Raw genomic sequence first — 40,995 nt, 5'->3', positions numbered from 1 at the left:
TTTTTTATTGATTTAGTGGGAAGTTACAAAAAAATATGAGCGGGGCGACAACATATAAGTATTGAGCCGAATATAATAAGTGGCAATCGAATAGAATTCTAAAGTGAAATTTATTGCATATGTTAGAATAAGAAACTTTTAAACATATCATAAACCAGACTTACAATTAATGGTGATTAATGTACATACTAAATTGGGAGGGAACGAGTTTGGTACAAGCATATAAGCATGAGCCATTTACAGATTTTTCTCGCAGTAATAATGAAATAGCCTATCTTGAAGGATTAGAAGAAGTTAAGAGCTACTTAGGACAAGAGTATGATTTATTGATTAATGGGGAAAGAGTAAAAGCAGAAGAGAAAATAGTTTCGTATAATCCTGCTGATAAACAAGAAGTGATTGGAACGGTGTCAAAGGCGAATCGTGAATTGGCAGAGCAAGCAATTGTGGCAGCCAGTGAGGCATTTGAATCATGGCGTAAGGTGAAACCAGAATCTAGAGCAGATATTTTATTTCGAGCAGCGGCGATTATTCGGCGACGTAAGCATGAGTTCTCAGCATTGTTGACGAAAGAAGCGGGAAAACCATGGAATGAAGCAGATGGTGATACGGCAGAAGCAATCGATTTCATGGAGTTTTACGCAAGGCAAATACTAAAAATGAAGAACGGCATTTCTGTTGAAAGCCGCCCTGGAGAACACAATCAATATCAATATGTTCCGCTAGGAGTAGGTATTATTATTTCTCCATGGAATTTTCCGTTAGCTATCATGGCTGGTACAACGGTTGCTGCAATTGTCTCTGGTAATACAGTGGTATTAAAGCCAGCATCTACAACACCAATTGTGGCTGCTAAGTTTGTAGAAGTAATGGTGGAAGCAGGTCTCCCAGCAGGTGTATTGAACTTTGTGCCCGGAAGCGGAGCGGAAGTGGGAGATTATTTAGTGGATCATCCGAAAACGCGTTTCATTTCCTTTACGGGCTCTCGGGATGTTGGAATGAGAATATATGAACGTGCTTCTAAAGTACAAAAGGGGCAAATTTGGTTAAAGCGTGTAATTGCTGAAATGGGCGGTAAAGACACAATTGTGGTGGATCGTGAAGCGAATCTGGATTTAGCCGCTGAAAGTATCGTGAAGTCAGCATTTGGTTTTTCGGGTCAAAAATGTTCTGCTTGTTCTCGAGCTGTTGTTGTAGAAGAGGTTTATGAAGAAGTACTAGCACGGGTTGTACAATTAACAAAGCAGCTAAGAGTAGGAAATCCAGAAGCAAAGGAACATTTTATGGGCCCAGTCATTGATGCTTCTGCGTATAAGAAAGTTATGCACTATATCGAAATTGGTAAGAAGGAAGGTCGTTTGATGGCTGGTGGAGAAGGAGATGACTCACAAGGTTATTTTATTCAGCCAACCATCTTTGCTGATGTAGAACCGAATGCGCGTTTAATGCAGGAAGAGATTTTTGGACCAGTCGTTGCAATTGCTAAAGCGAAAGATTTTGCGCATGCAATTGAAATAGCAAATAATACGGAATATGGTTTAACAGGTGCTGTTATTTCAACGAATCGTGCGCATATCGAACAAGCGCAAGAGGATTTCCATGTTGGTAATTTATATGTGAATCGAGGCTGTACAGGAGCGATTGTTGGTTATCAACCATTTGGTGGTTTTAATATGTCGGGGACGGATTCGAAAGCTGGAGGTCCTGATTATTTAGTATTGCATATGCAAGCGAAAACCATTTCAGAAATGTATTAAAAAAGCATAGCCAAAAGTAATGAATCATTTACTTTTGGCTTGCTCTTTTTCATTTAGTAGAAAGGTAGAAATGATGAAATTTCTTTATCCTTTAAACTTTTCTGCAGGTATGATTAAGTTTAGGACGACAGCAGCTATCGCTCCGACAGCTGTTCCTGATGAAAGAATATAGTTTAAGAAATCTGGCATTGTATTCAGAATCTCTTTCGGTAATACTGTCGTTCCGATTGTAAGTAGAATTGGCATTCCCATCACAATCATATTGCGATCATCAATTGTAATATGCTGAATAACTTTTAAACCATTCATCACGATGGCGATACAGATTACTCCGAAAATACCATTAATAACAGGTCCGGGAATACATGTAATTAGTGTCGATAGCTTCGGTATTAGACCAAGTCCTACTAGGATAAAACCAGCTGCAATAATGGCACGACGACTAGCAACGCCTGTTATTGCGATTAAGCCCGCATTTGAGGAATAGCCAGTCATAGGAGTTCCGCCAAATAATGTACCAACAAAGCAACCAATACCTTCTCCGAACGATGCTCTGTTTAGTCTTTTATTCGTTAACTCTTCATCAGTAACGGTTGAAACAACAAACCATGTTCCTGTCGTTTCAATTAAAATCACAATGTATATAAATATCATAGTAAGTATGGCGTGTAAATTAAAAACAGGTGCGCCGAAAGGAAAAAATGATGGAAGTGAGAACCAAGCTGCTTCTTTTACAGGTGAGAAGTCAACTGTTCCATAAAGAGATGCTGTTATTGTACCAGCGATAATTGCTAAGATTACCGATACTAAACGAAAGAAGGTACCTAAGCCTTTCGTTTTTCGACCTAGTAAAATACAAATAACTAAGACTGCTGTAGATACAAATGCAATCATGGCATTGTGACCAATAAATCCTGGTGCAGAATAGATGCCGTTAAATGGAATGGGCATTAAAGAAATTCCGACAATGACAATAACTGTTCCTGCGACTGTTGGAGGGATGATTTTTCGTACAACATGCGCAAAAGCTTTTAATGGATAACCAAGAATTGCGATTAAGAGTGCACCTGGCAACAAACTACCGAATACAGCACCCAATCCTAATTTCCCCCCAATTGCTGCTAATGCTCCAATTGGTACATAGGAAGGCCCTTGAACGACAGGTAGTTTTAATCCGATTGTTGTTTGAATAATTGTAGCAAGACCCGCTGCTAAAAAGCACATTTGAATAAAAAATGTGGTATTGGCCGTACTTAATGATAATAAACCAGCAATAATAATCGGTGCTAAATATAAATCCATTGCAAGAACATGCTGCATACCTAACAGTACAGACCGCTTCATACTGATTTTCTCGTCAACACCGACAATAATGTTTGTCGACCTCGTTTGTTCTTCCATTTTTATTTCCTCCCCTTAAAAGACAAAAAAATGTATTTGCTTTAATATTCCCTTTGTTCAGATATAATTACAAACTCACTTGCATTATAAGAAGAAAATTGTCGAATGTAAACAATAAAGCGAATGTTTTTATTAAATATTATAAATATTGTTCGTTTTTTGAATTGACATACTAATACCCCCCATCTTAAAATGGAGGTGCACATTAACTAGGGGGGAACGAACATGATAGTACAAGATCAAGTGTTGCGAAGTGATTGGATTGTAGCTTGTAAGGCGGAAGATGTTGGGGAAAAACCTTTACAAGTCATCGTTATGGGAGAAAGAGTGGTGCTCTTTCGAAATGAAGAAGGGATTCATGCTTTTAAAGACCTATGTATTCATCGTGGAGCTGCTCTATCACTGGGGTGCGTGAAGAATGGAAATCTCGTATGTCCGTATCATGGTTGGGAGTTTGATAGTGAAGGAACATGTACAAAAATTCCTCAATTACCTGAAGGGCGTACTATTCCAGGGAAAGCGAAAGCTGCTAAATATGGTTGCTTAGAGAAATATGGATTTGTTTGGGTGAATTTAGAAAATAGTGATACCGAGCTATTTACATATAAAGAGTTCGACGATAAGTCTTTTCATAGTGTGCTTTGGGGTCCACAGGAAGTGGAAGCAAACCCACCTCGAATTGTTGAGAATTTCTTAGATGTAGGTCATTTAGCTTTTGTACATGGTGGATACTTGGGAGAAGAATTGCACCCTGTTATTGGTGATTATAAAGTACATCAAGGAGAAGATTCTCTGTATTCGGATGAAATTGCCTTGTATCAACCTGATCCAGATGGTTCTGGGCAGGCAAAGCATGTGTATTACACATATGAAATTTTACGTCCACTTACAGTTCGTTTTACAAAGCTAGATAAAGAGAACGGTAACCAAATGGCGATTCTTTTAACCATCTTACCGATTGAGAAGGAAAAATCTATTGCTTATGGTATTCTTTCTTTTAATTATGATACAGGTACGACGGATGAAGAAATTGTAGAATTTCAGAATATGATTTTCGCACAAGATAAGCCGATTGTAGAAAATCAGAAGCCTGAGGATTTGCCACTTGATTTACAAGTAGAGCTTTCGCTCATTTGTGATCGCATGAGTATTGCGTATCGTCAATATTTGACGAAACTAGGCGTAGTATTAGGAACAGCATAATAGATTAAATAGGTAGACTGTAGATGAAAATTTGCAGTCTATTTTTTGTAAGAAATGACTTTTGCACGAATATTGCCTTAACGTGGCAAAATTTGATAATATTATGAGTATGGCTTTTGGTCGAAAAAATGCTGGAGGTGGAATGTAGAATGTCTCGTATTTCAACTGAACAAGTAAAGCACGTAGCGAATCTAGCACGATTAGCAGTGACAGAAGAAGAAGTAGAGAAAATGACAAAAGAACTAGATGCAATTATTTCATTTGCTGAACAATTGAATGAACTAGATACAACTGGTGTGAAACCAACATCACGCGTTGTTGAAACAGTTAACGTTCTTCGTGAAGACGTAGCAAAACCAGGTTTACCGGTTGAAGAAGTAGTGAAGAATGCACCAGAACATAGAGATGGACTAATTGTAGTACCATCAATCATCGATTAAAGGGGGGAACTTTATGTCACTTTTTTCACAAAGTTTAAAGGAATTACAAGGTCTTTTACTAAAGAAAGAGGTTAGTGTATCTGATTTAGTAGATACATCTTTTAAACGTATTGAACAAGTAGACGAGACAGTTGCTGCTTTTCTTACATTAAACGAAGAGAGCGCACGTCAGCAAGCAAAAATTTTAGATAAAAAGCTAGCTAAAGGAGAAGCTCAAGGTTCTCTATTTGGTATGCCTATCGGAATTAAAGACAACATCGTAACGAAAAACCTACGCACTACATGTGCTAGTAAAATATTAGAAAATTTCGACCCGATTTATGATGCGACTGTTATTCAAAAGCTTCAACAAGCTGGAACAGTAACAATCGGTAAATTAAATATGGACGAGTTTGCAATGGGTTCTTCAAATGAAAACTCAGCATATAAAACAGTTCGTAACCCATGGAATACAGACTGTGTACCAGGTGGATCATCAGGTGGTTCGGCAGCATCAGTAGCGGCAGGAGAAGTATTATTCTCACTTGGTTCAGATACAGGTGGTTCAATCCGTCAGCCAGCAGCATATTGTGGAGTAGTCGGAATGAAGCCTACTTATGGTCGTGTATCTCGTTTCGGATTAGTAGCATTTGCTTCTTCACTAGATCAAATCGGGCCGATTACAAATCGTGTAGAAGATAATGCGTTTCTATTAGAAGCTATCTCAGGAATTGACCCAATGGACGGCACATCAGCAAATGTAGAAGTTCCTAAATTCTCAGAAGCTTTAACAGGTGATGTAAAAGGCTTACGTATCGCTGTGCCAAAAGAATATCTTGGTGAAGGTGTAGCGGAAGATGTGAAGCAATCTGTATTAGAATCGTTGAAAGTTCTAGAATCACTTGGCGCAACATGGGAAGAGGTTTCTCTACCACATTCTAAATACGCGTTAGCAACATATTACTTACTATCTTCATCTGAAGCATCAGCAAACTTAGCTCGCTTCGATGGCGTTCGTTATGGCTACAGAACACCAAATGCTGAGAACTTAATTGATATGTACAAGAAAACACGTGCAGAAGGCTTTGGTAGCGAAGTTAAACGTCGTATTATGCTTGGAACATTTGCTTTAAGCTCTGGTTACTATGATGCGTATTACAAGAAAGCTCAACAAGTTCGTACATTAATTAAGAAAGATTTCGAAGATGTGTTTGAGAACTACGATGTTATCGTCGGACCAACAACTCCAACACCAGCATTCAAAATCGGTCAAAATACGAAAGATCCATTAACAATGTACGCAAATGATATTTTAACAATTCCTGTTAACTTAGCAGGTGTACCAGGTATTTCGGTTCCTTGTGGCTTATCACAAGAAGGATTACCTTATGGCTTACAAATCATCGGTAAACATTTCGATGAAAGTACAGTTTACCGCGTTGCTCATGCGTTCGAGCAAGCAACAGATCATCATACAAAAAAACCACAACTGTAAGGGGTGAGGAACATGCAACAATTTGAAACAGTAATTGGTCTTGAAGTACACGTTGAATTAAAAACTAATTCAAAGATTTTCTCATCAAGTCCAAACCAATTCGGAGCTGATCCGAACACGAACACGTCGGTAATCGATCTTGGGTATCCAGGGGTACTACCAGTACTAAACAAACAAGCAGTTGATTTCGGGATGAAGGCAGCAATGGCAATCAATTGTGAAGTAGCAACTCATACGAAATTTGACCGCAAAAACTATTTCTATCCAGACAATCCAAAAGCTTATCAAATTTCGCAGTTCGACCAACCAATCGGTGAACATGGTTATATTGATATCGAAGTGGATGGCTATAAGAAGCGTATCGGTATCACACGTATTCATTTGGAAGAAGATGCAGGTAAATTAACGCATGGTGTAGGTGGTAATTCACTTTGTGACTACAACCGTCAAGGTACACCCCTTGTAGAAATCGTTTCTGAGCCAGATATCCGTACAGCTAATGAAGCGTATGCATACTTAGAAAAATTAAAATCAATCATCCAATATACTGGTGTTTCTGACTGTAAGATGGAAGAAGGATCACTTCGTTGTGATGCGAACATCTCAATCCGTCCAGTAGGTCAAAAAGAGTTCGGAACAAAAACAGAGTTAAAGAACTTAAACTCTTTCAACTTCGTTCGTAAAGGTATCGAATTCGAAGAACGTCGCCAAATTGCGGTTGTTTCAGCAGGTGGTACGATTGATCAAGAAACACGTCGTTTTGATGAAACGACAGGTAAAACATTGCTTATGCGTGTAAAAGAAGGTTCTGATGACTACCGTTATTTCCCAGAGCCAGACTTAGTAGAGCTATACATTGATGATGAGTGGAAAGCGCGCGTTCGTGCGGAAATTCCTGAGCTTCCAGATACTCGTCAAAAGCGCTATGTTGAAGAATTAGGCTTACCAGCATATGATGCAGCTGTATTAACAGTAACAAAAGAAACTTCTGATTTCTTTGAAGCGACTGTTGCAGCAGGTGCAGATGCGAAGCTTGCTTCTAACTGGATTATGGGTGAGCTTTCAGGCTATATGAATGCAGAAGGAAAAGAACTTCACGACCTACCATTAACGCCACAAGCGTTAGCTGGTATGATTGTGTTAATTGAAAAAGGAACGATTTCTTCTAAAATTGCAAAAACCGTTTTCAAAGAGCTAGTTGAAAACGGTGGCGATGCAGAAACAATCGTCAAAGAAAAAGGTCTTGTTCAAATTTCAGATGAAGGTGCACTTCTAAAAATCATTACAGAAGCACTTGATAACAATCCGAAATCAATTGAAGACTACAAAGCTGGTCAGAAGAAAGCAACTGGCTTCTTAGTAGGTCAAATCATGAAAGCAACGAAGGGACAAGCTAATCCACAAGTTGTGAACAAGCTACTTACACAAGAGATTGAAAAACGATAAAATAAAAGGGCTGTCTCAAAAGTGCTTGAAAAGCACTTTTGAGACGCCCTTTTACACTTTTTTTATCATTCGAAATTGTTTTCAATTAAATCCCTATTTTGTTTAATAGACAATTATGGTTGATTTTTGCGCTTTTGGTCAAGATGAAACTCCACAGACTTCTTTTATAAATTAACGCATCCTCTTTTTAATTTTAGTGGTTTTAAATACAGATAACGTGCGGAATTCATCTAGTGGTCACACCATGGACACATCGATGAAGTATGCTAATTTATGTAAATATAAAGGAGGAACTTAGATGGCAAAGAGTTTACTTGATAGAGGAAGGATGATTGCTTTGCTACTTGTAGCAATCATGATTATTCCAATTGTTTCAATTCAAAAAACAGAAGCGGCGACGTTGAAAGAAGCAACCGTTGATGTTCCAACTGCTACAGTAAAAAGCGCTCCAAACAATAATGCTAAAACAGTAGGAACAATTAAGAAAAGTCAAAAGGTAAAGGTGTATGCTCAGACACAATCGGGATGGGCAGAAATTCGTTTTAATAAAAAGAAAGCGTATCTATCAAACAAATCAATACGCTTTTATAAAACAACATCTATAGCAAGCGTAAAGAAAATAACAGATCGCGTTATTGCTATCCAAGAAGAGGTAAAGGATCAATCGTATACGTTAAAACAGTTACATGCTATTATGGATCCAGCTTTTACGAAAACGTACTTCAATCAGTATGTTAAATCGAATCTTCGTGTTGTTGGAAAAGATAAAAAAGGAACTCCCATTTACGGACCGAATGAATCAGACTCAACAGATTTCTATGTAGAACCATTTGATTGGTATTTAAAGTATGCGAAAGAAATGCCGATTTTTTCATATTATGAAAAGGCTGGTGTAGAGTATTTGACTGTTTCTCAATGCAATCCTGTTAATGAACTATATCTTCCACATTGGCATCATGTGTATTTAATGAAAGAGCCGAAGGGTGAATGGAAAGTTTATAATGTCGGTACTAACCTTAAGAAGTAGTATTTTTCTTCTTCTCACGCTTTTATAATGGATATACATGAGCGAGAGAGAGAAGGAAGATACCCACATGGCACAAAGTGTATTGATTGTAGAAGATGAGGAGCTTGTACGAGAATTTATTTCTGATTATTTCGAAAAAGAGGTTTGGTCCATTTATGAGGCAGAAGATGGGCAAGAAGCATTATCCATTTTTGAAAAACAACAGATTGATATTGTCATTTTAGATGTAATGCTTCCAAAATTGGATGGATGGACGGTTTGTAGAAGGTTAAGAAAAACTTCCTCCGTACCTATTATTATGTTAACGGCACGTAATGATGAAGATGATAAATTGTTAGGGTTTGAAATGGGTGTAGATGATTATGTGACGAAACCTTTTAGCCCACGAGTTCTTGTTGCGAAAGCAAAAGCATTGCTTAAACGTAGCATGGGTGATGTGTACATGAATGATGCGACACGGAAATTTGGATTGTTAGAGCTTAATGAGCGGTCTCGAACTGTAAGTGTAGCAGGAAAACAAGCAGAGTTATCACCTAAGGAATTTGATGTGTTGCTTTATTTAATTAAACAAAAGGATACAGTGTTAACGCGTGAACAGTTGTTAAATGCCGTTTGGGGATATGATTTTTTTGGAGATGCAAGAACTGTAGATACACATATTAAGAAATTACGTGCAAAGTTAGGTGAAGAAAGCAAGCGAATTGTTACCGTGATACGTGTTGGTTATAAATTTGAGGGAATGTAATGAAGAACATTAGTATTGTATGGAAATTATCGATTTTTACGTTTGCTGTCTTCTTCTTTTTCTATGGTTTGTTATTAATAGGGCAAGCAACTTTTTTTGAACGATTTTATTTGTATCAAAAGGCTAGTAAGCTAGAAAAGAAGTTGGAAGATACGAAACAACAAATTATCAAGAATCCTCAAGACGAAGAAAAGATGTCGCGAATGGCTGGGGAGTTTATGGAAGAAAATGATGCTACGTTCACTATAGCATCAGATGTTTTTGGACGCTACGCTTTGAATCCATATCGCATCACTATGAAAACGAAAAATGGCATAAAAAATATCATACTTTCCAAAGAAGGAATGCGACTAAATCAAATTCCTTCAACCCTAAAAGTAGGAGATCAAGTAGTAGTTGATGGGTTTTATATAGATACAAAGAATCGCTCGATGGAGCCTGTGCAGGTACAATTAACAGAAAGAATAGTGAAAGAGTTACCTGTTGGTCTTACACGTATAGAAGGAACGGTTATAAGCTTAACTCTTCCAAAACAAAGAGCCTACAATGCGTTCTATCAAGATAGTTTAAACTCTACCATTCTTCATGAAATAGCTATGAATAAGAAATATACGAAATCATTGAATCAAGGTAAAAAAGTTCAATTGGAGTGGCAGGATGTAGTAAGTGGTATTAAGTATGCTGTCATTATGTTACCTCTTTCTTTACCGAAAGATATGCCGCAATATGTAATGGCTTATACTTCCTTGCAACCAGTTGATGAAGCCATGGAAACAATGAAGCAATATTATGGTTACATTGCAGGTGCAGGTGTATTGCTTTTACTAGTTCTTAGTTATGTGTATTCGAAGATGGTAGCTAGCCCGTTAGTATCTTTAAACCAAGGCGCGAAAAGGTTAGCGAAACTAGACTTTACTGTAAAACTTTCAAAGCGAAATCGAGATGAAATTGGTGAATTAGCAGATAGTCTTGAACAAATGTCATCTCATCTACAAGAAACGATTCAACAGTTAACGCTAGCAAATATACAGCTTCAGGATGAGCTGAGTAAGAAGCAACAACGAGAACAAATACGAAAAGAATTTACAGCAAATGTATCTCATGAATTGAAAACACCTTTAGGTATCATTCGTGGATTTACGGAAGGCTTGCAAGATGATATCGCTCAAAATAAAAGAGAAAGATATTTAGACCTTATTTTGAATGAAGTCGAACGAATGGATGGTATGGTATTAGATTTACTACAACTTTCCAAATATGAAGCAAATGTCATGTCTCTTCGACAAAGCGTGTTTTCTTTACATGATATTATTGAAAGTGTGATTGAACAATTTAATCAGCAATTAGAGGAAAAGCAATTGGCTATACAATATGAGCCAATCGCAAATGATTTGGTTCATGCTGATGAAAAGAAAATATCACAAGTTTTTATTAATATGATTAGTAATGCTATTCGACATGCGGAAATGGGAACAGCAGTTACTATTTATTTAATTGAGCATAAGAAAAAGATAGAAGTGCAAGTTGAAAATAAAGGAGAGCTAATACCAGAAAATCAACTAGATCGTGTTTGGGCTCAGTTTTATAGATTAGATGCTTCGCGAGATCGTAAGCTAGGTGGAACGGGGTTGGGCCTTGCAATTGTTAAACAAATCTTGCAGCTTCATAATAGTGAGTATGCTGTAAGAAATGGCGAAAATAGTGTTATTTTTTCGTTTGATTTGGAGAAAAGTAATTAAAATTTGGCAGTTCAAAAAGTGATATTTAATCACTTTTTGAACTGCCTTTTATGCTTTTTTTTACCATTTTATATCACTTTATACTAAGAGAATAGTACAATATTAATTATACATTATGTAACTTGTAGTAGAGATAATACGTATTAATAGTATAAAACTGAATTTAGGGGGCATGTAAATGGAAATTCTTTTTACTTTATTTATTTTATTCATGATAGGTTTAGTTCTTTCAAAATTAGTCCTAGCTGGGAAATCAGGAGCTTCTAAAAACAACTCATTTAATCATACATCAACAAATCATCAATTCTATGGGACAGAAAGCATTGATAATGGCAGGCATGACCGTCATCATGATCATCACCACCATCACGATCATGGAGGGAATTGTGACTATGGTGGAGGAAGCGATTTTGGCGGTGGTGGAGATTCTGGTGGCGGCGGAGGTTGTGACTGAATCTACTTTTGTCATTGAAAGGTACGGAAGATTTTTTGCTTTTCTCACTTCTTATAGGTAAAGTTTGAACAAGGGGGAATGAGAAATGGAAATTACGATATATGTAGGGGTTATTGTGGTTATTGGGATAATAGTTGCTATAGCGGTTAAGTTTAGTGACGCTGAAAAGTATAAGAAACGCAGACGAAAATGAAGGTAGATGAGGGATCGAACCGCCGTTATGATTATACGGAAATACCTACCTTATATTTGAAAAGCAACAAAAGACTAGGAAATGATATCAAGAAATAACAAATGCTTTGAGTAGCCAAAAACAGTTTGAATAGTATACAATGAATAGTGACTTGGAATTAAATTCAAGTCCCTTTGTTTTTGTATGAGAAGTTTAGGTATTACTAAGAGTGGGATACTTTATTTATATGTGTAGCTATTTTGAATACAGTACTATATAATCAATTTCATTATTAAAAAGTTAACAAGTTGTTTTAGTAAAATAGGTTAAAATGAATTTTACGTATAGGATGATGACAATGAAACGGGCTAGATTAATATATAATCCAACTTCAGGGCGAGAGGCCATTCGAAAGCACTTACCAGATGTATTAGCAAAGCTTGAAGCGGCAGGTTATGAAGCTTCCTGTCACGCAACTACCTGTGAAGGAGATGCAACAAGAGCGGCTCGTATAGCAATTGAAAGAAAATACGATGTTGTTATTGCTGCAGGTGGAGACGGAACGATTTATGAAGTAGTAAACGGATTGGCGGATGCTGAGCATCGTCCAAAACTAGGTATTATTCCAGTTGGGACAACAAATGATTTTGCACGAGCAATTCACGTTCCACGTTCGGTAGATGCTGCGGTTGATATTATTACGGCAGGTAATACAATTCCTATCGATGTTGGAAAGATGAATGAAAAATACTTTATCAATATAGCGGGTGGCGGTCGTTTAACCGAGCTTACATATGAAGTACCTAGCAAGTTAAAAACAATGCTAGGTCAGCTTGCCTATTATTTAAAAGGTATTGAGATGCTACCGTCTCTAAAAGCAACAGATGTAAAAATCGAGTATGATGGTAAATTGTTCGAAGGTGAAATCATGCTATTCCTTGTTGCGAATACGAACTCTGTTGGTGGTTTTGAGCGTTTAGCACCAGATGCATCGTTGAATGATGGTATGTTTACATTGCTTATCTTAAAGAAAACAAATCTTGCGGAATTTATTCGTATCGCATCGCTTGCAATTCGTGGAGAACATACGAAAGATCCAGCGGTAATTTATGTGAAAGCCAATCGTATTAAAGTAACATCTAAACAAAAAATGCAATTGAATTTAGATGGAGAATACGGTGGAGTTGCTCCTGCAGAATTTGTGAATATGTATCGCCATTTTGATGTGTTTGTACCTGAAAATTTTATGCCAGATGCGATTCCACAGCGCTTAGAATCAGAAGAAAATGAATAAAGAGGAATAGCCTAGTAGGCTTATGGACTTTTTGTATATGACAGACCAATTTGTGATAAGTTGGTCTGTTTTTTTATATAGTTATTTTGGAATATGGTGGAAAGGGGATGTTTTATTTATGAGAAGAAAAGTCACTAACTTAGTTGCATTTATTATCCTATTAATCGCATTAATAGGATGCTCCAATGAAGTTCCTAAAGAATTTGATTTGAAAGATTTAACTAGAGTGGATGTGCAAATTCAAGCAAATGGAAACTCTGAAGATGACTTAATCATTGCAGAAAAAGATAAAATCAACGATTTAAGAAAAGCATTTGGTGAAATAAATTGGGAACCAAACGTGAAAGCAGAAATGTCTCGAAAAGAAGATGTAATCGCCACTCTATTCTTTACATTTGATAAAAATATGCCAGAGAGATTATGTGAGTATTTTATTTGGTTTAATCAAGGTGGTGGAACAGCTACTTTTATTGATAAGGAAAAGAATACGTTTGGCACTTTAGATAAAGAGAATACAAAAACAGTAAAAGATATTTTGTTAAACACTTAAGGAACTCATTATGTGAAATGAAGAAAGTAAACGATGATTAAATTGTGTCGGAAATATGTCGATGGAAAACATTATATTTCTTTGTGATGATATTGTGTAAATGCTTTCATAGCAATGTTTTACCCTGTTATTTTTTTTGGTTAGAAAGAATGTTAGATCTTTGTGAAAAAAGGATGGAAATAATATGATGGTTTGTCTCGTGAATTATGCTTTTTCTTTCACAAACATTCGATTATACTCAATATAATTGTATAACAATAACTATATTGAAAGGATGATAATGTTGTTGCATTATCGTACTCATTATATTGACGATTATAAACCTTGGGTAACGTTTGTTCATGGAGCAGGGGGTAACTCGGCTGTATGGTTTAAACAATTACGAGATTATAAGAAGCACTTTAATATTCTATTAATAGATTTACGTGGTCACGGGAAATCACAATTGGTTTCATGGAAAGATGATGATAGTTTTACAACCATTGCTAAAGAAGTAATGGCTGTACTTGATCGAGAAAATATAAAGAGCTCTCACTTTGTAGGTATTTCATTGGGGACAATTGTTATCCAAACCATTGCTAAGAATTATCCAGACCGTGTTTCTTCTATGGTTTTAGGTGGAGCAATCACGAGTTTAAATCTACGTACGAAATTCTATTTGACGCTCGGTCATTTCGGTAAGCACATTCTTCCGTATATGTGGCTTTATCGTTTATTTGCATGGATTATTATGCCGAGAAGCAATCATAAGGAAGCGCGTGTGACGTTTGTTGAACAAGCTAAACGTATGTGTCAAAAGGAATTCATTCGTTGGTTCTCATTAACGAAAGACGTAAATCCATATTTAGAAGAATTACAAAAGGATTTTCAAGACATTCCTACGCTGTTTGTGATGGGAGAAGAAGATTATTTATTTTTAGATGCTGTTGAAGACGTAGTGCTTACAACAAAGAGCTATGTAAAGCTAGAATGCATTGAAAAAGCCGGACATGTTTGTAATATCGATCAATCTCAGGCCTTTAATGATGTATCAATCAATTTTATATATGAAAATAGCGGTGTCATTTTACCTGTAAAAACAAGTTGATAGAAAAAAGATGAATGGGCTCTCCCTTCATCTTTTTTCTATGAGTAGAACAATGACAAGTAAAGCTATATAGTGGCTTTCTTTATTGTGCTAACTCTTTATGGTAGAATCAATCTAGTCTAATTTAGAAAGTAAGCCAAATTGGCATCACATAGAAAAGGAAGTTGAATAAATGAAGAAGAATGCACCAGTCAAGAAAAATGACATCGTGACAGTTGAGTTTGAAGATTTAACACATGATGGTTCAGGTGTAGCAAAAGTAGACGGCTACCCATTATTCGTACCATTTGCATTGCCAGGAGAGAAAGCAAAGGTTAGAGTCATTAAAGTAAATAAAGGCTATGGCTTTGGACGCTTAGAGGAAATTCTTGAGCAAAGTCCAGATCGAGTGGATTATCCTTGTTCATTGCATAAAGAATGTGGAGGTGCTCAACTTCTACACTTAAGCTATGAAGGACAATTACGTGCGAAAGAAAAACAAGTTCGTGATGCTCTAGAGCGTATTGGTGGTTTAAAAGGCGTGAAAGTACATCCTGTAATGGGTATGGAAAACCCTTGGCAATATCGTAATAAAGTACAAGTACCTGTAGGTTTCCAAAATGGTCGTACGGTAGCTGGTTATTACAAGAAGCGTAGTCATGAAATCGTTGATATGACAAACTGTGGTGTTGAACTATCAATGGATGACAGCATCGTATTGAAAATCCGTGACATCTTGGTAGATAACGGAATCACTCCTTATGACGAGAAGGAACATAAAGGAACTATTCGTCATATTGTTGTTCGCTGGGCAAAAGCTACTGGTGAAATCATGGTCGTTCTTGTAACTCGCACGAGAACACTGCCGAATCAAGAAGAACTTGTGAAAGATATTGTGAAAGCTATTCCAAATGTAAAGAGTATTGTTCATAACATCAATGTAAAACGTACAAATGTTATTCTTGGCGACCGTTCTTTAACTCTTTGGGGTAAAAGTACAATCACAGATATGATTGGAGAAATTAAGTTCGCTATTTCTCCACGTTCTTTCTATCAAGTAAACCCAGTACAAACGAAAGTATTGTATGACCAAGCTCTACAATATGCGCAGTTAACAGGAGAAGAAACGGTTATTGATGCATATTGTGGAATCGGAACAATCTCTTTATTCCTTGCTCAACAAGCGAAAAAAGTATACGGTGTAGAAATCGTTGAAGATGCAGTTCGTGATGCAAGAGAAAATGCAAAGCTAAATAACATTACAAATGCTGAATTCGTTGCTGGACCAGCTGAAACAGTGATGCTTGATTGGCAAAATGAAGGCATTAAAGCAGATGTCATCGTAGTAGACCCACCACGTAAGGGCTGTGAGGAATCATTATTAAATACGATTCTTGCAATGAAGCCAAAACGAGTAGTGTATGTTTCTTGCAATCCAGGAACATTAGCACGTGATTTACGCATTTTAGAAGATGGTGGCTATAAGACGGTCGAAGTACAGCCGGTTGATATGTTCCCTCAGACGACACATATTGAATCAGTCGCTTGTCTAGAGCTAGAATAGAATTAATCAAAAACGAATTCCTAATGGGAATTCGTTTTTGTATTATATTGTGAAAGCTTCTAACGACTTTTTATTTATTGAATAATTCACACTACTTGAAATAAGGCGCTTTTTTTAAGATAACACAAACTGGTACAGCAACTATAATGCCTAATACATTTTGAACGAGATCTCCAGGGATTGAAGCTAGAGGTGCAATCCAATTAGCGTATAGAATTCCTTCACCAACGTAGTAAACGGCTACCATAAATGGAATAGAAACGATTGTTGCAGTTAAGTTTAACGCAATGCTGTCACCTTTGCGACCATTTGACCAAGCAATTTTACCAACTATATATCCTTGCAAACCACGCGCTACAATGGTGATAGGTGCCCATAAAGCCCAACCTCCAAGTATATCGAATAACCCCATTCCTATTGCACCAGCAATAGCCCCTTTTTTAGGACCAAATAAAATAGATGCAATAAAAAGCATGGCTGTTCCTAGATGAACTAAGCCTCCATTTGCAGTAATGGGTAGTTTAATATTCAAAAATACAGTAGAAACGAATACAAGTGCAACTAACATTGAAGTCATAATTAAATCAAAAGTTTTTTGACGCGTCTTGGAATAACTTTGTGTATTTTCCATATTTGTAAATCTCCTAACTACAGAATTTACCGATTACTTTAACAAAAAACTGACATATACAAAAGGGTCAATTTTTAAGAAAACGTAGGGGTCAGTTTTTGAATTGCCTTAATTAAAAAGCAAATAAAACACAAAGTTATAAAAGTAGTGCTATATTCAAATGGATTGTTTAGAGCACACAAATTAAATAAATTCCTTTAATTATCTGAACTATCAGGTATTTTCCCTATTTTTTATTTGTGTTAATATGAATAAAGTTTAAGTTGGAAAGATCTTATGGAGGTTATTATGAAAAAAGTCGCTGTAATACAAGATTTATCATCGTTTGGAAAATGTTCGTTAACAGCTGCGATTCCGGTTCTGTCGGTAATGGGGGTACAGGCATGTCCTTTACCAACTGCTATATTGTCTGCGCAGACAGGTTTTTCGAGTTTTTTTTGTGAAGATTTTACATCTAAAATGCAATACTTCGAAGAGGAATGGAGCAAGCTTCAAATATCCTTCGATGGAATCTATACTGGCTTTGTAACAGGGCGGGAGCAAATTGATAATATTTTTCGTTTTTTAGATACATTTCAAACAAAGGAAACTACTTTACTTGTTGATCCGGTAATGGGGGATGTAGGTGAAGCCTATAAACTTTTTACTGAAGAATTGCTAATGCGCATGAGAGAGCTTGTGAAATGTGCAGATGTGATTACACCAAATGTAACGGAGTGCTGCCTATTAACTGGATTGTCTTATGAAAAATTACATAGCTATTCAAGTGAAGACGATTTTATCAAGGCATTAGAAGAAGCCGGAAATACATTGCAACAAGAAACGGAAGCTAAGGTAATTATCACTGGCGTTAATCCACCGTCGACACATACAGATAAGCAGTTCATCGGTAATATGTATTTGGACGGGACTAAAACATTATATGGATCAATGCCGTATAACGGTAAAAGTTATTCTGGTACGGGTGATTTATTTGCCTCTGTCTTAATGGGAAGCATGATGCGAGGAGAAGACCTAGAAAAATCTGTACAGCTTGCAGAAGCATTTCTAACTGCAGCCATTACTGATACCTCCCTAGATCAAATACCTAAAGAAGAAGGAGTTAACTTCGAGAAATTTTTGAGAATGTTATTATAAAAGGGATAATACTAACGGGTTATTCAATTTAATAAATTGTTAAAAGGCTTGAACATAAGGAGGAATCCACATGCTTCAAGCTTTTTTGGTTTTAAAGAATGATTAATATCATATAAATAATGGAGAATGATAGATTGCTAAGTATAGGATTAGGTATTAATTAAAAAAGTCGGGCATTTATAGTTTTTTTGATATAATAAAATGCTTGTAAAATGTTGAAATGTGTTTAGCTTAATTGGTAAAACTGTTTTAAGGAGATGAATAATATGAAAGCACGTCAGCACAAATTAGCTGCAAAGGATGCACTAAAAGGAAATTGGGGCATAGCTATTGGGGTATTTTTTATTTATTTTATACTTAGTGGTATTGTGGGAGCTATTCCAGATGATTATTACTGGCTTTATGTTCTTGGTTTTGTTTTCTTTTCTGCACCACTATCAGTAGGGTATAGTTGGTTTTATTTAGAGCTGAAAAGAGGAACTAACCCGAACTTGGAAAAGTTGTTCTCAGGCTTTAAGGACAACTATGTTCGAAACCTATTAAGCTCTGTATTAGTAACCATTTTTACTTTTTTATGGTCATTATTATTAATTATTCCAGGGATTATTAAAGGTTTGTCGTATTCTATGACTTTTTATATTTTACGTGATAATCCACAAATGAGTGCTCTGGAAGCAATTACAGAAAGTCGCCGTTTAATGGACGGTAAGAAGAAGAACTTATTTTTCTTATGTTTATCTTTCATTGGATGGTATTTGATTCCGGTTGCTTTCTTTATTGTAGCAACGATTTCATTAATTATAGGATTTATAGATGGAGTTGCTAATCCTTTCGGGATGGTCATGCTTGGCATTGGTAGTTTGATTGTAGGTGGACTTGTTATGTTTGGAGTAAGTATATATGTAACGCCATATTATATGACTTCGATAGCAGCCTTCTATGATAATTTCGTGAAGCCAACGATACAAGAATCAAAGCAAGAAGTGGAAGAATTGAATCCACCAGTAGAATAAAATAATTTGATAAAGGCGCCTTAGGGTTATGGAAACTAGGCGCCTTTTATATATGAGAAAAATAGAATGGTTTTTTACTTCATCTTTCTAAAATGAAGTTTTTTTGATGGTAAAGATGTGTATGTATAGAATATTCTGATAATTAATGATAGAATTACTATCATATTTTAATGGCGCTATTTACATGTTAAGCACAGTGCCATTTGATATAAACGAATATTTTTCTAGGAGGTAATCATGTTAAGTAAAGGTTATTGTAATGATGTCGTCTTAAATCCAGCGGAAATTATTCGAAATGACCATAATATGAAGCCTAATCAATGGGTTAATAAAATCGATCATTATCTCGTTCTTTGTATTTATGAGCAAGAGAAATTATCTAAAATTGAAACAAAGAATGGCATGGCCTTTCATACGCTTCCTTTAAATCAAAAAGTCGATTCGAATACTTTTGTTATTTGGGAACGAACTTATAGAGAGAGTGAAGAGTTATTTGTAAACTTGCGAATTAAATCACGTAACCAGATGATTAAATGGATAGCTAGTACTATAGTGGCGTATCTTCTAAATAAATATGATGCTCAACTGAATCAGACTTCCAAACGGAATGTAATCACTCACGATAGTCAACAAATAGAGCAGTACGTTGAACGAATGGAAAATGTAATTAAGGCAAATACATTTCTTAGTGAGGATGCTGCTTGGGAAGAATTTTGTTCATCGTTTCGTATTCATTTAACAGAATGGATACTTGAAGAGATGGAGAGGACAATTGGTTTGGAAAAAATGGAAGCGATGCATAATCAAGAATTAAATGATTTATTCTACCAAATGATTACGAAAAATTTTTCATCAAACACCATATTCCTTTCTGAATATATAACAATAGTAAATGATTATACATCTGAATGGATAAATAATATTAAGGCTTCTATGAATCTTAATAATTATTCATCTGAAGATATTGAAGCATTACTTCAAATATCTAATTCCTCTGGTCAACAGCCAATTCCTCAAAGAAAAGATCTTCTCTATACATTAGCAGTCGACCAACATTTACACGTTATGAACAATGCACCATATCAATACGTGCGAGAAGCGCTTTATAAGAAAAACTTTGTCATTACCTCAACCTCACCTTGGCCAACTACTCCACTCTATAAAGGTAATATAGAAGGAAGCGTTCAATTTCGACCGTTTCAAAACGAAAAAGAGGCAATTCAACATCAGAATGCTTATGACGAAGCGTATCTTCAATCAAAAAGTTTAACAGACTTAGAAGTTGATATATTTGATGCATTATGTAGTATTTTTCTTTTAAAATCACGATATTCTGAGGATATTATTGAAATTCAGTTTGATGATTTATTAGTCATTCGTGGGCTTAAACCTAAACTTGGAGGTGAAGGGAGAAGAGGAGGCTATGAACAGAAACAACGAGAGCAAATTATGAAATCGCTTACAATGATTCAAAGTTTATGGATAGAACTAGAAAAAGCAACTGTATATGAAAAAGGAAAGCCTGTTCAGACACAGCTTCAAGGTCGGACATTTTTATTTGTAACGAATGATCGTACAGAATATGATATCTCTATGCAATCAACTCAAAAAAAGTTTACTTTTACAGTTGACAAAGTGTTTGCGAAATATCTATATGGTTCAGGTAGACAAATTGCATTGCTACCTATACAAACATTGCAATATAATCCATATCGACAAACATGGGAAAAAAGATTAGCTAGGTATTTTAGTTGGAGATGGAGAACACAGGCACGGAAAGGTGATTTCCTACAACCTAATAAAATACGAACTTTAATCGAAGCAATTGGGGAAAAAGTCAATGAGCGTGCACCATCTAGGACGCGAGATCGTTTAGAAAAAGCCCTTGATTTATTATTGGATGATGGTGTTATAAGCGCATGGCATTATAATAGTTGGGATGAAGCGATAGCAAATAATAAGGGATGGGTTCGGATTTGGCTAAATACAACGATTAGTGTTTACCCACCTGAAATCATTAAAGAGCAGTATCGCTCAATCGAAAAAACGAAGAAAAATACGAATTCTGTAGTAGATTATTCAGCAGTAAAAAACAAAAAGATGAAAGGAGAATTCATAGGAGAGCAATTACGAAGCGTCCGTAAACGGCTGCGCTTATCATTATTGCAAGTAGCTGAAGAGCTTGAAATTTCCTCATCTTATGTGAGTAACATCGAAAGAGGGATGAAAGAGCCTTCTGTAAAGGTTCAAAATAAAATAATAAAATGGATGGAGAGATTTACGTAAGTTGTGATCAATCCTCGTTGATTGTGTTAAAGAGGGGCTGTCCGAAAAGTGATTTTCAATCACTTTTCGGACGCCCTTTTACGCTTTTTGTACCATTCGAACTCGTGTTCATTTTAATCTCATTTTTACTTAGTAGACTAAAAAAGCTGATTTTTAGCGCTTTTGGTCAAGATGAAGCTCAAATGACTCTTAAAAAAATCAACAAATTTCAATCTCATATATACAAATAAATATAGCAAATAGAACTTATTGAACAGCCCCTTTTTTTTCGCTCTTATCTCTATCATAAGTCGAGGTTATTATGTGTAGATGTCGTGGTTATTGAGATTATAAAATTATTTGTGAAATTTTCAAGCATTGTCATAGCAAGGATTTGGGACGATATTTTTTATCTGTACTACATAATAATTAAATCATTTTAGTTTCACTTTTTTTCTAGAGTACTTGCCTTGATTCGATAGAATATCAACATAATCTGTTGTTCTTCTATAATTTGAAACCGAGGTGAAAATATTGAGTAATGAAATGAAATCCTATGAAACATTAGAACCTTTATTTAATCCCAAGTCTATCGCAGTACTTGGAGCCTCTACGAATAAATACAAAATCGGCTATATTCAATTGAAAGCGCTTTTAGACGGTGGCTTTGCTGGTACGATTTATCCGATTAATCCAAAAGCGACTGAAATTGAAGGACTTACATGCTATCCTTCTGTCACAGCAGTTCCTGGTGAAGTGGACTTGGCCATTTTTGCAGTAAGTGCTGAGCAGGTGAAAGATAGTCTTGAACAATGTGCGAAGAAAAATGTGAAAGCTGGTATTGTGTTTGCTTCTGGATTCTCAGAAGTAGGAGAAGATGGTGAAAAATTACAACAAGAAATTGCAGATGTAGCTAAGAAGAATGGAATTCGCTTAATTGGTCCGAACTGTGTAGGACTAGTAAATACAACAAATGGCATGATCGGTACATTCTCACCAGCGATTTTGGCTGTACCATTACATGAAGAAAAATCAGTTGGTTATGCATCTCAAAGTGGTGCATTTGGTATTTTGACATACATGGCAGCTGCGCAAAAGGGATTAAGTTTCAATTATTTCGTGAGTGTCGGAAATGAAATGGAAACAGAGTTTTCTGATGTAGTGGAATATATGATTCACGATCCGAAAACAAAGGTTATTACAGGGTATTTAGAAGGTGCGAAAGACGCTAAAAAACTACGTCGATTAGCGAAGGAAGCTCTAGATAAGAAAAAACCGATCGTTTTAATGAAGACTGGTCGCAGTTCTGCTGGAAGTAGAGCAGCAGCTTCACATACAGGTTCTCTTGCAGGTTCTGATACGATATATGATGCGTTCTTTAAACAATCAGGTATTGTAAGAGTCGATGATTATGATGATATTATTACATTCTCTAAATTATTCTTATCTAATAAACTACCAAAGGGTAAAAATACCGTACTGATTACAAGCTCTGGTGGTCGTGGTATTAATGAATCAGATCGTTGTGAAGCACTTGGATTAAATATTATTCCGCTAAGTGATGAAACAAAGACAGAAATTAAGAAGCATATCCCATCTTTTGGTAGCGCTTCCAATCCGATTGATTTAACTGCAGCAGCTTCAGTAACGAATCCGGAATTATATATTGCTCCTATGCGAGCGCTAATGGCAGATCCGGATGTTCACAATATTATTTTGACTGAGTTTCCACTACAGTGGGATGCGAACAATCCGTATTTACAAGAGTTTATCGACATTTGTAAGAGCTCTGATAAATTCGTGTTTATTACAACTTTCCCATTAGAAGGTATGTCTGTTCCGCTAGGTCAAGCAGAGTTAGAGAAAAACGGTATTCCTGTTATTCCAGGTGATTTAAATCCAATTAAAGGTTTATCAAAACTTGTTCAATATAGTGAAAGTTATCGAAAACACCAACAAAGAACTCCTCAAGAACATACAGAACAAACTCCTAAGAAAGACATACGAATTTCCCTTCAACCAGGTACTACACTAAGTGAATCTCAAGCAACAGATATTTTAGAGCGTTATGAAATTCCTACAACGAAACGAACAATTGCTACAACTGTAGAAGAAGCTGTTGAATTCGCTAATACAATTGGCTACCCAGTTGTTTTAAAAATTGATTCACCTGATATTCCACATAAAACAGAAGCAAATGCGATTTACTTAAATGTCAAAAATGAGCGTGATGTAATTGATGCGTATACAGCTATTGTTCAAAATGCAAAAGCGTATAAGCCTGATGCTCGTATAACTGGAGTTTCTGTACAAGAAATGCTTCCAGAAGGTACAGAAGTCATAATCGGTGCTACAAAAGATCCTGTTTTTGGACCAGTCGTTATGTTTGGTCTAGGAGGAATTTTTGTTGAAGTCTTTAAAGATATTTCATTTAGAGTAGCTCCTTTAACGAGAGAAGATGCTATTGAAATGATTGAAGAAATTAAAGGAAATGCACTATTAAAAGGTGCGCGAGGTAAAGCGCCTGCTGATATTGAAGCCATTATTGAAGTGCTCTTAAAAGTCTCTTCGCTAGTTAAAGAGAATGAAGATGTTATAGAAGAATTAGATATTAATCCATTACTTGTATATGAAGATGGGGTAAAAGCGGCAGATGCCATGATTGCTGTAAGTCATGAAGCTACAGAAGAAATAGCAGTAAGGGGGTAAGGAAATGGAGTTAGATAAAAGCTTAATAGGTTTAACAGGACCACAATTTATTTTTGAAGTGGAGAAAAGACATATTCGTCAATTTGCGGAGGCAATTGGTGATCCTAATCCTTTATATGTTGATGAAGAATATGCGAAATCTACAGTTTATGGTGGCATTATTGCACCACCAAGTTTCCCGGTAGCGATTGGAGCTGACAGTGGCCAAGGAATTGATCTTCCGCTGGATTATAGCCGAATGCTTCATGGAGAACAAGAGTTTATATACAATCGTCCAATTCGTCTAGGAGATCGTTTATATTGTCAAATGAAAGTGACAAATGTGTATGAACGTGAAGGGAAATCAGGTACTATGCAGTTTTTAGTCATGGATACAGAAATGAAAGATGAAGCAGGAGAACTAGTAGTCATCAATCGTACGAATATCATTTACCGTGCATTAGCGAGTAATAAAGCTTAAATGTTTTTAAGAAAAAGATGTTGAACGAATTCTTCGTTCAACATCTGAACTAAAGCTTAAGGGAGGAATGGAGATGTTACAAATTGCAACTTTACAAGTAGGGCAAAAACTTGAGCCACTTGTAAAATCTGCTGTTACTAAAGTTCAACTAGTCAAATATGCAGGAGCCTCAGGAGATTTCAATCCTCTACATACAGATGATGCTTTTGCTCAAAGCATAGGAATGCCTGGAGTTATTGCGCACGGAATGTTAGTGATGGGCTTTCTCGGACAGTATGTGATGGAGCTAGCGGGTGTATCTGCAACTCCAACTAATTTCAAAATGAGATTTGGAGCAATGACAAGGCCTGGAGATGAAATTACATGTTCAGCTATTGTGAAAAAAGTATATGAAGAAAATGAAAAACAATTAGTAGATTTAGAGCTTATTGCAGAGAAAGCACCAGGAAAAGTCGTAGGATCTGGTGAAGCAACTTTACATGTATTTTAACGAGTAGAAATAAGGAGGTTATTAAAATGGCTGATATTAAAGATCGCTATGCCATTGTCGGTGTAGGTGAAAGTGAACGTTCAAAGAATTCAGGAACAACTCCATTGCATTTAGCTTTAGATGCAGCACGAGCAGCAATTAATGATGCAGGAATTAATGCGAAAGAAATTGATGGATTTATGAGCTATTCAGAAAATGATTCCTGTACGGCTCATCAGTTAGCGACTTATTTAGGTGTTCGTCCAAAGTATGTAAAAGATATTTTGGGTGGAGGAAGCAGTACCGAAATGTTAATTGCCGATGCGATTGGCTTAATTGAAACAGGTCAAGCTAACACGATTTTAATTTATCGTTCAATGAATGGTCGTTCTGGTGTCCGCATGGGTGGCGGTGGCTGGGATGTGAATATGCTTCAAACGGTGATGGATGGTGGAAGCTTCTTTATACCATATGGAGCAGGTAGTCCTGGACAATGGTTTGGTATGTTTGCATCACGCCATATGCAGCAAACAGGTGTTACAAAGGAGCATTTAGGTCATGTATGTGTGAGTTTCTATGAGCATGCACAACGTAATCCAAAAGCATTCTTTTACGGTAAACCATTAACGATGGAAGAATATTTAAACACACCAGAATTAAGCTATCCATTTACTAAGCATGACTTCTGTTTAGAATCTGACGAAGCCAATGCAATTATTGTAACATCTGCTGAACGAGCAAAAGATTGTAAATCGAGACCTGTTTATATTATGGGAATTGAAGCGAGACAATGTGTGTCACATGCCCATTATTGGACGAATCTAGATGAAGTAGCGGCGGATTATGTAGCTCCTTCTTTATATAAAAAAGCTGGTGTAACACCAGAGGATATTCAAGTAGCATCCATTTACGACTGCTTTAGCTGGGTAGCACTACGACAGTTAGAAGCTTATGGCTTTGCGAAGCGTGGTGAAGTGGGTGATTTCGTAGCAGCTGGTAATTTAAAAATGGGTGGTAAGCTACCTACGAATACAGCAGGTGGAATGTTATCAGAAGGCTATACACATGGTATGAATAATGTGCTCGAAATCGTTCGCCAAGTTCGTCACGAGTATAAAGGAACAGATCGTCAAGTTGAAAACTGTGAAATAGGCATTTGTACTGGCTGGGCAGGTCCAGATATCGCTGGTGCAATGATTCTAAGAAACTAGGAGGGAAAACCATGAGCTATCAAAAACCAATTCCAGTTAAAACGCAAGATAATCAACCATATTGGGATGCAGCGGATCGTCATGAGCTTGTCCTGCAAAAATGTGAAACATGTCAATCTTACAATCATCCACCAGGACCTGCTTGTTCGAAATGTGGCTCTACAGAGCTAAGCTGGGAAAGCCAAGGTAGTGATGTCACAGGTGAATTATATTCGTTTATCGTATCAAATCGTCCTTTCTTACCAGGTTTTCAAGATGATTTGCCAACAATTATTGCTGTTGTAGAGTTAGACAAAGTTCCAGAAGTGAAAATTCTTGCCAATGTACTAGAGTGTGCACCTGATGAGTTAAAGATAGGAATGCCGTTGAAAATGGTTTGGCAAGATATTACGGAAGAACGTGCACTTCCACAGTGGGTACAGGCGTAAAAATAGCATTTTATCATCAGCGTAAAGCTTAAGTATGTATTCATGCTTAGCTTTACGGATACTTATCATTTTTTATTAAGGAGGAATGAATACAATGGATTTTTCATTTACTGCACAGGAAGAGGAATTTCGCCAAGAACTTAGAGCATGGCTAGAAGAGAATTTACCACAAGGTTGGTTAGATGGTGAATTTAAGCTTGATAAAGAAAGTAAAGAATATGAACTATTCTTACGTGACTGGCAGCGGAAATTATATGAAGGTGGATGGGCAGCTATCGCTTGGCCTGAAAAATATGGTGGACGGAATGCAACATTAATGGAAGAAATCGTTTACCAGCAAGAAATGGTTCGAGTAATGGCTCCGGCACTGATTAACTATGTTGGTATTCATATGGTTGCACCAACCCTAATGCAAATTGGTACGGAAGAACAAAAAGAAAAATATATTCAAAAAATCATTACTGGTGAAGAAGTATGGTGTCAAGGATACTCAGAACCAAACGCAGGATCTGACGTAGCAGCTATCCAAACGACTGCAGTAAAAGATGGAGATCGTTGGATTATTAACGGTCAGAAAATTTGGACTAGTTTTGGTCATGTTGCTGATCGTTGCTTCTTAATTACTCGAACTAGTCGTTTGGAGAAAAAACATAAAGGAATTACTGTATTTTTACTTGATATGCATCAACCAGGTGTTGAAACTAGACCAATTATTCAAATGGATGGTCAACATGATTTCAATGAAGTGTATTTGAATGATGCTGTTGCGTATGATGCAGATATCATTGGTGAAGTAGATGAAGGTTGGAAAGTAATTATTGCTCTGCTTATGCATGAGAGAACTGGAATTGGTGCTCAAGTATTTACATTAGAACAACAATTCAACGATTTAGTTGCCTTGGCTAAAGAGCTAAAGGACGATGATGAATCAATCATTAAAGATCCATTTATTCGTAAGGCTATGGTCGATTTATATGCGCGTTCTCGTGGCTCATTATTAAACTATTATCGTAATTTAACGAAGCAATTGAAAAATGGTCATCCTGGTGCGGAGAGCTCTATGGATAAATTAATGGTTAGTGAATTGACAAAAGAATTGCTTGCACAATCCGTTTCAATGCAAGGTCACCGTGGTGTGTTATGGAAAGAAGATGCTGTTGCTGGCCGTTCATATTGGCAAGATAATTACTTATATTCTTTCGGACAGACAATCGGTGGTGGAACGAGCGAAATACAAAAGAATACGATTGCTGAAAGAATTCTAGGTTTACCAAAGGATATGGGTCGATAAAAACTAGGAGGTGTACTATATGGATTTCTCTTTAAATCAAGAACAAGAAATGTTTCGTAATTATGTACGTAAGTATTTAGATGATATGGGACAAACAAAAATAGCACGTGAGTTCACACAAGGTAATACAAGTTCTTATAAAGAGCTTTATGAGGGATTAGCTGAACTGGGATGTGCAAGTGTGAATATTCAAGAAGAATATGGTGGAATGGGATTGAAGCAGCTTGATTTAGTACCAATTATGGAGGAGTCAGGTCGTGCATTACTTCCTGGTTTATACTTGGAAACATCAGCTTTAGCTGTTCCGCTATTAGAAAAATACGGTACCAACGAGCAGAAGAGAAAATATTTATCTGCTATTGCAGGCGGGGAGCATACTTTTACATTAGCTTGGTTGGAGGTAGGCGGAAATTATAAGCCAGCAAATGTAAGATTGCAAGGAACTGTAGACGGTGATGTTATTACACTAAATGGCGTAAAAACATTAGTTCCAGAAGCAGAAATGGCAGATAGCTTACTTGTTTTAGTTCGCACTACAGATGGTCAAGATCAAGAAGGGATTTCACTTGTTATTGTTGATCGAGATGAAGTAGCTTTACAAATCAAGAATCAAAAGAATATTGATGAGACGCGTTTGTTAGCGGAAGTAACATTTAATGAAGTGCAAGTATCGAAAAATCAAATTCTTGGCGCGATGGATAATGGCTGGGAAGTATTGCAAGAAGGTCTATTATCATTTAATGCAGCATTATGTGCAACGATTGTTGGTGGTATGGAAAAAATCGTTGAAACAGCAGTTGAATATGCAAATATTCGTGAGCAGTTTGGACAGCCGATTGGTAGATTCCAAGCTATTAAACATAGATTAGTAGATATGAAAATGGATTTAGAAACAGCTCGTTCATTAGCGTATTATGCGAACTGGGCAATGGAAATTAATGCTGCTGATAAAGTCGAAGCAATTACAAGCGCGAGACTATTCGCTACGGAAGCATATATTCGAGTTGCATCGCAAAGTATTCAAGTTCATGGCGGAATTGGGTTTACAGAAGAAATGGATTGTCATTTGTACGTTAAACGAGCTCGTTTCTACGAAAATTATCTTGGTAGCACACAACAGTATTATGAACAAGCAGCAGTTGCACTAGGATGGTAAAACAATTATAAATAGTCGGTGAAAGGATGAAGAAATATGACGAAGGCACTTAATGCTGTAAAAACATTTCACAATGTAATCAATGGGAAAACTGTTCCATCATCATCGGGTGAAAAGATGGATAGCTATGACCCAGCTACAGGAAAGGTTTGGGCAACTATTCCTAGTAGTACAGTTGAGGATGCTGAGGCAAGTGTTACAGCTGCAAGAAGTGCATTACCTGCGTGGTCTTCCCTTCCAGCTATGGAGAGAGCAAATTACTTGAGACGTATTGGTGATCTTCTTTCAGAATATGCTGATGAACTAGCTGAACTTGAAACGAAAGATAATGGTTGGGTGATTCGAGAAACAAAGCATGGACTTATTCCAGTACTAACAAGTATGTGGCATGATGCGGCAAGTGCAGCGATTCTTGGCAGTAAAGGTGAAACAGTTCAAGTAGGAACTAACACTGTCGGTTATTCATTAAGAGAGCCTTATGGAGTTGTAGTTGGTATAATCCCTTGGAACTCAGCGCTATGGACATTTACAATAAAAGCTGCCTATGCACTTGCTGGTGGTAATACAGTCATTATAAAGCCTTCAGAGCTCGCATCCGTTGCATCCCTACGCTATGGTGAAATTATTCAAAGTATCTTGCCTCCTGGTGTTTTAAATGTTGTATCAGGCACTGGAGCTGAGGTGGGGGATGCTCTAGTTCGTCATCCGAAAGTAAATAAAGTAAGTTTAACAGGTTCAGGTAATACAGCGAAGGCTATTGCTCAATCTACTTCGCAACAGCCTAAACCAATGATTCTAGAGTTAGGTGGAAAATCCCCAAATATCGTTTTTGAAGATGCAGACTTAGTTAAAGCAGCTCAAGGAGTAACGCTAAATGGAATTTTTAGTGGAAATGCGGGTCAAATATGTGTTGGTGGTTCGCGTATCTTAATTCAAAGATCCATCTTAGATGAAATGATAGCGCTTATGAAAGAGGAAGTTACAAAAAATATATCACTAGGAAATACAATGGACATGCAAACAGCAATGGGACCTGTTGCAAATGAAATGCAATTCAAGAAGGTCTGCTCTTATATTGAACTTGGCAAGCAAGAAGGTGGAGAAGTAATTGTAGGTGGACGATATGGCGGTGCTACATTGTTACCAAATAATGAAGAATTAGCGGATGGCTATTGGGTAGAGCCTACTTTATTAAAGGTAGATAGTAATTCCTTACGCATTTGCCAAGAAGAAATATTTGGTCCAGTAGCAGTTATTATCCCATTTGATACTGAAGAAGAAGCTATTGCGATTGCTAATGATACGGATTATGGGTTAGGCGCTGGTGTTTGGACATCTAATTTAGATCGGGCACATCGTATGATACGTTCTTTAGAATCAGGAAACGTTTGGGTTAACACGTATCGTCTCGTTGGTACTGAATTGCCATTTGGAGGCAAAAAAAATAGTGGATACGGGACAGATTCAGTACTTGAATATACACGTGAAAAAACATGTTATATACAATTAAGCTAAAATCTCAGTATTTCTATGAATTCATTTGAAAAAGTGACGGGGGTAGGGAAAAATGCCACAAGCGAATAAAGGTGTTTTCTATGGATGGTATGTTGTATTAACAGGATTTTTGATTATGTTTTCTGCATTCTCAATCGTGAATTCCTTACACAGTTTATTTTTGGTCCCTGTTACAGAAGAATTAGGAATAAGTAGAACGACATTTTCTATAATATTGTCAATTGGTGGTCTTGGCTTAGCACTAGCTTCTCCTTTTATGGGGAAGCTTTTAGTTAAAGGTAATATGAAATTAATTATGTCAGCATGTGTTATTTTAGCTGGATTAGGATTTATGTCTTATTCATTAGCACAATCTGCGATTTATTTCGGCATTGTTGCTTTCTTTGTTGGGGTATGTGTAGCTGGTTTTTCTAATATACCTATTTCAATTATGCTTACCAACTGGTTTTATGAGAAGAAAGGAATGGCAATGGGATTGACATTTGCCGGATCAGGAATAGGTACAGCAGCACTTAGTCCATTGTTAACGACATTCATTTCAAACTATGGCTGGAGAACAACTTATGTGATTGCAGGAGCCCTTATAATTGTCATATCGCTTCCACTAGTATTACTTTTCACTAAGAAAAGCCCAGCTGAAAAAGGGATGATAGCTTTAGGAGCTGAAAAAGCAACCGAACAGCAAGAAGATGTCGTTCAATCCGGATTAACTTTGAATGAAGCAAAGAAAACACCAATGTTTTGGATCTTTATATTAGGAGTCATCTGCTTTGCACTAGTTTCAGGTGGTGTGCAAATGCATATTCCAGCTTACTTAATGGATATTGGACATCCGGCGATATTTGCAGGAACAATTTTCGGATTGTTATCTTTAACGAATACAATCGGTAAACTCATTTTAGGCCTTATCTTTGATAAATTTAAAACAGCAGGAGGAGCCATTTTTGTTGGAGTATGTATGACAATTGCGATGTTATCATTGCTGATGGCGAAAATGCAGGCTTTTGCCTTTTTATTTGCAATCGCATATGGTTTAAGTATTGTCATTTCAACTGTAGGGCCTCCCTTTATGACTGATGATATTTTTGGAAAGAAGGATTTCGGAGCTATTTTTGGTTTCATACAAATCTTCTTCACTATTGCTGGCTCATTAGGAGTTATCGTATCAGGCTTTATTTATGATTTAACGAATAGTTATCAAGCAGCATGGATATTCTTCCTTATTCTATTTATCTTAAGCATTGTGTGTATCTTAACAGCTAACATAATGAAAAAGAAAGCTTTAGTTAAACTAGATTCTCTAACAAATGAGAAGGTTATGTGATTAGGAGGTTGAAATGTTTAATTATTCAAAATTTATTCTTGCATTAACGTAAGTTCATGATAACATATAGATAATTGCAATTAACTCACTAGGGGTGTCTTGTAAAAGGCTGAGATGGACAATTTGTTCCGAACCCTTTGAACCTGATCTAGTTCATACTAGTGGAGGGAAGGTGGTTATGGTTATATTGGAACAAGTCTGCCCAATTCATCCCAACCTTCTTTCACGAATGTTGGGGTTTTTTATGTTGCAGTTATATAAATACAATATAATACGATTTCTACTAGGGGCGCCATTGGCTGAGAAGTACCCTTTGAACCTGATCTAGTTAAGACTAGCGGAGGGAAGTAGTAATGAAGGATTTTTCGTGTTTCGTTCATTTACCACTTTCCTTAGGGAAAGTGGTTTTTTTATTTCAAGGAGGTGCTGGAACAATGACTTTAGCATTAAAAAATGTTTCGTATTCTTTTCAAAATGAAACGAAACAAGCAAAGAAAGTAATAAGCCATTTAAATATGGAGATAGGTAAGGGGGAGTTTGTTTCATTAATTGGTAAAAGCGGAACAGGGAAAAGCACGATTCTACGATTAATAACAGGTCTCTTAAAGCAGGATGAAGGGGAAATATTTATTCATGGAAAGCCTGTTTCACTGGGGGACGTTGGATATATGCCTCAACGAGATTTGTTATTACCGTGGAGAACGATTATGGATAATCTCTTGTTAGTATCAGAGATTAATAAAGATGTACAAATTACGAAAGATGAGGTGAGAAATTGGCTAGAACGTGTAGGATTACGATCCTACGAGAATGCTCTCCCAAAGCAATTGTCGGGAGGAATGAGACAACGAGTCTCTTTTTTACGAGCTTTGCTAGCAGGTAAGGATGTTTTATTACTCGATGAGCCATTTGGAGCATTGGATGCACTAACAAAAAAAGAAATGCAGTCGTGGCTTTTATCGCTTTGGCAAGAGTTAAATAAGACAGTTCTGTTTATTACACATGATTTAGAAGAAGCTTGTTTCCTTAGCGATCGTATTATTCTTTTACATCCTAATTACGCTATTGAAGAAATTCAAGTAGATATGAAAAGACCACGCCGACTAGAGATGCTTCATGAAGAGTATTTCGTTAGTTTACGTAAAAATGTGGAGAATAGGATTGCTCATGAAACATATTAGTAACTGGTTAAGAACTTATAGTTTATTTCTCATCTTTAGTTTTACGATTTTCCTTACATTAGAATGGGCTGTTCGGACGGAACTAATACCTTCTTATATTATGCCTGCTCCAACAGGTGTTATTACTTTAATAATAGAAAACTGGAGACCACTTTTATTGGAACATCTTCCGATGACGATGCTTGAATTTTTTATCGGCTTTGTCATTGCAGTCATAGGAGGAGTGGTGCTAGGAGTTAGCATGTTTTATTCGCAAACGATTGAGAAAATGCTTTATCCAGCCATTCTCATTTCACAGATGATACCGACAATTGCTTTGTCACCTATTTTTGTGCTTTGGTTTGGCTATACGATTTGGAGCAAGGTAGCTGTAACAATATTAATCTCGTTTTTTCCTATTGTAGTTGGTACATATGATGGTTTGAAATCGAGCGATAGAGAATATGTTGAGCTATTGCGTTCGATGGGGGCGAAACCGTGGCATATTTTTCGGAAATTACATATCCCAATGGCGTTACCTTCTTTTTTCTCAGCTTTAAAGCTATCAATTGTCTATGCATTAGTAGGAGCAACTATTGGTGAATGGCTTGGAGCAAGTGAAGGGCTTGGCTACTATAGTCGACGGATGTCTGGAAATATGAATGCTGAAGGGGTTTTTGCTGCTATTACCATTCTGACTCTACTCGGAATAGTACTATTCGCACTCATAGTGGCAATAGAGAAAAAGGTTATACGATGGAAAAATGAATAAAAGGGGTGGAAGTATTATGAAAAAAGGAAAGTTGATGACTATATTACTAGTTATAATGAGCTTGCTAGCTGTAGGTTGTTCTAATAATACGAGTAAAGAAAAAGGTAATAATGAACTTGAAGAAATGAGTATTATGCTTGATTGGTATCCAAATGCTGTTCATTCAGCGATTTATGCAGCTCAGGAAAAAGGCTATTTTAAAGATGAAGGCTTAGATGTGAAAATAGAAATGCCGGCAGATACGAATGATCCGTTAAAGCTGGCTGCGGCGGGTAAAGTTGATTTAGCTATTAGTTATCAAGCACAATTGCTATTATCAAGATCAGAGGATATTCCAGTTGTTTCTGTTGCGGCGCTAGTAAGACATACGCTAAATACTATCATGTATAAAGAAGATAGTGGCATTCGTTCTCCAAAAGATCTTGAAGGAAAACGTATAGGGTATGCTTCATCTTCTATTAGCGAAGCAACGGTAGCTTCGGTGATGAAATCGGATGGTGCTGATGAAAGTAAAGTGAAAATGACAGATGTAGGTTGGGATTTAATTGCTAGTCTAGCCACTGACCGTGTGGATGCTACGATTGGTGGACTAATTAATCATGAATTAGTTCTCTTACAAAAAGAAGGCTATAAAATGAAAGCATTAAACTTAACGGATTACGGAATTCCAGACGAATATGCGTTAATTGTTGTTACAGGTGAAAAAACGTTGCAAAAGAAAAAGGCTTCAATCGAAAAGTTTTGGCGGGCTGTGACAAAAGGACAAGAAATGGTTAAACAAAATCCAACTTCTGGTCTGCAAATATTGCTCAATCATGAGAACGATAGTTTTCCTTTAGATCCAGAAGTAGAGAAAGAAAGTTTACAAATTTTATTGCCATTAATGGAAGAGGAAAAGGTTCCGTTTGGCTTTCAAGAAAAAGCCAAGTGGCAAGAGGAAGCGGACTGGCTGTTAAAGTCAGGTGTTATTAAGAAGAAAGTAGATGTAGATGATGCTTTTGTGAATATCGTATCTACTAAATAGATAAAGGAGATAGAGTTATCTTTATCTATTTGTATGATAGTAAAATGTATCCCCACTAATTAGATACAAAGGGTCAGTCATACTAGTGTAGTTTTTGATTAGTTTTCCTTTTGTTTTATGATATTGAAATAATTCAATGCGTTATGGTTTGGTTGAAACAATCAATGAATAATGAGAAGAGTGTGTACAGATAAAAATATATAGGAAGTATTATTATAGTTGTTTGAAATAGATAGAGGACAATACAAAAAGCCTTAATTATAAGGCTTTTTGTCATCAGAAAAATAGTAGAATAGAAGACTATTTACTCACTGGAGACAAAAGATTCAGAGTGCGTAGCAATCCACTCTCGTGCAAAATCACGGAATGCACCGACTGGAGGAGGATGATGAGGATTCTTTAAAACGGCTAGCACTGTTGGTTTTTTGAGTGATTGTTTTAAGTGAATAATAACGCTATCATCGTTCTTAGCAACTTTGGCAACCTTTGAAGAGACAAGAGCAACACCTATTTCTTGGCTAACAAGATTAAAGCGAGCGTATAAATGACTGCTTTCACAATAGATTTTTGGGTTGAATCCTGCAGATTGACATCCATGCATTGCAATGTTGAACGCACTATGACTGCGACTTGGAAAAATGAATTTTTCATTTTCTGCTTCTTTTAAGTCAATAATCGTCTTTTTCGCTAATGGATGATTGGATGAAGCAATTAGAACGACTTCGTCTTCTATTAAAGGATCGATTTCCAAAACATTATGAATATCTTGTTCCATTGGAGGCGTAAGAATAGCGACATCAACATCGCCATTTTCCAGCATTTCTAAGAGTCTATAACTTCCTTCTTCTATTATTAGTAGATTTAAACCTGGATATTTCTTCTCGAAGGATGTAATTAATGAAGGAATTGTAGAGTCACCAATGGAATTAATAGCCCCAATACGAATATCTCCCTTGGTTAATCCGATGAAGTCTAGCATCTTTGTTTTCACTTTATCAATTTCAGACAAAATTTGTTTTGCGTGCATAATAAATTCATTGCCTGCAGAAGTAGTTTGCACATAGCGAGTTGAACGATCAAATAGTTTCACACCTAATTCATTTTCTAACTTGGTAATTTGCTGAGATAGAGTCGATTGCGAAACACAAATTTCTTGAGCAGCTTTAGTGAAATGGTTATGTTTGGCAACAGCTATAACGTATTGTAATTGATGAATTTCCATAGATTGCCCTCTTCTATTATTTGTTATTTCTAATTAATAGTATCATAAATACCGATTGAGCTGCTCGTTTAAATAATTTAATATTTAAACAAATCTTAATTTTTTGATATTTGTTCGGGGTGTATATATGAGTGAGAGGCGATATAGCTTTGATGTAGTTGTTGTAGGAGGCGGTACAGCTGGTATTGCCGCAGCAATTGGAGCAGCAAAAGTAGGAGCGAAAACATTGTTAATCGAGAAGAATCCATATTTCGGTGGAGCCTTAACGCATAGTTCTGTTTTTACAATTTGCGGCATGTACAGCATGAAAGATCCTTTAGAATTGGTAGTAGGTGGAGTTGGCGGAGAGGTATTAGAGCATGTTCGAAATATGGGTATGAGTTATGGGCCGTACCGGAATCCTTCTACTAAAAATGTAGGTATTATTGTAGATCCAGAAGCAGTTAAGACAGTGTTTGACCGAATGCTCATTCATAACAAAGTGATACCGTTGCTTCATTGCCAAGTAACTAATGCAATAGTTTCAAATGGAGAGATTCGAGCTATTGAATGTTTTGATCACAGCGGCTTCTTTACAGTTGAATCAAAGGCTTTTGTAGACGCGAGCGGAGAAGCGGATTTGACAGCCTTTGCAGGAGGAAGTATAAGAGCAGGCAAGCATGAAAGCGACTTTCAAATAGGATCATTAGTTATGAGAATCGGTGGTGTTTCACATATAAACAATCTTGAACGAACGTATATTTATGAAGCTATTAAACAAGCGAAAATCGAGGGAGTTAATCTTACGAAGGAAAAAGGAGCATTAATTCAAATGCCAGGTTCAAATGATATTCTTGCGATTTTTGCTGATGCGCAAATAAATGGATTAGATTCATTTAGTATTACTAATGCCGAAATGTATACGAGAGACCAAGCGTGGAAGTACATAAATGTGTTTAAGAAATATGTACCTGGTTTTGAAAATGCCTATTTAGTTCAAACAGGGCCTTCCATTGGTATTCGAGAAACTAGGCATGTGATTGGTGAATATACCCTAACTGGAGAAGATGTGATAGAAGGAAGAAGCCACGAAGATTCGGTTGCTTTAGGAGGATGGCCAGTCGAAATCCATGCGGCTCCTGGTAAACCGGTTATTTATAAGCAAATTCGTGACCTTTCCTATTATCAAATTCCATTACGAGCGTTAAAAGAAAAAACGACCAAAAATCTATGGTGTTCAGGACGTATTATCTCCTGTGATCAAACGGCATTTGGGTCTGCAAGAGTAATGGGAACAGCTTTTGCTACAGGACATGCTGCAGGGATAGCTGCCTCATTATATGCTCAAAGTGGAAACGTGAATTATAAAAGTGTACAGCAACATTTAATACAGCAGAAAGCTTTAATTTAAATTCTCTTCGATACTACGTTCTTAATGAGTATTACAGGCAGAAAGTAAGGGGCAAAAATGAAATGAATCTAGTTATTGAAAATATATCGAAATCATATGTGGATCAGAAAAGAGTAGAAACGGTTGCGTTACAAGATATTAATCTTACTGTTCATAACGAAGAATTTGTTGCGATAGTAGGACCGAGTGGGTGTGGTAAATCGACGCTTCTGAATATTATAGCGGGTCTTATGTCCTCGACATCTGGACGTATTTATTTTGATGATGTGAAAGTGAATGAAACTCCAAGAATTTCAGTTGTTTTTCAGGATACGGGTTTATTTCCTTGGAGAACCGTTTATGACAATATTCAGTTTGGGATGGAGCATATGAATCTTTCGAAAGCTGAAACAACTGAAAGAGTAACTCATTATTTGCATATGGTTGGACTTGCTGGTTTTGAAAACGCATATCCTCATCAATTATCGGGTGGTATGAAACAAAGAGCAGGGATTGCAAGAGCATTAGCTGTTAAGCCAGATTTACTTTTAATGGACGAGCCATTATCAGCTTTAGATGCTCAAACGAGACAAATCATGCAAGAAGAGCTACTAAATATATGGAATACGGAAAGGCATCGCACAGTTTACGTGACACATAATATTAATGAAGCTGTTTATTTAGCTGATCGTGTTGTTGTACTTTCTAGAAGGCCAGGAAAAATCAAATCTATTATCTCGATTGATTTGCCACGTCAAGGAAGAGATGACAAGCAGTATCAAAGAGAAGTAGCAGATTATAGTAAAGTCATTTGGGATTTAATTAAAGAGGATGCCCTAAATGCATTAAGGGAGGGCTAAAGATGATAGAGATTGAAAGCAGACCCACCCAACCTGAAGGGAAAGAGTTTGTAGTTAAAAACCGATTAGCTTTTATAGACAAGAAGATTCCTGTTTATTTAGCTCCACTAGGTATTATTGTTTTGATTGCTCTTTGGCAAATCGTTTGTAGTGTAGGCCTTGTAAGTGAGTTAACACTACCTTCACCATATATCGTCGTTACAACAGGTTGGGATTTGATTGTAGATGGTACGTTATGGATGGAGACGAAAGCAAGTATTGTAAGGATATTTTCAGGTTATTTACTCGGCTGTATAGCGGGAATCGTAGTTGGTATCTTGTTTGGAATTTCTAAAGTTTCTGACCGTATTGGGATGCCGATTATTAATCTATTATATCCTGTGCCGAAAATCGCGATTCTTCCATTGATTATGCTATGGCTCGGTATTGGAGAAATATCAAAAGTAACCGTTATTGCTATTGGGGTATTCTTCCCAGTCGTTTATAACACGTATACAGGTGTATCTCAAACAAGTCGATTATTAATCAATGTGGCTATGACATTTGGTGCAAATCGATGGGATTTAATTAGAAAAGTAATTTTACCAAGTTCATTCCCGATGATTTTATCTGGAATGAGAATTTCAGCAGGTACGGCATTGTTACTTCTAGTTTCGGCTGAGATGGTAGCAGCTCAACATGGTATAGGTGCATTTATTCTACTTAATGCGGATCTGTTAGATATTGCTAAAGTCTTGGTAGGGGTGTCTGTTCTTTGTGTGATGGGGATTTTATTCAATCAAGTGCTTGCCTGGTTAGAGAAGAAACTCATTCCGTGGAAATAGAGTTAGAAAAATACAAAGGGGGAAAACGACATGAATAAGAAGAAAAAATCAGTCTGGTTAACACTGCTGATTTTAGTATTGTCATTAAGTTTAGTTGCTTGTTCTTCAAAGAACTCCGGTGACGAAGATAAAGCAGGTGAAAAGAAAGAAGCCAAAACCAATGAAGTAGCCAAAGTAAAGATTGGTATGTTGAAATCATTATCTAATTCATCCGTGTATATTGGTAATGAGCAAGGGATTTTTAAGAAACATGGTATTGAACTTGAATTCGTACCTTTTCAAGCTGCTCAACCAATTGCGGTTGCAGCTCAAACTGGTGATATCGATGTAGGTTCTACAGCATTGACGGCTGGATTCTTTAATCTACTAGCTAAAAATTCTGATATTCGCGTTATCGCTGACAGCGGTAAAGAATGGCCTGGTCATAAATTAACTGCTCTTGTAGTAAGTAATGGCGCTTTTGAAAAAGGCGTAAAAAGTGTTAAAGATTTAAAAGGTAAAAAAATCGGTATTACTCAAACAGGATCTTCACACCATTTCATGGCTGGTCAATTACTTGAGCAAGAAGGTCTTTCTATTAAGGATGTAGAATTGGTACCGCTAGGTGGAATTGGTAATATCGCAGCAGCTTTAGAAAGTAATCAAGTAGATGCAGGTTTACTTTTAAGCTCAGTAGCTACACCGTTAATTGAGCAAAAGAAAGGTCAATTAATTACATGGATTGGCGATAAAGTTAAAATGCAAACAACAAGCATTTTCTACTCAGGAAAAATGATGAAAGATCAAGATGTTGCAGAGCGTTTCTTAGCAGCATATATCGAGTCAGTACGTTATTACTATGATAATGTCTTAATGGCAAAAGATAAAAATAGTGAAGAATTCAAAAAAGCAGTTGCTGTTCTTTCTAAAGAAACAGGTATTTCGGAGGAGCTTGTTGCAGACAATCTTCCTTATGTAGACCGAGATGCTAAGGTTTGGGAAGAGAATGTTGGAACATGGATTAAATGGTTTAAGGACAATGGTTTAGTTAATGGTGACATTGCTACTAAAGATGTAATTGCTAACGACCTTTACGATAAAGTCCTTAAGGAAGTAAAGTAATCTAATAATTATATTTTGAACGTGAAAAGGAGTAATTCTTCTAAGAGAATTGAAGGATTATTCCTTTTTTTAGTGGAAACCTCACTATAAGTTAAAATGAGTGTAGACACTGAGAAGAATGGAATTCACTATATGTAATTTCCTTTATTATTACTGATTTTTATTAAGCAAAAAATCTCCTTGAAAAGTACAAAAATATTATATTGGCAAAGTGCATATCTTAATGAATATATTGGTTGACGGGTCTCGGGTGTTGTTATAAACTAAAAAATAGAAGACTTATATCCTCTGTACTATAGATGAAGAAGAGGTGCGACGATGGAAGAGTCTTTAGTAGTGAGAAAGAGAGTTTGAATACTAAAGGGAAGAAAAGTTCTATAGGAAATTTTTGTAATATTAAGAATATTGCTCTTAGTCTGCAATGACGTCTACAGGACTATCTTAATAAATTCCTTAATTCATCAGTTATGTCATCTAAAAGAAGAAGAGGATTTACGGATAACCTATGAAGCTTGCGACTTGAGTTCATCTCAGGTCTTTTTTGGTTAGGAAAGAGTCTGATATATAAGTTTAAGTAGGAAGAGGGGAGAAAGACGAATGAGAAAAAAACTTTCATTATTATTTGCATTATCTTTAACGATGATGCTGTTCTTAGCTGCATGCGGAACGAGTGAAAGCACGGGAAGCAAGTCGGAGGATAAATCTTCTGATGAGAAGAAGGG

At 36.5% G+C, this 40,995-nt stretch carries 36 protein-coding genes and 2 riboswitches (1 of these 38 running past the window's edge); of the genes, 33 read left to right on the top strand and 3 right to left on the bottom strand.

What is annotated here, in order from left to right; genetic code table 11:
- The first annotated feature begins 209 nt into the window (after nt 1-209).
- On the top strand, nt 210-1,757 hold the full coding sequence (gene pruA / locus TX86_RS21345) for an L-glutamate gamma-semialdehyde dehydrogenase (protein WP_042352002.1): 1,548 nt from the start codon (nt 210-212) through the stop codon (nt 1,755-1,757).
- A gap of 84 nt (nt 1,758-1,841) precedes the next feature.
- On the opposite strand, the gene TX86_RS21340 is transcribed toward pruA, so the two are convergent.
- Entirely contained in the window at nt 1,842-3,158 is a 1,317-nt protein-coding gene (locus TX86_RS21340; protein WP_042352001.1) for a uracil-xanthine permease family protein, read from the bottom strand.
- Between the two features lie 225 nt (nt 3,159-3,383).
- Here TX86_RS21340 and TX86_RS21335 point away from each other — a divergent pair, with 225 nt between their 5' ends.
- From TX86_RS21335 to rlmD, 12 genes are all read left to right on the top strand, one after another.
- Nucleotides 3,384-4,361: an aromatic ring-hydroxylating dioxygenase subunit alpha gene (locus TX86_RS21335; protein ID WP_042352000.1), complete on the top strand. Its 978-nt coding sequence runs from the start codon at nt 3,384-3,386 to the stop codon at nt 4,359-4,361.
- Between the two features lie 149 nt (nt 4,362-4,510).
- Nucleotides 4,511-4,801 carry an Asp-tRNA(Asn)/Glu-tRNA(Gln) amidotransferase subunit GatC gene (gatC, locus tag TX86_RS21330; protein WP_042351999.1) on the top strand — a complete coding sequence of 97 codons (291 nt, stop codon included), beginning with the start codon at nt 4,511-4,513 and terminating at the stop codon, nt 4,799-4,801.
- Nucleotides 4,802-4,814: 13 nt separating this feature from the next.
- A complete protein-coding gene (gatA, locus tag TX86_RS21325; RefSeq protein ID WP_042351998.1) occupies nt 4,815-6,275 on the top strand; it encodes an Asp-tRNA(Asn)/Glu-tRNA(Gln) amidotransferase subunit GatA in 1,461 nt (486 codons plus the stop codon).
- 12 nt (nt 6,276-6,287) lie between these two features.
- Entirely contained in the window at nt 6,288-7,721 is a 1,434-nt protein-coding gene (gene gatB / locus TX86_RS21320; RefSeq protein WP_042351997.1) for an Asp-tRNA(Asn)/Glu-tRNA(Gln) amidotransferase subunit GatB, read from the top strand.
- 298 nt (nt 7,722-8,019) lie between these two features.
- On the top strand, nt 8,020-8,748 hold the full coding sequence (locus tag TX86_RS21315) for an SH3 domain-containing protein (protein ID WP_042351996.1): 729 nt from the start codon (nt 8,020-8,022) through the stop codon (nt 8,746-8,748).
- A gap of 67 nt (nt 8,749-8,815) precedes the next feature.
- Entirely contained in the window at nt 8,816-9,493 is a 678-nt protein-coding gene (locus TX86_RS21310) for a response regulator transcription factor (protein WP_042351995.1), read from the top strand.
- Complete coding sequence (locus tag TX86_RS21305; protein ID WP_042351994.1) at nt 9,493-11,232, top strand: HAMP domain-containing sensor histidine kinase; 1,740 nt, start codon at nt 9,493-9,495, stop codon at nt 11,230-11,232. Before TX86_RS21310 ends, TX86_RS21305 begins: the two co-directional genes overlap by 1 nt.
- 178 nt (nt 11,233-11,410) lie before the next feature.
- Nucleotides 11,411-11,686 carry a hypothetical protein gene (locus tag TX86_RS21300; RefSeq protein ID WP_042351993.1) on the top strand — a complete coding sequence of 92 codons (276 nt, stop codon included), beginning with the start codon at nt 11,411-11,413 and terminating at the stop codon, nt 11,684-11,686.
- A gap of 530 nt (nt 11,687-12,216) precedes the next feature.
- Complete coding sequence (locus TX86_RS21295; RefSeq protein WP_042351991.1) at nt 12,217-13,152, top strand: diacylglycerol kinase; 936 nt, start codon at nt 12,217-12,219, stop codon at nt 13,150-13,152.
- A 118-nt stretch (nt 13,153-13,270) separates the two neighbouring features.
- Nucleotides 13,271-13,702: a hypothetical protein gene (locus tag TX86_RS21290; protein ID WP_042352076.1), complete on the top strand. Its 432-nt coding sequence runs from the start codon at nt 13,271-13,273 to the stop codon at nt 13,700-13,702.
- 283 nt (nt 13,703-13,985) lie between these two features.
- Nucleotides 13,986-14,789 carry an alpha/beta fold hydrolase gene (locus TX86_RS21285; RefSeq protein WP_042351990.1) on the top strand — a complete coding sequence of 268 codons (804 nt, stop codon included), beginning with the start codon at nt 13,986-13,988 and terminating at the stop codon, nt 14,787-14,789.
- Nucleotides 14,790-14,961: 172 nt separating this feature from the next.
- On the top strand, nt 14,962-16,332 hold the full coding sequence (gene rlmD / locus TX86_RS21280; RefSeq protein WP_042351989.1) for a 23S rRNA (uracil(1939)-C(5))-methyltransferase RlmD: 1,371 nt from the start codon (nt 14,962-14,964) through the stop codon (nt 16,330-16,332).
- A gap of 91 nt (nt 16,333-16,423) precedes the next feature.
- Here the strand turns inward: rlmD and TX86_RS21275 are convergent, their stop codons facing one another.
- On the bottom strand, nt 16,424-16,963 hold the full coding sequence (locus tag TX86_RS21275; protein ID WP_042351987.1) for an ECF transporter S component: 540 nt from the start codon (nt 16,961-16,963) through the stop codon (nt 16,424-16,426).
- A 288-nt stretch (nt 16,964-17,251) separates the two neighbouring features.
- On the opposite strand from TX86_RS21275, the gene TX86_RS21270 reads away from it, so the two are divergent.
- The 15 genes from TX86_RS21270 (at nt 17,252) to TX86_RS21200 (ending at nt 34,897) form a co-directional block, all read left to right on the top strand.
- On the top strand, nt 17,252-18,100 hold the full coding sequence (locus tag TX86_RS21270) for a pyridoxamine kinase (RefSeq protein ID WP_042351986.1): 849 nt from the start codon (nt 17,252-17,254) through the stop codon (nt 18,098-18,100).
- A gap of 266 nt (nt 18,101-18,366) precedes the next feature.
- The gene (locus TX86_RS21265; RefSeq protein ID WP_052343820.1) at nt 18,367-19,113 is read left to right on the top strand and encodes a DUF975 family protein; all 747 of its coding nucleotides are present in this window, start codon (nt 18,367-18,369) and stop codon (nt 19,111-19,113) included.
- A gap of 237 nt (nt 19,114-19,350) precedes the next feature.
- Entirely contained in the window at nt 19,351-21,399 is a 2,049-nt protein-coding gene (locus TX86_RS25945) for a helix-turn-helix domain-containing protein (protein WP_052343818.1), read from the top strand.
- Between the two features lie 513 nt (nt 21,400-21,912).
- Complete coding sequence (locus TX86_RS21255; RefSeq protein WP_042351985.1) at nt 21,913-24,087, top strand: acetate--CoA ligase family protein; 2,175 nt, start codon at nt 21,913-21,915, stop codon at nt 24,085-24,087.
- Between the two features lie 4 nt (nt 24,088-24,091).
- Nucleotides 24,092-24,547 carry a MaoC family dehydratase N-terminal domain-containing protein gene (locus TX86_RS21250; protein WP_042351983.1) on the top strand — a complete coding sequence of 152 codons (456 nt, stop codon included), beginning with the start codon at nt 24,092-24,094 and terminating at the stop codon, nt 24,545-24,547.
- A gap of 73 nt (nt 24,548-24,620) precedes the next feature.
- Entirely contained in the window at nt 24,621-25,037 is a 417-nt protein-coding gene (locus tag TX86_RS21245) for a MaoC/PaaZ C-terminal domain-containing protein (RefSeq protein WP_042351982.1), read from the top strand.
- A gap of 26 nt (nt 25,038-25,063) precedes the next feature.
- Nucleotides 25,064-26,227 carry a thiolase C-terminal domain-containing protein gene (locus tag TX86_RS21240; RefSeq protein ID WP_042351980.1) on the top strand — a complete coding sequence of 388 codons (1,164 nt, stop codon included), beginning with the start codon at nt 25,064-25,066 and terminating at the stop codon, nt 26,225-26,227.
- 11 nt (nt 26,228-26,238) lie between these two features.
- Nucleotides 26,239-26,655, top strand: coding sequence for a Zn-ribbon domain-containing OB-fold protein (locus TX86_RS21235; protein WP_042351978.1), 417 nt, complete (start codon nt 26,239-26,241; stop codon nt 26,653-26,655).
- 94 nt (nt 26,656-26,749) lie between these two features.
- Nucleotides 26,750-27,946 (top strand): acyl-CoA dehydrogenase family protein, encoded by a 1,197-nt coding sequence (locus TX86_RS21230; protein WP_042351977.1) that lies wholly within the window; start codon nt 26,750-26,752, stop codon nt 27,944-27,946.
- Nucleotides 27,947-27,965: 19 nt separating this feature from the next.
- On the top strand, nt 27,966-29,102 hold the full coding sequence (locus TX86_RS21225) for an acyl-CoA dehydrogenase family protein (protein ID WP_042351976.1): 1,137 nt from the start codon (nt 27,966-27,968) through the stop codon (nt 29,100-29,102).
- A 36-nt stretch (nt 29,103-29,138) separates the two neighbouring features.
- Complete coding sequence (locus TX86_RS21220) at nt 29,139-30,617, top strand: aldehyde dehydrogenase family protein (RefSeq protein ID WP_042351973.1); 1,479 nt, start codon at nt 29,139-29,141, stop codon at nt 30,615-30,617.
- A gap of 52 nt (nt 30,618-30,669) precedes the next feature.
- Nucleotides 30,670-31,941 (top strand): MFS transporter, encoded by a 1,272-nt coding sequence (locus TX86_RS21215; RefSeq protein ID WP_042351972.1) that lies wholly within the window; start codon nt 30,670-30,672, stop codon nt 31,939-31,941.
- Nucleotides 31,942-32,021: 80 nt separating this feature from the next.
- Nucleotides 32,022-32,129: riboswitch (TPP riboswitch) on the top strand.
- 87 nt (nt 32,130-32,216) lie between these two features.
- Nucleotides 32,217-32,304, top strand: a riboswitch (TPP riboswitch).
- A 71-nt stretch (nt 32,305-32,375) separates the two neighbouring features.
- Nucleotides 32,376-33,122: an ABC transporter ATP-binding protein gene (locus TX86_RS21210; protein ID WP_042352073.1), complete on the top strand. Its 747-nt coding sequence runs from the start codon at nt 32,376-32,378 to the stop codon at nt 33,120-33,122.
- Nucleotides 33,109-33,873 (top strand): ABC transporter permease, encoded by a 765-nt coding sequence (locus tag TX86_RS21205; protein WP_042351971.1) that lies wholly within the window; start codon nt 33,109-33,111, stop codon nt 33,871-33,873. Before TX86_RS21210 ends, TX86_RS21205 begins: the two co-directional genes overlap by 14 nt.
- 16 nt (nt 33,874-33,889) lie before the next feature.
- Nucleotides 33,890-34,897 carry an ABC transporter substrate-binding protein gene (locus tag TX86_RS21200; protein ID WP_042351969.1) on the top strand — a complete coding sequence of 336 codons (1,008 nt, stop codon included), beginning with the start codon at nt 33,890-33,892 and terminating at the stop codon, nt 34,895-34,897.
- Between the two features lie 304 nt (nt 34,898-35,201).
- Here the strand turns inward: TX86_RS21200 and TX86_RS21195 are convergent, their stop codons facing one another.
- Complete coding sequence (locus tag TX86_RS21195) at nt 35,202-36,119, bottom strand: LysR family transcriptional regulator (RefSeq protein WP_042351967.1); 918 nt, start codon at nt 36,117-36,119, stop codon at nt 35,202-35,204.
- Between the two features lie 127 nt (nt 36,120-36,246).
- Between TX86_RS21195 and TX86_RS21190 the strand changes: the two genes are divergently transcribed.
- From TX86_RS21190 to TX86_RS21170, 5 genes are all read left to right on the top strand, one after another.
- On the top strand, nt 36,247-37,509 hold the full coding sequence (locus tag TX86_RS21190; protein ID WP_042351966.1) for an FAD-dependent oxidoreductase: 1,263 nt from the start codon (nt 36,247-36,249) through the stop codon (nt 37,507-37,509).
- 62 nt (nt 37,510-37,571) lie between these two features.
- Nucleotides 37,572-38,348 carry an ABC transporter ATP-binding protein gene (locus TX86_RS21185; protein ID WP_042351964.1) on the top strand — a complete coding sequence of 259 codons (777 nt, stop codon included), beginning with the start codon at nt 37,572-37,574 and terminating at the stop codon, nt 38,346-38,348.
- Between the two features lie 2 nt (nt 38,349-38,350).
- Entirely contained in the window at nt 38,351-39,172 is an 822-nt protein-coding gene (locus tag TX86_RS21180) for an ABC transporter permease (RefSeq protein WP_042351963.1), read from the top strand.
- Between the two features lie 30 nt (nt 39,173-39,202).
- Nucleotides 39,203-40,273: an ABC transporter substrate-binding protein gene (locus TX86_RS21175; RefSeq protein WP_052343816.1), complete on the top strand. Its 1,071-nt coding sequence runs from the start codon at nt 39,203-39,205 to the stop codon at nt 40,271-40,273.
- A 597-nt stretch (nt 40,274-40,870) separates the two neighbouring features.
- Nucleotides 40,871-40,995: the start of a transporter substrate-binding domain-containing protein gene (locus tag TX86_RS21170; RefSeq protein WP_042351962.1), read on the top strand. Its footprint extends 739 nt past the window's final position; the window shows 125 of its 864 coding nt (coding positions 1-125); the start codon lies at nt 40,871-40,873; its stop codon lies off the right edge, out of view.

Origin of the sequence: Bacillus massiliigorillae (genome assembly GCF_000380245.2) — a bacterium.
Classification (GTDB): domain Bacteria; phylum Bacillota; class Bacilli; order Bacillales; family DSM-1321; genus Bacillus_AD; species Bacillus_AD massiliigorillae.
The sequence above is the reverse complement of the archived record's forward strand: the minus strand, read 5'-3'. Positions and strand labels throughout refer to the sequence as shown.

Bases quoted from the DNA above. Each gene is read 5' to 3' on its own strand.
- TX86_RS21250 (WP_042351983.1), top strand. From the start codon at position 24,092: ATGGAGTTAGATAAAAGCTTAATAGGTTTAACAGGACCACAATTTATT.
- TX86_RS21290 (WP_042352076.1), top strand. From the start codon at position 13,271: ATGAGAAGAAAAGTCACTAACTTAGTTGCATTTATTATCCTATTAATC.
- TX86_RS21300 (WP_042351993.1), top strand. From the start codon at position 11,411: ATGGAAATTCTTTTTACTTTATTTATTTTATTCATGATAGGTTTAGTT.
- TX86_RS21275 (WP_042351987.1), bottom strand. From the start codon at position 16,963: ATGGAAAATACACAAAGTTATTCCAAGACGCGTCAAAAAACTTTTGAT.
- TX86_RS21245 (WP_042351982.1), top strand. From the start codon at position 24,621: ATGTTACAAATTGCAACTTTACAAGTAGGGCAAAAACTTGAGCCACTT.
- TX86_RS21235 (WP_042351978.1), top strand. From the start codon at position 26,239: ATGAGCTATCAAAAACCAATTCCAGTTAAAACGCAAGATAATCAACCA.
- gatA (WP_042351998.1), top strand. From the start codon at position 4,815: ATGTCACTTTTTTCACAAAGTTTAAAGGAATTACAAGGTCTTTTACTA.
- TX86_RS21305 (WP_042351994.1), top strand. From the start codon at position 9,493: ATGAAGAACATTAGTATTGTATGGAAATTATCGATTTTTACGTTTGCT.
- TX86_RS21335 (WP_042352000.1), top strand. From the start codon at position 3,384: ATGATAGTACAAGATCAAGTGTTGCGAAGTGATTGGATTGTAGCTTGT.
- TX86_RS21270 (WP_042351986.1), top strand. From the start codon at position 17,252: ATGAAAAAAGTCGCTGTAATACAAGATTTATCATCGTTTGGAAAATGT.
- TX86_RS21195 (WP_042351967.1), bottom strand. From the start codon at position 36,119: ATGGAAATTCATCAATTACAATACGTTATAGCTGTTGCCAAACATAAC.
- TX86_RS21185 (WP_042351964.1), top strand. From the start codon at position 37,572: ATGAATCTAGTTATTGAAAATATATCGAAATCATATGTGGATCAGAAA.
- TX86_RS21180 (WP_042351963.1), top strand. From the start codon at position 38,351: ATGATAGAGATTGAAAGCAGACCCACCCAACCTGAAGGGAAAGAGTTT.
- TX86_RS21265 (WP_052343820.1), top strand. From the start codon at position 18,367: ATGAAAGCACGTCAGCACAAATTAGCTGCAAAGGATGCACTAAAAGGA.
- TX86_RS21210 (WP_042352073.1), top strand. From the start codon at position 32,376: ATGACTTTAGCATTAAAAAATGTTTCGTATTCTTTTCAAAATGAAACG.
- gatC (WP_042351999.1), top strand. From the start codon at position 4,511: ATGTCTCGTATTTCAACTGAACAAGTAAAGCACGTAGCGAATCTAGCA.
- TX86_RS21220 (WP_042351973.1), top strand. From the start codon at position 29,139: ATGACGAAGGCACTTAATGCTGTAAAAACATTTCACAATGTAATCAAT.
- TX86_RS21340 (WP_042352001.1), bottom strand. From the start codon at position 3,158: ATGGAAGAACAAACGAGGTCGACAAACATTATTGTCGGTGTTGACGAG.
- TX86_RS21225 (WP_042351976.1), top strand. From the start codon at position 27,966: ATGGATTTCTCTTTAAATCAAGAACAAGAAATGTTTCGTAATTATGTA.
- gatB (WP_042351997.1), top strand. From the start codon at position 6,288: ATGCAACAATTTGAAACAGTAATTGGTCTTGAAGTACACGTTGAATTA.
- TX86_RS21310 (WP_042351995.1), top strand. From the start codon at position 8,816: ATGGCACAAAGTGTATTGATTGTAGAAGATGAGGAGCTTGTACGAGAA.
- TX86_RS21295 (WP_042351991.1), top strand. From the start codon at position 12,217: ATGAAACGGGCTAGATTAATATATAATCCAACTTCAGGGCGAGAGGCC.
- TX86_RS21175 (WP_052343816.1), top strand. From the start codon at position 39,203: ATGAATAAGAAGAAAAAATCAGTCTGGTTAACACTGCTGATTTTAGTA.
- TX86_RS21215 (WP_042351972.1), top strand. From the start codon at position 30,670: ATGCCACAAGCGAATAAAGGTGTTTTCTATGGATGGTATGTTGTATTA.
- TX86_RS21315 (WP_042351996.1), top strand. From the start codon at position 8,020: ATGGCAAAGAGTTTACTTGATAGAGGAAGGATGATTGCTTTGCTACTT.
- TX86_RS21200 (WP_042351969.1), top strand. From the start codon at position 33,890: ATGAAAAAAGGAAAGTTGATGACTATATTACTAGTTATAATGAGCTTG.
- TX86_RS21205 (WP_042351971.1), top strand. From the start codon at position 33,109: ATGAAACATATTAGTAACTGGTTAAGAACTTATAGTTTATTTCTCATC.
- TX86_RS21230 (WP_042351977.1), top strand. From the start codon at position 26,750: ATGGATTTTTCATTTACTGCACAGGAAGAGGAATTTCGCCAAGAACTT.
- TX86_RS25945 (WP_052343818.1), top strand. From the start codon at position 19,351: ATGTTAAGTAAAGGTTATTGTAATGATGTCGTCTTAAATCCAGCGGAA.
- rlmD (WP_042351989.1), top strand. From the start codon at position 14,962: ATGAAGAAGAATGCACCAGTCAAGAAAAATGACATCGTGACAGTTGAG.
- TX86_RS21240 (WP_042351980.1), top strand. From the start codon at position 25,064: ATGGCTGATATTAAAGATCGCTATGCCATTGTCGGTGTAGGTGAAAGT.
- TX86_RS21190 (WP_042351966.1), top strand. From the start codon at position 36,247: ATGAGTGAGAGGCGATATAGCTTTGATGTAGTTGTTGTAGGAGGCGGT.